The sequence below is a fragment of the Alteribacter natronophilus genome, from assembly GCF_006007885.1.
Classification (GTDB): Bacteria; Bacillota; Bacilli; order Bacillales; family Salisediminibacteriaceae; genus Alteribacter; species Alteribacter natronophilus.
In genome coordinates, this window is the sequence record NZ_VCRO01000008.1 from 1 (window position 1) to 57,671 (window position 57,671).

The 57,671-nt window shown below is 50.2% G+C and carries 56 protein-coding genes; 1 reads left to right on the forward strand and 55 read right to left on the reverse strand.

The genetic code is table 11. The annotated features are described in order from the left end of the window. The 46 genes from FGB90_RS19865 to metG all read right to left on the reverse strand — a co-directional run. On the reverse strand, positions 1-194 hold a 194-nt coding region (locus FGB90_RS19865), incomplete at its 3' end, for a hypothetical protein (protein ID WP_210237265.1). Positions 195-671: 477 nt separating this feature from the next. After that, positions 672-2,183 carry a lysine--tRNA ligase gene (lysS, locus tag FGB90_RS18755; RefSeq protein WP_171051917.1) on the reverse strand — a complete coding sequence of 504 codons (1,512 nt, stop codon included), beginning with the start codon at positions 2,181-2,183 and terminating at the stop codon, positions 672-674. 213 nt (positions 2,184-2,396) lie between these two features. Beyond that, on the reverse strand, positions 2,397-3,407 hold the full coding sequence (gene dusB, locus FGB90_RS18760) for a tRNA dihydrouridine synthase DusB (protein WP_138812394.1): 1,011 nt from the start codon (positions 3,405-3,407) through the stop codon (positions 2,397-2,399). A 17-nt stretch (positions 3,408-3,424) separates the two neighbouring features. Then, positions 3,425-3,631, reverse strand: a complete 207-nt coding sequence (locus tag FGB90_RS18765; RefSeq protein WP_138812395.1) for a helix-turn-helix domain-containing protein — start codon at positions 3,629-3,631, stop codon at positions 3,425-3,427. Then, a complete protein-coding gene (folK, locus tag FGB90_RS18770; RefSeq protein ID WP_138812396.1) occupies positions 3,583-4,113 on the reverse strand; it encodes a 2-amino-4-hydroxy-6-hydroxymethyldihydropteridine diphosphokinase in 531 nt (176 codons plus the stop codon). The genes FGB90_RS18765 and folK overlap by 49 nt, the downstream gene beginning before the upstream one ends. Then, positions 4,113-4,475: a dihydroneopterin aldolase gene (gene folB, locus FGB90_RS18775; protein WP_138812397.1), complete on the reverse strand. Its 363-nt coding sequence runs from the start codon at positions 4,473-4,475 to the stop codon at positions 4,113-4,115. The genes folK and folB overlap by 1 nt, the downstream gene beginning before the upstream one ends. Further along, positions 4,468-5,319: a dihydropteroate synthase gene (folP, locus tag FGB90_RS18780; protein WP_138812398.1), complete on the reverse strand. Its 852-nt coding sequence runs from the start codon at positions 5,317-5,319 to the stop codon at positions 4,468-4,470. The genes folB and folP overlap by 8 nt, the downstream gene beginning before the upstream one ends. A 15-nt stretch (positions 5,320-5,334) precedes the next feature. Further along, positions 5,335-6,198 (reverse strand): aminodeoxychorismate lyase, encoded by an 864-nt coding sequence (gene pabC / locus FGB90_RS18785; protein ID WP_138812399.1) that lies wholly within the window; start codon positions 6,196-6,198, stop codon positions 5,335-5,337. Further along, on the reverse strand, positions 6,195-6,776 hold the full coding sequence (gene pabA, locus FGB90_RS18790) for an aminodeoxychorismate/anthranilate synthase component II (RefSeq protein ID WP_138812400.1): 582 nt from the start codon (positions 6,774-6,776) through the stop codon (positions 6,195-6,197). Before pabA ends, pabC begins: the two co-directional genes overlap by 4 nt. A 31-nt stretch (positions 6,777-6,807) precedes the next feature. Then, positions 6,808-8,241 carry an aminodeoxychorismate synthase, component I gene (pabB, locus tag FGB90_RS18795; RefSeq protein ID WP_438502713.1) on the reverse strand — a complete coding sequence of 478 codons (1,434 nt, stop codon included), beginning with the start codon at positions 8,239-8,241 and terminating at the stop codon, positions 6,808-6,810. Between the two features lie 204 nt (positions 8,242-8,445). Next, complete coding sequence (gene cysK / locus FGB90_RS18800) at positions 8,446-9,378, reverse strand: cysteine synthase A (protein ID WP_138812401.1); 933 nt, start codon at positions 9,376-9,378, stop codon at positions 8,446-8,448. A gap of 105 nt (positions 9,379-9,483) precedes the next feature. After that, entirely contained in the window at positions 9,484-10,380 is an 897-nt protein-coding gene (hslO, locus tag FGB90_RS18805) for an Hsp33 family molecular chaperone HslO (RefSeq protein ID WP_138812402.1), read from the reverse strand. A 111-nt stretch (positions 10,381-10,491) separates the two neighbouring features. Next, positions 10,492-11,259 (reverse strand): type III pantothenate kinase, encoded by a 768-nt coding sequence (locus FGB90_RS18810; RefSeq protein ID WP_138812403.1) that lies wholly within the window; start codon positions 11,257-11,259, stop codon positions 10,492-10,494. Positions 11,260-11,705: 446 nt separating this feature from the next. After that, a complete protein-coding gene (ftsH, locus tag FGB90_RS18815; protein WP_138812404.1) occupies positions 11,706-13,754 on the reverse strand; it encodes an ATP-dependent zinc metalloprotease FtsH in 2,049 nt (682 codons plus the stop codon). 70 nt (positions 13,755-13,824) lie between these two features. After that, positions 13,825-14,364 carry a hypoxanthine phosphoribosyltransferase gene (gene hpt, locus FGB90_RS18820; protein WP_138812405.1) on the reverse strand — a complete coding sequence of 180 codons (540 nt, stop codon included), beginning with the start codon at positions 14,362-14,364 and terminating at the stop codon, positions 13,825-13,827. 119 nt (positions 14,365-14,483) lie between these two features. Then, positions 14,484-15,917 (reverse strand): tRNA lysidine(34) synthetase TilS, encoded by a 1,434-nt coding sequence (gene tilS / locus FGB90_RS18825; RefSeq protein ID WP_138812406.1) that lies wholly within the window; start codon positions 15,915-15,917, stop codon positions 14,484-14,486. Next, positions 15,901-16,347 carry a threonine/serine exporter family protein gene (locus FGB90_RS18830; protein WP_138812407.1) on the reverse strand — a complete coding sequence of 149 codons (447 nt, stop codon included), beginning with the start codon at positions 16,345-16,347 and terminating at the stop codon, positions 15,901-15,903. The genes tilS and FGB90_RS18830 overlap by 17 nt, the downstream gene beginning before the upstream one ends. Positions 16,348-16,365: 18 nt before the next feature. Then, on the reverse strand, positions 16,366-17,121 hold the full coding sequence (locus tag FGB90_RS18835) for a threonine/serine exporter family protein (protein WP_138812408.1): 756 nt from the start codon (positions 17,119-17,121) through the stop codon (positions 16,366-16,368). Between the two features lie 32 nt (positions 17,122-17,153). Next, entirely contained in the window at positions 17,154-18,161 is a 1,008-nt protein-coding gene (prkT, locus tag FGB90_RS18840; RefSeq protein WP_138812409.1) for a serine/threonine protein kinase PrkT, read from the reverse strand. Further along, complete coding sequence (locus tag FGB90_RS18845) at positions 18,127-18,864, reverse strand: vWA domain-containing protein (protein ID WP_138812410.1); 738 nt, start codon at positions 18,862-18,864, stop codon at positions 18,127-18,129. The genes prkT and FGB90_RS18845 overlap by 35 nt, the downstream gene beginning before the upstream one ends. A gap of 1,425 nt (positions 18,865-20,289) precedes the next feature. Next, positions 20,290-22,770: a stage II sporulation protein E gene (spoIIE, locus tag FGB90_RS18850; RefSeq protein ID WP_138812411.1), complete on the reverse strand. Its 2,481-nt coding sequence runs from the start codon at positions 22,768-22,770 to the stop codon at positions 20,290-20,292. A gap of 492 nt (positions 22,771-23,262) precedes the next feature. After that, positions 23,263-23,688 carry a S1 domain-containing RNA-binding protein gene (locus tag FGB90_RS18855; protein WP_138812412.1) on the reverse strand — a complete coding sequence of 142 codons (426 nt, stop codon included), beginning with the start codon at positions 23,686-23,688 and terminating at the stop codon, positions 23,263-23,265. Positions 23,689-23,760: 72 nt separating this feature from the next. Beyond that, positions 23,761-24,141, reverse strand: a complete 381-nt coding sequence (locus FGB90_RS18860) for an FtsB family cell division protein (protein WP_138812413.1) — start codon at positions 24,139-24,141, stop codon at positions 23,761-23,763. Positions 24,142-24,146: 5 nt separating this feature from the next. Then, positions 24,147-24,743, reverse strand: a complete 597-nt coding sequence (yabQ, locus tag FGB90_RS18865; RefSeq protein WP_138812414.1) for a spore cortex biosynthesis protein YabQ — start codon at positions 24,741-24,743, stop codon at positions 24,147-24,149. Then, the gene (gene yabP, locus FGB90_RS18870) at positions 24,740-25,024 is read right to left on the reverse strand and encodes a sporulation protein YabP (RefSeq protein ID WP_138812446.1); all 285 of its coding nucleotides are present in this window, start codon (positions 25,022-25,024) and stop codon (positions 24,740-24,742) included. The genes yabQ and yabP overlap by 4 nt, the downstream gene beginning before the upstream one ends. A gap of 143 nt (positions 25,025-25,167) precedes the next feature. After that, positions 25,168-25,449: an RNA-binding S4 domain-containing protein gene (locus FGB90_RS18875; RefSeq protein WP_138812415.1), complete on the reverse strand. Its 282-nt coding sequence runs from the start codon at positions 25,447-25,449 to the stop codon at positions 25,168-25,170. A 131-nt stretch (positions 25,450-25,580) separates the two neighbouring features. Next, the gene (gene yabN, locus FGB90_RS18880) at positions 25,581-27,047 is read right to left on the reverse strand and encodes a bifunctional methyltransferase/pyrophosphohydrolase YabN (RefSeq protein WP_138812416.1); all 1,467 of its coding nucleotides are present in this window, start codon (positions 27,045-27,047) and stop codon (positions 25,581-25,583) included. Continuing rightward, a complete protein-coding gene (locus FGB90_RS18885) occupies positions 27,044-28,729 on the reverse strand; it encodes a putative polysaccharide biosynthesis protein (RefSeq protein WP_138812417.1) in 1,686 nt (561 codons plus the stop codon). Before FGB90_RS18885 ends, yabN begins: the two co-directional genes overlap by 4 nt. Positions 28,730-28,865: 136 nt before the next feature. Continuing rightward, positions 28,866-29,405 (reverse strand): stage V sporulation protein T, encoded by a 540-nt coding sequence (gene spoVT, locus FGB90_RS18890; RefSeq protein ID WP_138812418.1) that lies wholly within the window; start codon positions 29,403-29,405, stop codon positions 28,866-28,868. Positions 29,406-29,792: 387 nt separating this feature from the next. Continuing rightward, positions 29,793-33,353, reverse strand: a complete 3,561-nt coding sequence (gene mfd, locus FGB90_RS18895; protein ID WP_138812419.1) for a transcription-repair coupling factor — start codon at positions 33,351-33,353, stop codon at positions 29,793-29,795. A 243-nt stretch (positions 33,354-33,596) separates the two neighbouring features. Then, positions 33,597-33,827 (reverse strand): anti-sigma-F factor Fin, encoded by a 231-nt coding sequence (gene fin / locus FGB90_RS18900; RefSeq protein ID WP_138812420.1) that lies wholly within the window; start codon positions 33,825-33,827, stop codon positions 33,597-33,599. Positions 33,828-33,921: 94 nt separating this feature from the next. After that, positions 33,922-34,479: an aminoacyl-tRNA hydrolase gene (pth, locus tag FGB90_RS18905; RefSeq protein WP_138812447.1), complete on the reverse strand. Its 558-nt coding sequence runs from the start codon at positions 34,477-34,479 to the stop codon at positions 33,922-33,924. A gap of 150 nt (positions 34,480-34,629) precedes the next feature. Continuing rightward, positions 34,630-35,274, reverse strand: coding sequence for a 50S ribosomal protein L25/general stress protein Ctc (locus FGB90_RS18910; protein ID WP_138812421.1), 645 nt, complete (start codon positions 35,272-35,274; stop codon positions 34,630-34,632). 178 nt (positions 35,275-35,452) lie between these two features. Continuing rightward, entirely contained in the window at positions 35,453-36,403 is a 951-nt protein-coding gene (locus FGB90_RS18915; protein ID WP_138812422.1) for a ribose-phosphate diphosphokinase, read from the reverse strand. Positions 36,404-36,484: 81 nt separating this feature from the next. Further along, complete coding sequence (gene glmU / locus FGB90_RS18920; RefSeq protein WP_138812423.1) at positions 36,485-37,858, reverse strand: bifunctional UDP-N-acetylglucosamine diphosphorylase/glucosamine-1-phosphate N-acetyltransferase GlmU; 1,374 nt, start codon at positions 37,856-37,858, stop codon at positions 36,485-36,487. 519 nt (positions 37,859-38,377) lie between these two features. Further along, positions 38,378-38,671 (reverse strand): septation regulator SpoVG, encoded by a 294-nt coding sequence (gene spoVG, locus FGB90_RS18925; RefSeq protein WP_138812424.1) that lies wholly within the window; start codon positions 38,669-38,671, stop codon positions 38,378-38,380. 344 nt (positions 38,672-39,015) lie between these two features. Further along, entirely contained in the window at positions 39,016-39,834 is an 819-nt protein-coding gene (purR, locus tag FGB90_RS18930; protein ID WP_138812448.1) for a pur operon repressor, read from the reverse strand. A gap of 187 nt (positions 39,835-40,021) precedes the next feature. Beyond that, the gene (ispE, locus tag FGB90_RS18935) at positions 40,022-40,894 is read right to left on the reverse strand and encodes a 4-(cytidine 5'-diphospho)-2-C-methyl-D-erythritol kinase (RefSeq protein ID WP_138812425.1); all 873 of its coding nucleotides are present in this window, start codon (positions 40,892-40,894) and stop codon (positions 40,022-40,024) included. A 192-nt stretch (positions 40,895-41,086) separates the two neighbouring features. Next, positions 41,087-41,275, reverse strand: a complete 189-nt coding sequence (locus FGB90_RS18940) for a small, acid-soluble spore protein, alpha/beta type (RefSeq protein ID WP_138812426.1) — start codon at positions 41,273-41,275, stop codon at positions 41,087-41,089. 390 nt (positions 41,276-41,665) lie between these two features. Further along, positions 41,666-41,926 carry a biofilm formation stimulator Veg gene (gene veg / locus FGB90_RS18945; protein WP_138812427.1) on the reverse strand — a complete coding sequence of 87 codons (261 nt, stop codon included), beginning with the start codon at positions 41,924-41,926 and terminating at the stop codon, positions 41,666-41,668. A gap of 320 nt (positions 41,927-42,246) precedes the next feature. Further along, on the reverse strand, positions 42,247-43,119 hold the full coding sequence (yabG, locus tag FGB90_RS18950) for a sporulation peptidase YabG (RefSeq protein WP_138812428.1): 873 nt from the start codon (positions 43,117-43,119) through the stop codon (positions 42,247-42,249). Positions 43,120-43,194: 75 nt separating this feature from the next. Next, positions 43,195-44,073: a 16S rRNA (adenine(1518)-N(6)/adenine(1519)-N(6))-dimethyltransferase RsmA gene (gene rsmA / locus FGB90_RS18955; RefSeq protein ID WP_138812429.1), complete on the reverse strand. Its 879-nt coding sequence runs from the start codon at positions 44,071-44,073 to the stop codon at positions 43,195-43,197. Next, positions 44,070-44,651 (reverse strand): ribonuclease M5, encoded by a 582-nt coding sequence (rnmV, locus tag FGB90_RS18960; protein ID WP_138812430.1) that lies wholly within the window; start codon positions 44,649-44,651, stop codon positions 44,070-44,072. Before rnmV ends, rsmA begins: the two co-directional genes overlap by 4 nt. A gap of 411 nt (positions 44,652-45,062) precedes the next feature. Continuing rightward, the gene (locus FGB90_RS18965) at positions 45,063-46,415 is read right to left on the reverse strand and encodes a ubiquitin-like domain-containing protein (RefSeq protein ID WP_138812431.1); all 1,353 of its coding nucleotides are present in this window, start codon (positions 46,413-46,415) and stop codon (positions 45,063-45,065) included. 219 nt (positions 46,416-46,634) lie between these two features. Beyond that, positions 46,635-47,402, reverse strand: coding sequence for a TatD family hydrolase (locus FGB90_RS18970; RefSeq protein ID WP_138812432.1), 768 nt, complete (start codon positions 47,400-47,402; stop codon positions 46,635-46,637). Between the two features lie 32 nt (positions 47,403-47,434). Further along, positions 47,435-49,402 (reverse strand): methionine--tRNA ligase, encoded by a 1,968-nt coding sequence (metG, locus tag FGB90_RS18975; protein ID WP_138812433.1) that lies wholly within the window; start codon positions 49,400-49,402, stop codon positions 47,435-47,437. Between the two features lie 1,151 nt (positions 49,403-50,553). On the opposite strand from metG, the gene abrB reads away from it, so the two are divergent. Next, positions 50,554-50,844, forward strand: a complete 291-nt coding sequence (gene abrB, locus FGB90_RS18980; protein ID WP_138812434.1) for a transition state genes transcriptional regulator AbrB — start codon at positions 50,554-50,556, stop codon at positions 50,842-50,844. Positions 50,845-50,901: 57 nt separating this feature from the next. On the opposite strand, the gene rsmI is transcribed toward abrB, so the two are convergent. The 9 genes from rsmI to FGB90_RS19025 form a co-directional block, all read right to left on the reverse strand. Then, a complete protein-coding gene (rsmI, locus tag FGB90_RS18985) occupies positions 50,902-51,783 on the reverse strand; it encodes a 16S rRNA (cytidine(1402)-2'-O)-methyltransferase (RefSeq protein WP_138812435.1) in 882 nt (293 codons plus the stop codon). Further along, on the reverse strand, positions 51,761-52,048 hold the full coding sequence (locus FGB90_RS18990) for a GIY-YIG nuclease family protein (protein WP_138812436.1): 288 nt from the start codon (positions 52,046-52,048) through the stop codon (positions 51,761-51,763). The genes rsmI and FGB90_RS18990 overlap by 23 nt, the downstream gene beginning before the upstream one ends. After that, on the reverse strand, positions 52,035-52,778 hold the full coding sequence (locus FGB90_RS18995) for a tRNA1(Val) (adenine(37)-N6)-methyltransferase (RefSeq protein ID WP_138812437.1): 744 nt from the start codon (positions 52,776-52,778) through the stop codon (positions 52,035-52,037). The genes FGB90_RS18990 and FGB90_RS18995 overlap by 14 nt, the downstream gene beginning before the upstream one ends. Positions 52,779-52,874: 96 nt before the next feature. After that, positions 52,875-53,231, reverse strand: a complete 357-nt coding sequence (yabA, locus tag FGB90_RS19000; protein WP_138812438.1) for a DNA replication initiation control protein YabA — start codon at positions 53,229-53,231, stop codon at positions 52,875-52,877. A 15-nt stretch (positions 53,232-53,246) separates the two neighbouring features. Beyond that, positions 53,247-54,074, reverse strand: a complete 828-nt coding sequence (locus FGB90_RS19005; RefSeq protein WP_138812439.1) for a PSP1 domain-containing protein — start codon at positions 54,072-54,074, stop codon at positions 53,247-53,249. Position 54,075: 1 nt separating this feature from the next. Further along, positions 54,076-55,062 carry a DNA polymerase III subunit delta' gene (holB, locus tag FGB90_RS19010; protein ID WP_138812440.1) on the reverse strand — a complete coding sequence of 329 codons (987 nt, stop codon included), beginning with the start codon at positions 55,060-55,062 and terminating at the stop codon, positions 54,076-54,078. Positions 55,063-55,074: 12 nt separating this feature from the next. After that, complete coding sequence (darA, locus tag FGB90_RS19015; RefSeq protein ID WP_138812441.1) at positions 55,075-55,404, reverse strand: cyclic di-AMP receptor DarA; 330 nt, start codon at positions 55,402-55,404, stop codon at positions 55,075-55,077. An 87-nt stretch (positions 55,405-55,491) separates the two neighbouring features. After that, complete coding sequence (gene tmk / locus FGB90_RS19020) at positions 55,492-56,127, reverse strand: dTMP kinase (RefSeq protein WP_138812442.1); 636 nt, start codon at positions 56,125-56,127, stop codon at positions 55,492-55,494. Positions 56,128-56,178: 51 nt separating this feature from the next. Beyond that, positions 56,179-57,636, reverse strand: a complete 1,458-nt coding sequence (locus FGB90_RS19025) for an aminotransferase class I/II-fold pyridoxal phosphate-dependent enzyme (RefSeq protein WP_138812443.1) — start codon at positions 57,634-57,636, stop codon at positions 56,179-56,181. Positions 57,637-57,671 lie beyond the last annotated feature (35 nt).

A 57,671-nucleotide genomic window follows, 5' to 3' on the forward strand; every position in this document is an offset into this window, starting at 1 on the left:
TAGGCACGCCGCCAGCGTTCGTCCTGAGCCAGGATCAAACTCTCCGTAGAAAGTTCGATGTCTCTGACATCAAAATGAAAATTTATTGACGGGATATTTAAAATATCCCATGTTTCGCTTGGCTTCTGTTTAGTTTTCAAAGGCCACTCGACATTTAACAGAAAAGAAGTAAAAAACCCGCTGTTGAATGTCATTTTATTTTGTCGCTTTGTTTTGCGGCGACTTAACTAATATACCATGTTGGTTAAGTTCGCGTCAACACTTTTTTAAAAACATTTTTTTGAGCTGTTTTTTTCGTGTTTCGCTCTCGGCGACGTTTAATAATATACCACGGTTCATTTGAGAAGCGCAACCCTCTTTATTAAAAAACAACAAAATTATTTTCCCCGGCTATTAGGTCTTTATACGCCGGGAGTAATGCTTTAATCCATGAACGGAAAAAGCAGTTCAGCCTGGGCTGTTTTTGGTTTCATTTTAAAAAGACGGGCTGACTAATAAGACCTTGATTATCTTACCTCCATATAAGAGAAGGGTCAACACCTTTTTATCCACCAGTGTCATCACTTGTTACTGATTACTGCCTCTGCATTCCCCACATCAAACACCCGATCTGCCCGTTAATGCAGAAAAGCCGCCCTCCTGATTACAGGAGAGCGGCTGATTCGGAAGACTTACTGCTCGTCTGCCCCGTGGTGGCGCATTTGAGGGAACAGCAGAACGTCACGGATCGACTGGGCGTTCGTAAGCAGCATCACAAGACGGTCGATGCCGATCCCAAGCCCGCCCGTCGGCGGAAGTCCGTATTCAAGTGACTCAACGAAATCCTCATCCATCATGTGAGCTTCGTCATCACCCTGTTCGCGTTCTACAAGCTGTGCTTCAAAGCGCTCGCGCTGATCAATCGGATCGTTAAGCTCCGTAAAGGCATTGGCATGCTCGCGGCCCACAATAAAGAGCTCGAACCGGTCGGTAAAACGCGGGTCTTCTGCATTCTTCTTTGCAAGCGGAGAAATATCGAGCGGGTGTCCGTATACAAAGGTAGGCTGAATAAGCTTCTCTTCCACAAACGTTTCAAAGAACTCATTTACGACATGGCCATACTTCATTGTATCTTTTACAGGAACGTTGTGTTCTTTGGCAAGGGCACGCGCTTCCTCATCGCTCATCTCTTTCCAGAAGTCGACGCCGGTATGCTCCTTGATGGCATCCACCATGTGCACTCTCTTCCACTCCGGCTTCAGGCTGATTTCCTGATCTCCGTAAGTGACAGTGGAAGATCCGAGAACATCTTCGGCAATGTGGGCTACGAGGTTTTCAGTAAGACTCATAATATCTTTATAGTCTGCGTACGCCTCATACAGTTCTATCATTGTAAACTCAGGGTTGTGTCTTGTGGAAACACCTTCGTTTCTGAAAACACGGCCGATTTCATAGACTTTTTCCAGCCCGCCCACAATAAGGCGCTTCAGGTGAAGCTCAATAGCAATCCGCATATAAAGGGTCATATCCAGTGCATTGTGATGAGTAACGAACGGACGTGCAGAGGCACCGCCTGCAATGGAATGCAGCATCGGCGTTTCCACCTCAAGATAGCCGTGGCTGTCAAGATAGCGTCTCATGGATTGAATGATCCGGCTGCGTAATACAAAGGTGTCGCGCACTTCCGGGTTTACAATCAGGTCAAGATAACGCTGACGGTAGCGCTGCTCCACATCCTTGAGTCCGTGATACTTATCCGGAAGAGGACGAAGGGACTTGGAAAGCAGCTGGAACTGATCTGCTTTTACAGAGAGCTCGCCGACTTTTGTTTTGAACGCCTGGCCGGAAATACCGACAATATCCCCAATATCCGCTTTTTTGAAAAGCTCGTACTGCTCTTCGCCGACACCGTCTTTGCGGACATACAGCTGAACCTGGCCGGATAGATCCTGAATATGGGCGAAACCGGCTTTTCCTTTGCCGCGCTTTGTCATAATCCGGCCTGCAAGAGTAACAGGATACTGTTTGTCCTCAAGCTCTTCTTTAGAATACTGGTCGTACGCCTCTGTTACTTCTGCAGCAGAATGGGTACGCTCAAACCTCTGACCAAACGGATCAATTCCGAGGTCAATCATTTCTTTCATTTTTTCCCTGCGCACCTGCAGCTGATCATTCAGTTCGAGTTCTTGACTCAACCTCACCATCTCCTGTTTCCATAATAATTTCTTTAACAGCCGGCCCTGCTGAAGGGGTTCACAACCCCCCGCCTGCCGGCACCTGCGTATTTCCTGAGGCTGTGTTTTTCCCCGAAACGGCGAGGTGAAGCATTTCACATCCCGGCGTTTTTATAGAGAAGGGGGTGCCCCGGACGCCCTTAAGGGTGCGGAACACCCCCGTTCAAGGGGTATACAGCTGTTTTATCCTGCAGCCTGACCGGATTTACGTTCGGCTTCCTTCTGTGCCACTGCTTCAACTACACCGTCCAGTGCCTCGGCAAGCCCGTCGCGTGTTACAGCCTGGTTAATCATGTCGCGCATGCCCGCTGCTCCACGCAGCCCTTTAATATACCAGGCTGCATGTTTACGCATTTCACGGACGGCCACATTTTCACCTTTAAGGTCAATGAGGCGGTCCATATGAAGAATCGCCACATCCATCTTTTCTCTCGCGGAAGGTTCAGGGATGTTTTCGCCGGATTCAAGATAATGAATCGTACGGTAAAGCATCCACGGGTTCCCCAGTGCTGCACGTCCGATCATTACACCGTCGACACCGGTAGTGTCCAGCATGCGCCGGGCATCCTCCGGTGTTTTCACATCGCCGTTGCCTATTACAGGAATATTGACTGCGTCTTTAACATCTTTAATGATATCCCAGTTGGCAACCCCTTCATACATCTGTACACGGGTACGGCCGTGAAGGGCAACAGCTGCACCGCCGCCCCGCTCAACCGCCCGGGCGTTTTCAACAGCATAGACATGATCCTCATCCCAGCCCATGCGCATTTTTACCGTCAGAGGTTTATCAACCGCCTCCGTAACGTAGGAAACCATATCATAAATACGGTCGGGATCGAGAAGCCAGCGGGCTCCGGCTTCACATTTGGTGATTTTCGGAACAGGGCAGCCCATATTAATATCAATGATATCCGCGTTCGTCTGTTTATCCACGATCTTGGCAGCTTCAACGAGTGTTTCCTTATCGCCTCCAAAGATCTGAAGACTCAGCGGCTTTTCACGCTCGTCCACGTACAGCATCTGCATGGACCGCTCGTTTTTGTGGAGGATGGCTTTGTCGCTCACCATCTCGGCACACACGAGCCCGGCACCGAAATCCTTTGCGATGAGACGGAAGGCAGGGTTGCACACGCCGGCCATTGGTGCCAGCACAACCTGGTTTTTCATCGTAATCCCGCCGATTTTAAGCATGGCGTTCACCTCTATTGTCAGTTGATCGATGTCAGTTCCTCAATGGTGACATCCAGTGTGCGGGCTACAGAAGTAATCAGCTCTTCGGACGGTTTACGGTTCCCCCGCTCAATTTCACCTAAAACAGACACAGAAATCTGCAGTTCCTTTGCAAAACCTTCCTGAGTGTATCCCTTCAGCTTCCGAAAGGCGCGGATTCGTCGGCCCCAGATGATTTCCTCCATTTTCGCACACCCTCTTTATCTGATAAATCTTGTATACAGTCGTCGATTCGGCAGCCGCCGGGCAGAACGAGATCAGGTTCGATCTCCTTTAAGGGGATCAGAACAAAACTACGTTCATGCATCCGAGGATGCGGGACGATTAAACGTTCCAACTCTATATTTTCATCATTATACAATAAAATGTCAAGGTCAATTGTCCGGGGGCCCCATCGGATTTCCCGTCTTCGGCCGAGCTCATGCTCTACTCCCTGCAGTACATCGAGTAACGCAACAGCTTCAAGACCTGTCGTTATCCTGAAGACCGCATTCAGAAACGCTTCCTGTTCGGTGTATCCCACCGGATCGGTTTCATAGATGGATGATTTCTTTTCTATAGTAATTTCCGGGTGCTGTTCCAGTTCCTTCATTGCTGAGGTAATATGGCGGTACCTGTCTCCAATATTGGAACCTATGCCGATAACCGCGCTGTTCAGGTTACCCATCAGGAGCGGGCCCTTCTGATCTCCACAGCCACACTGTCATAATGACCTGGAATTGGCGGATCGGGCTTAATGACCTTTACCGTACAGGCTTCCACTGTCTTAAAGGAGGAAAGGAGGTTTTCCGCGGTCCGTTCACAGAGGGTTTCAACGAGCTTGACCGGATCTCCTTCAATAACTTCCTTAACCTTTTCGTAGACTTCGGCATAATTGACGGTTGCATCAAGGTCATCGTTTTCCCCTGCAGGCCGGGCATCCAGTTCCAGTGTTACATCAGCATACCATCGCTGTCCCAGTTTGTTCTCCTCTTCGAACACACCATGGTAGCCCCAGAACGCCATTCCGGTTACAAAAATTTTATCCATTGGTTCCTCCTTTTCCGATCATCGCATCCATCATCTTTGCCATCCGTGACATTTCGAGAACGTCGTGCACTCTTACAATCTGACAGCCCTTGTCGATTCCGTAGCAGACCGTAGCCCCGGTTCCTTCCTTTCGTTCATCCACCGGAAGGTCAAGGGTTTTGGCAATAAGGGATTTTTTCGACGTCCCGAGCAGTACAGGGTAGCCCAGGCCGGTTATACGATCAAGATGACGCATGACAATCAGGTTTTCTTCATACGATTTTGCAAATCCGATACCGGGATCGAGAATGATCTTCTCTTCCTTAACACCGGCTTTCAGGCAGATGTCGATACTTTCCTTCAAGTCGGAGATGACGTCTTCCATCAGGTCCGTGTATTCCGGCTTTTCCCGATTGTGCATTAAAATAACCGGTACACCGTAGGATGCGGCGACACGGGCCATATCGGGATCGTGCTTCGCTCCCCAGACATCGTTGATGATATCGGCACCAGCCTCAAGGGCGGCTTCGGCCACGCGTGCCTTGTACGTATCGATGGAAATCGGCACATCCACATGTTTTCTGACTTCTTTTAACGGTTCTATTACGCGACGGAGCTCCTCTTCGGCCTCAATTTTCACGGCGCCGGGGCGGGTCGATTCACCGCCGGCATCAATAATATCGGCACCCTGCTCCACCATCTGCACGGCATGAGCCACTGCATAATCTGTTCCCGTATATTTTCCTCCATCGGAAAAAGAGTCGGGGGTCAGGTTGAGAATGCCCATTATATACGTTTTTTCGGAGAAATCGAGCTTCCTGCCGTTCCACTGCATCGGTTTATTATTAAGTACTTCTCTCGTCATAACGGTGTCACCTTCCTATTCGGTATTCCCTGTCCATCGCTGCCCGCTTAGTGCTTCCTCCCGGTAACGCTCCGAGATCTTCCTGTAAACCTCTCCTCTTCTTCCGGGAAAAGTGCAGTCCTCCACTGCACAGACGGCGGCTGCTTCCTGAATAGAGTTGGTTACGAAAACTTCGTCTGCAGAAAGGAGATCGTCCAGCCGGTATTCGCCCTCTTTTACTGAAAAACCGAGGTCGCGTGCCAGAGTCATCACATAACGGCGGGTAATCCCATTCAGGATGCCACAGCTCACTGCAGGGGTGTAAAGCGTCCGGCCGCTGGACCAGAATACATTTGAGACAACCCCTTCTGCCACACGGCCTTCCGCTGTGAGGAAGAGCCCTTCCGTATCAGGGTGCCCGCCGGCCTCCCTTTTACCGAGAATGCTGTTGAGATAATGGTGGGATTTCAGCCGTTCCGGTCCTTCCGGAGTGTTCCGGCGCTGACTGAGCACACGGAGGTGTTTTTCCCCCGGGAGCGTATCCGGCAGTTCTTTTACAAACACAAAGGTGTTTGGATCGTTGTATGCTTCTGTCCGGAGACCCACAGGTCCTTCGCCTGCAGAGACATTCCACCTGAAGTAGGCATCCCGGAGACCGTTTGCAGACAGCAGGTCGGTGATTACTTCAGTTGTTTCCGCCCTGCTGTATGGTGCTGCATGTATGTTCATCTCCCGGAGTCCATCACCGAGCCTATGAAAATGGTCATCCAGGAGAAATGGATGACCGTTATAGGTGCGAAATGTTTCGAATACGCCGAGTCCATACAGAAAGCCGTGGTCAAAAGGTGAAACAGATGCCTCTTTTTCATCGATGATCCGGCCGTTGGCGTAAATCATCATGGCCGGAATCCCCTGTACTCGTCGATAAAGTTTTTAAGAAGCCTTTTGCCTTCAGCTGTCATAATCGATTCCGGGTGAAACTGCACACCTTCAACCGGAAGTGTGTTATGACGGATGGCCATAATTTCCCCCTGTTCGGTTTCTGCTGTTATATCGAAGCAGTCCGGAAGGGAATGGCGTTCCACGATAAGGGAGTGGTATCTTGTTGCCGTCATCGGTGAAGGCAGTCCTTTAAATACCGTTTTTTCATCATGGAATATTTCGGAGGTTTTCCCGTGCATAAGGCGGTCTGCTCTGATCACGTTACCTCCGAAAACCTGGGCGATGCTCTGGTGTCCGAGACAGACGCCAAAGACCGGGATTTTACCGGCAAACGCCCTGATGACTTCCATGCTGACTCCTGCCTCATCCGGGGAGCAGGGCCCCGGTGAAATCATAATGTACGACGGGGCGAGTGCTTCAATTTCGGCCACTGTTATTTTGTCGTTCCGTTTTACAACCAGTTCCTCACCCATTTCTCCAAGATACTGGACCAGGTTGTAGGTAAACGAATCGTAGTTATCAATCATCAGAATCATAACTGTTCCTCCTCAGCTCATTCTCTCGTGGTTATAGTCTCTGCTCGTCTTCGCTCATCTCTTTTGCTTTCCATAAAGCACGTGCTTTCTTTAGACACTCCTTATATTCTGCAGCCGGATCGGAATCAATCACGATTCCTGCACCGGCCTGAACGTGTGCCTCTCCGTTCTGTACAAGCATAGTCCGGATGGAAATATTGAGCTCCATATCCCCGTTAAAGCCGATCCAGCCGAGAGAACCGGTGTAAATCCCCCGCCTTACCGGCTCCAGCTCTTCAATAATTTCCATCGTCCGGATTTTCGGCGCACCGGTAATAGTACCGCCGGGAAATGCAGCTGCGATTACATCAAATTCGGAGTTGTCCGGAGCAAGTTCCCCCCGGACGTTGGAGACGATGTGCATGACGTGGGAGTACTTTTCAATGACCATCAGCTCGTCCACCTCAACCGTACCGTAGCGGCAGACTCTCCCGAGGTCGTTCCGTTCAAGATCCACAAGCATCACGTGCTCGGCTCTCTCTTTTTCGTTGCTGATCAGGGTGTCGGCAAGCTTCTGGTCCTCCGCCTCGTCCCTGCCACGCGAACGTGTACCGGCGATCGGGCGTGTGCTGACTTCCTCACCCTTCACTTTGACCAGCAGTTCAGGGGAAGCACTTACAAGCTGGACGTCTTCTGTGTGAAAGTACCCCATATAGGGAGACGGGTTAATGTCTCTTAGACGCTCGTACATATGAAGCGGGTGCGTAACTGCAGGGCGTGATTCACGGACGCTCAGGTTCACCTGGAACACATCACCATCGGCAATGTAGTCCTTCACCTGTTCAACCGCTTCCATAAACGACGCCTGGGAAAAACTTCTGACCGGCTCCTCCGCATCCGCCTTCTTGTCGTGTCTGCGGCGGTACCAGCCGGTTTCTTTTTTTTCTGCAGCCTGCCACGTTTTTTCAAGAGCGTCCAGTTTCGCTTCTGCATCACGGTCGGTTTCATTACCGTTTACATGTGTCATCATCCAGAATGTCTCTTCACGATGGTCAATGACATAAAGGTCATCAAAAGCCAGGAAATGAAGATCGGGTGTATTCAGGTCATCGGCTGCCTGTTCAGGAAGCACTTCAATCTGACGAATCAGATCGTAGCTGACAGAGCCGAAAAGGCCGCCCTGACAGTCCGGCAGGTGAGCCGATTTTTCTGTACGATATGGTGCGAGCCACTCCTCCAGGCTTTCGAGGAGCGGACCCGTATACTGTTTTTCGTTTTTGTTCTGCTTTATTGTCAGCTTCCGGTCTTTTCCTTTAATTTCGGCCCATGGGTTCATCCCGATGATGCTGTACTGTCCGCCTCTTCCGCTTTCAAGAAGACAATAATCACTCTTTTTTTCGGCGAGTGCAGTAAAGGTTAAAAACCAGTGCTGTTCCAGACCGTTAAGTGGTCCCGATCTCCCTGCCGCTCTTCGCTTCATCCCCATTGATGACGTCACCTTCTTCTCTGTCTTTCGTATCTGAAACTAATTATACGTAGCCGGTGAGGCAACTGCAACCAGGCGAACCTGTTTTTAAAAGCTCTGCTCAAGGTAATGCCGGTACACCTCTATTGTCAGCAGTACCCTGCACCCCATCCAAACAGAAAAAGAAAAACCGGAGACCGCTCTTATGCAGTCTCCGGCTGATCTTTATTCATGTTCTTCAAACTGATACAGCGGTGTACTCAGGTACCGCTCTCCGTTACTCGGAATAACGGCAATAACTTTCTTGCCCTTACCGAGACGCTTTGCCACTTCGAGTGCTGCATAAATGGCTGCACCCGATGAGATGCCGCCCAGAATACCTTCTTCCCGCGCGGCACGGCGGGCGTATTCGAATGAATCTTCCGCAGATACCTTTATTACTTCATCGTAGATATCCGTATCGAGAATCTCCGGCACAAATCCGGCACCGATCCCCTGAATCTTGTGAGGTCCTTTCTGTCCGCCCGAAAGAACAGGTGAGTCTTCAGGTTCAAGAGCCACGATATGAAGAGCCGGAAACTTCTCTTTCAGGACTTCGCCGGCACCTGTTACTGTGCCTCCTGTACCGATTCCGGAAATAAAGGCATCGAGCTGATCTCCTGCCTGCTGCAGAAGTTCTTTTCCTGTTGTTTCCCTGTGGATTTTCGGATTTGCTTCGTTGCTGAACTGCTGGGGCATGAACCAGCCGTTCTCCTTCTGAAGTTCCGTCGCTTTTGCGATGGCACCGCCCATGCCGTCAGGCCCCGGTGTAAGCACAAGCTCGGCTCCATAGGCACGAAGGAGGTTGCGCCGCTCCATGCTCATCGTCTCGGGCATGACGAGCACTGTGCGGTAGCCTTTTGCCGCTGCCACCATGGCAAGGCCGATTCCGGTGTTCCCGCTGGTCGGCTCAACAATGGTGTCTCCTTCTTTAAGCGCCCCTTTCTTCTCGGCATCCTCGATCATGGAAATGGCGATCCGGTCTTTTACACTGCTTCCCGGGTTCATAAATTCAAGCTTGAGATACACGTCTGCATAATCATCCGGCACCAGCCGGTTCAGCTTAACAAGTGGCGTTTCTCCGATGAGATCGGTAATGGACTGGACAACTCTGGTCATAATGCATTCCTCCTCACGAAAATAAACCCGGGTATTTCTCTATGTTTTATTGGGTTTTAATTACTATAGCAGGATCTGCCAGAAACGGTCAACAGACAGGCTCTATTACTGCGGTTCCTGACCCGCACGTTTTTCATCCAGGATATCCTGCAGCTCTCCTTTTGAGAACAGATATTTTTCATTACAGAAATGGCACTGGGTTTCCGCCCCTTCATCTTCTGTAATCATGGCAATAAGGTCCTCTTCGCCAAGCCCGAGAATGGCATTGGAGATACGCTCCTTGGAGCACTGGCAGCTGAAGGATACGCCGAGCTGATCGAGAACGCGGACATTATCCTCACCTAAAATGGTGTGAAGAAGCTGTTCTGGAGTAAGACCGTCCTGAATCAGTTTTGATATGGACGGCATTTCATTCAGGCGATTTTCGATCTGATCGATAATATCATCGGTAATACCCGGCATCAGCTGAATGATAAAACCACCCGCAGATGCAACCTGGTCCTCTTTATCAATAATAACACCGAGCCCCACAGAAGACGGCGTCTGCTCGGATGTGGCAAAGTAATACGTAAAGTCATCTCCCAGTTCACCGGAGACAAAAGGTACGCTTCCGGTAAAGTTATCTTTCAGGCCGAGATATTTCACAACACTTAGCATCCCTTCACGGCCTACCGCTTCAGCCACGTTCAGCTTTCCCTCACTGTTTCTGTCAGGATCCACGTGGGGGTTTGATACGTAGCCGCGGGCCTCTCCCCGTGCATTGGCATCCACGATAATCGGGGAAGCAGGGCCGCTCCCTTCCACTTTAACGGTGATCTTTTCCTCACCCTTCAGCATAGCCCCCATCATGGTTGCTGCAGAGAGCGTTCGCCCGAGTGCAGCGGTTACCGTTCTCCACGTATCGTGGCGCCGGGCCGCCTCCTGGACCATTTCTGTCGAGCGGATGGCGTAGGCTCTGACCATCCCGTCGTAGGCTAAAGCTTTCACTAAGTAATCAGACATTTGTACTGCTCCTTTCCATTCTTAAACCTTTTTAACGTTCATTCCTTTTGACTGCATATCTGTTATTACGGTCTTCTGTAAATGCTGTTTCCCCGAATTAGGCACATCAATTCAGTTTCTGTTTTTTTCATATATAAGTCTCAGCCCTTCAAGCGTCAGATAGGGATCAACCTCATCCACCGAGGGGGCCTCCGGACCGATCAGCTCACAGAGCCCGCCTGTTGCCACCACACGGGGGCGTGTTCCGGTTTCTTTTTTTATGGCACGGACGATTCCCTCAACCTGACCGATACTGCCGTGAAAAATACCGGCCTGCATCGATTCGACTGTTGTTTTTCCAACAACGCCTTCCGGCCTTGCCAGTTCCACTCTCGGCAGTTTTGAAGCGTAGGTGTAAAGAGCTTCGGTTGCGATCTTTACTCCGGGGGTAATCGTCCCCCCTTCATACTGGCCTTTTCCGTTAATAAAACAGAACGTTGTGGCTGTTCCAAAGTCGACGATGATGAGGGGGCTGCCGTATCTCGCTGTACCGGCAACCGCGTTGGCAATACGGTCTGCACCGACTTCCTTCGGGTTGTCGTACTTTATGTTCAAGCCGGTTTTAACACCGGGCCCCACAAGTTTCGGTTCTGTTCCGATATAGGACCTGCACATTTCCACAAGAGAATACATGACAGGCGGAGCCACAGACGATATCATCACACCTTCAATCTGATTGAATGACAGCCCTGCATGGGAAAAAAGACCGCCGATCAGCATTGCGTATTCGTCTTCGCTCTTTTTCGGGTCCGTCCCGATTCGCCAGTCGTAAAGGAGACGGTCCCCATCGTACACACCGATCATGATATTTGTATTTCCTGCATCCATAACCGCGATCATACCGGGCATTCCCCCTTTGTATTCTAAATAAGTATCCCCTTCCGTCAGTTTCGTGTAGCTCCACTGAACGCCATCCGCTCCCTTTCCGCGGCGGTGCCGGCGAGCCTCCGCGAGCTTCGCCCTGTGGGGTCTCGCCTGGCGAAAAGACTCCCTGCTTCTTCCTCTGCAGGCGTAGCTCTGAAGCAGAATACGTCGAAGCACCTCGAAGTAAGAGCATGATGCGGATGCTCGCCACTGCCGCAGGAGTCTCGCTGCTGGCGTCAGCTACGCAAAAAGAGCGATTTGCTGACTAAGAGGTATACTCATTTTATTCTATGTGCATCCGATTTCCATGGCATGGAGTGTCTCTGCTCGTGTGCACCTGCGTGTAAAAAAACTTATCTCCTGATAAAAAGGGTGCCCCAAAAGGTTCAGTTTCACCTTTTGGGACACCCCCTCCCTCACAATTATCGTTTATCCCGGTCGTCATCTTCCTTATCGTCGTCAAACGGTTTTTCAACCTGACTGTCGAGGTAGCTGCCTTTGTTCTCTTCTTTAGGAGCATCCTCTTCCGAATCGGAATCTTCGCCTTTTTTACTCTGGATATTCACTTTCAAATCGTCGTCGGATTCACCGTTGATCTTTTTCGACATATGGTGACCCTCCGGCATCTTCCCGTCTTCCACAAGGGATTTAATCTGCTCGGCATCAAGTGTTTCGTGCTCAAGAAGCATCTGGGCCACAAGCTCGAGTTTGTCCTTGTGCTCGGTCAGAATCTGACGGCAGTGCTCATAGGATTCCTTGATGATACGCTGAATTTCCGTATCGATATCATGGGCAATGGCGTCACTGTAGTTCGGCTCATTGTTGATGTCTTTTCCAAGGAAAACCTCACCCTGCGGCTGACCGAACTGGAGCGGTCCGAGCTTTTCGCTCATTCCGTACTCGGTTACCATCTTACGGGCAATTCCCGTGGCGCGCTGGAAGTCATTGTGTGCACCGGTACTCACTTCACCGAACATCACTTCTTCCGCGACCCGTCCTCCGAGGAGTCCGACAATCTTATCAAGAAGTTCCGGCTTCGTCATGAAGTAACGGTCTTCTTTCGGAAGCATCATGGCGTAACCGCCGGCCTGTCCACGTGGTACGATCGTTACTTTGTGTACCATGTCAGCGCTGGCAAGCTTCACACCCACGACCGTATGTCCGGCTTCGTGGTGCGCAACAATGTCACGCTCTTTTTCGGAGATCACACGGCTTTTCTTCGACGGACCTGCGATTACGCGGTCAATCGCTTCCTCCACCGACTCCATATCGATCTTATCCTTATCCGAACGGGCAGCTACAAGTGCCGCTTCGTTCAGGAGGTTCTCAAGATCCGCTCCGGAGAATCCGGGAGTACGGGCTGCGATGACTTTCAGATTCACGTCATCAGCAAGCGGTTTGTTTTTAGCATGAACGCCAAGGACTTCCTCACGTCCCTTAACATCCGGACGGCCCACCATAATCTGACGGTCAAAACGTCCCGGACGGAGAAGGGCCGGGTCAAGAATATCGGCACGGTTCGTTGCAGCAATCAGGATAATTCCTTCGTTGGCTCCGAATCCGTCCATCTCAACAAGGAGCTGGTTGAGCGTCTGCTCACGCTCATCGTGTCCTCCGCCAAGTCCGGCGCCACGACGGCGTCCTACAGCATCGATCTCATCAATAAAGATGATACACGGTGAGTTTTTCTTGGCATTTTCGAACAGGTCACGTACACGGGAGGCACCGACACCGACGAACATTTCCACGAAGTCGGAACCACTGATTGAGAAGAACGGTACGCCCGCTTCTCCTGCAACAGCACGTGCGAGTAATGTTTTACCTGTACCAGGTGGTCCTACGAGGAGCACCCCTTTAGGTATTCTGGCACCGATCTGGGAGAATTTGCGCGGATCTTTAAGGAAGTCAACGACCTCCACAAGTTCCTGCTTCTCTTCCTCGGCTCCCGCCACGTCTTTAAAGCGGGCTTTTTTCTTATCTTCACTGTAGAGCTTCGCCTTACTCTTACCGAAGTTCATCACTCTGCTTCCGCCGCCCTGAGCCTGGCTCAGAAGGAAGAAGAACAGGATGAAGATAATGATAAACGGAATTATCGCGGTAAAGACCGTCACCCATCCGCTCGGTTCCTCAGCTTCTTCAAACTGCACATCGGCAGTGTTTACAAGCGTTACGATCTGCCCGACCATTTCAGGTGTATCAGGAACATTGACAACGAAAGCCTGGCCTTCCTCGGCCTCTTCCTCCGTTTCCTGATCCCCGGCACCAGGCACAAGGTTTCCGCGAAGAATATATACGTCTCCACCCGGCTGGGCAGTGACATTGTTTATTTCACCATTTTCCAGGGCTGTCTGGAATTCATTAAAAGTCATCTCTTCCGTATCGGCAGGTTCACCGTTAAAGAGACTTACGATCCCGACAATAACCAGGAAAATTAATAAGTAGAATATCGTATTACGAAAAATGCGATTCATTCTTTACCTCCTCCCGCGTACGAGTACACTTAGCATATAGTACCATAAAAAGGTTCTTCATCACAATAAATTACCCCTGGTAGATCTCAGGCTTAAGAATGCCGATAAACGGGAGGTTGCGGTAGCGTTCGGCGTAATCCAGCCCGTAGCCCACAACAAACTCGTCCGGAACCGTAAACCCTGCCCTGTCAGGGACCAGGTCCACCTTCCGTCCCTCCGGCTTATCAAGGAGCGTGACGATTTTTACGGATTTTGCCTTACGGTAGCGGAAGAGCTCCACAATATAGCTCAGTGTAAGTCCGCTGTCGATAATATCTTCCAGAATAAGCACGTCACGGCCTTCCACAGATGTGTTCAGGTCCTTGACGATCTTTACCTCACCCGAAGAAACGGTTTCATTCCCGTAGCTGGAAACATCCATGAGATCAAGCTCCACATGGGTGTCAATATTCTGGATCAGGTCACCCATAAAAGGAAGGGATCCTTTGAGAATACCGATTACAAGGGGAAAACGTCCCTCGTACTCTTCGGTCAGCTCCCTGCCGAGCTCGGCGATTTTCTCCTGAATTTCTTCTTCGGAAATTAATACAGACTGAATGTCATCTCTCATAAGTCCTGTTAAGCCTCCTAATAGTAATAAAATCCGCACGTCTCCTTAATGACAAAAAAGAGGACGGCCTCTGACAAGGCCGTTTTAATGCCTTTTCCCACCGGGCCGGAGCATGGTACTCAATGCCCTTTTACGCTCTTTTTAAAACCGGGATCATCCGGTATGAATGTCATGGACAGAGCGGTTTCCGTGCTTTCCGTCAAACAGGCACAGGCCGCCCGGGCAAGGCCGGGCAGCCAGAGGATCCGGTCATCCGCATCGGTAATGACCGGCCACCTGTCCCGTAAATCCCTTGGTACTTTTTTATCAATCAGCAGATCCTTAAGCTTCCTGCTTCCCGTCATGCCAAAAGGCACCAGCCGGTCTCCCGCTTTTCTGAAACGTACCGTAAGCGGAAGGCGCAGAAGGTTCCGGTCCCCGTAATAAGTCCAGAGACTCTCCGGGACCGGACTGCTGTATTCTTCACTGAGAGCATTCGATACCTCTATCTTCCCCTCTTTAAACACAACCATTCCCGATTCAGGCAATTGCCATGAATCCGTATTCCTGCCGGGAGATTCCGCTCCTGAGGAAATCACGCACACACCATAGGATCTGCGAACAGAAACAGCTCCCGGAAGGTCAAGGTTTCCGGAAGGGTGCGTCTGCCGGAGCAGATCGGAAAATGCATTCATATGTATACTCCGGGCCATGGATTTTTCCGTGTCTTTGGAAAGATAGTTTAATATTAGATGAAAGGCCCTCCTTTGTAAAGGGTTCGGCATGGACAGAAACTCCGGGATCGAAAGCGTCACCTGCTCCGGATTTTTACCTGTAACGGCCTTCTCCAGCCCTTCTTCTGCGAGCTCACCCAGGAAGTCATCATCCTCTGCCAGCCACTCACTCTGCTGCTGGAAGCGCTCATGCACTTTCGGGTTTTCCTCTTTCAGGAACGGGAGCACTTCTTTTCTGAACCGGTTGCGGGTGTAGCTGTCCTTCTCGTTGGTCGGGTCAATCCGGTATTCAATCCCGTTCTCCCTGCAGTAGGCAATCAGACTGTCCTTTTCAACCGCAAGAAACGGTCTTACAAGTATACCGGCTGCAAATGGCCGTTTAACAGGGATTCCCTTCATTCCCCCCGCCGCCCCGCGCACCTGGCGCATGAGCATGGTTTCGACCTGATCGTCTCCGTGGTGGGCAGTTACAAGATAATCCCCTTCATATTCGTTCATCACCTGCTCAAAAAAACGGTAACGGCAGTACCGGGCCGCTTCCTGAAGTGAGGTTCCCGATTTCTCTGCTTCCTTTTTTACGTCCGGTTCTGCAGTGATACACTGCACACCGTGACTCCGGCTCAGCGTCTCCACAAACATCCGGTCCTGCCTCGACGCAGCTCCCCGCAGGCCGTGGTCCACATGAAGCACCAGGAGACGCAGCCCAAGCTCCTCTTTTCTGCTCACAAGGTAATGAAGCAGCGCTGCAGAATCAGGACCTCCTGATACTGCAGCAAGCACTTTGGCACCCGCGGACAGGAGGCCGTGTTTTTCGATAAACCGGTCAACGGTTTGTTTCATAACGATGACCGACCCCCTTTCCAAACGAGAACACCGCAAGGGCAAATACAAGCCCCGCTGCGATCGCTCCGGCCCTCAGCATCGTTTCCACCCCGTACTCAAGACCGGTAAGATACTCCCCGTCCACAAAAGAAAGCATTGTAAAGTACGCACGGCTGCCCGGTACGAGTGGGAGAATCCCCGGTATGGCAAGAGTTGTAACAGGAATTCGTACAAAGCGTGCCAGCATATGGGAAATCAGCGCCGCTGTCAGTGACGCCGCTGCCGTGGAAAAAACCGGAGAAGCATCAAAATAAAGGCCGGCATTCAAAATCGAATAGGCGATTACGCCGATTCCTCCACCGAGAAGGAGCGCCCGCTTCGGTACACTGAAAATCACACCAAAACCGACCGTTGCAATAAAACAGATAATAAGTTCAATGAAAAACATCGGTGCAGGCTCCTTTCATCAGAGAAATAGCGATATCGCAAAGGCAACTCCGCTGGCAATGGAGAGGGCTGTGAGAAGAGCTTCCGCTCCCCTGCTCACACCGGCAACCAGGTCACCTGACATCAGATCCCTTACGGCGTTGGTAAGCGGCACCCCGGGAACAAGCGGCATGAGGGAGCCGATGATAATCTGGTTGACGTTATCCCCGATTCCGAAAAAAACGAGGACAATCGCCATCGATCCGCCAAGAAACGCAGCTGCAAACTCCGCTGCGAACCGGACCTTCAGATACCTTTCAAATTCCACCACCGTTACACTCGTTAGAATCGCTGCCAGAAAAGCCGGGAAAAGGTCCGGCCAGTCTCCTCCGAATAAAAGAGCAAATCCGCTTCCCGCCACCCCGGCACTTAGGTGGATAAGCCAGAGGGGGTAGGGCACCGGCGAATCTGCGATTGCCTTCAATTTTTCGTGGGCCTGCTCCGCGTCAAGCTCCCGGTTCACAAACTCTCTTGACACCTGGTTCACTTCCGTCACCTTGTTTAGATCCTGAAGCCGGTCATCAACACGGACCATCTGCATCTGGTCATCTTTACCCTCTTCCTCAAAAGAGAGGAAGATGCCCGTGGACGTGGCAAAGCAGTGTACGTTCTTCATGGAGGCCGCCTTGGCCATCCTTTCGAGAGTCTCTTCCACACGGTATGTCTCAGCCCCATAGGTCAGCATAATCTCCCCCGCCAGCAGGCAGATATCCATGACCTGATCCGATTTCCCCATCTGTCTCTGCCACCTCCGGTACGCCATTTCCGCTACATGATTTGTACAAATAAGTATAGTCCATATCCAAGCAGAAGAAAAGCGGCTACAAGAAGGGTTTCAACAATTCCGGATGGGGTTTTGCGGAGGGTTTTCCGGACTTTTCGGTGCGCTTTCCGCGTTGCCGGTATTACCGGTGCGGCAGGCACACCGGTCTGAGGCTGAGCGGCTTTTCTTTCACGGCGGGGGCTCCCTGTACCAATCCTGTCCATCAGGTCCTTTCTCATTTCCATCGCTTCTTTGTATTTCCCTGTAAGTGCCCGCCTGATCACAGGTGCAAACTGTTTTAATGCCGGCCTTTCCGCTGTTTTTTTCAGCAGCAGGGAAAGGTTGTCTTTTTCCCTTCTCTCAAAGCGGGCCGGAAACGCGCTGTTTATGAGTATCATGGCCACTGCAAAGAGATCATAGGATGGATCCGCCTTCCTGCCTCCCAGTCCCCAGTACCCCCGGTCGAAAAACTCGGTAAATTCCTTTATTGCCCGGCCGCTGCGCGTCGTTCCGCCTACATCAAACCAGCGGACCCTGTAAGGCGGCCCGGTTACGAGAAGGTTTTCCGGTTTCAGATCTCCGAAAATCCATCCTGCCTGATGCAGCCTGTCCAGATCCCCGAGCAGCTGAACAGCCAGTATGCCCGACCATTCAACCCCGCGTTTCTGAACAAAGGGAATGACCTCTTCCCCTTCAATGTACTCCATTACATAGAAGGGATACGTCCCGTCTGCAGCAGTGAAATCATCCACATCGAAAAGAGAAGGCCCAAGGTGCTCACCCTGGACCTTAGAAAAGTGCTGAAGCACGTTCACTTCTGATGTTATGGACATGGCATCGCTTCCGGCTTTAAGCGCAGCCTGCCCTTTTTCCGAACTGACCAGATACACCGTCCCTGTTGCTCCCCTGCCCAGTTCCCTGATCACACGGTAGCGGTTTCCGTGCCAGCGTCCGATGACCGTCTCCCCGGGGGTGAGATTACATCCCTGTTTCTTCGAGACCTGATCTCTCATCCCAACGGTCCTCACTTGTATTCATTCTGTTTCTGAATATGCGGAGCGCTTCCTGAAGGGCCGGACCAGTCGGCGTCAGACCGCCCGGAGTCAGTTTTTTGAAGACACCCGCCAGTGAGTCAAGCTCCGGTGTCCAGCCGAGCTGTTTCTCCACATCCCTGCGTCTGCCCGGAAATGAATAAAGAGCAAACCGGTTCCCACCGGTACGTGAACGCAGACTTACGGACAAATCCACAAGGGCTTCCTGCACCATCGGCAGCTTATCGGTCATACTGGCGCTGGTGTCTACGAGGATGACCACCTCGAGGTCCATCGTCTCCCCGAGGTCATCAACCACTTCGACAACCTGTCCCCGTTTCGCTGGTGCCAGGTCCTCCAGTTCATGATCCTCTCCGAGAATCTGCTGCAGTTCTTTATTGACCACCCCCTGTATTGTCTGTGTCATAGCTTTTCTTGTTACCATCTGAACAGTCTGGGAAAGCTGCCTGGCGTAGACGATCTGACTGACACCGCCTCCTGACAGGGCGATTTCCTCAACCTCCTTCAGTCCCTGACTGCCATTGCGGCTTTCTTCCATAATTCCGATTACGTTAACCGTGATTCCGTGTTCTTTCGCCAGTGCTGCGATTGCCGTCGGGTCTTCTCCGGCGTTTGAACATCCGTCTGTTAAAAGCAGTACCTGCCTCAGCGTCCCTTTACTCATCTCTTTCACCCTCCATAATGATAAACTGGTATCATCATTTACAAGATTGAAAGGGAATATACAATTAAGGGGACGGCTGTGTACACTTCCGGCAATCTATATAAAAGGGCCTCTCACCCTGGATGGATTGTTTATGGCTGCTGAAAGAGCAGCTTACAGAGCAGCTTCGCTGCAGGCGGACGCTTTCCGCGGGCATCACTTCAGCCCTGGAAGAATTCCTGCTTCTTCCTCTGCCAGTTATGCTCCGAAGCCTGCTACGTCGAAGCAACTCGAAGTTCAATCACGGAGTAAACGCTCGTCGCTGGAGTCGCCGCCTTCCGCTTCGCCCCATTTAAGCAGTATTCCTTTATAAATTTGTGATTCTATGATGCGGGCTGCCGGGCCCGGTACGATCGGCTGCTTTTTAGTCGTGAGGTACGGCTGCGTGATCGGTTATGGCAGATTGAAATCGTTCTGTTTCACGAAGGCGGACGCGGGCGCGGCTTATACTTTTTCGCCCTGCTCCCTGCCACAAACTCCATGACCTTCCCGTGCTTCCGGTTCATCACCATTAAGGTTCCTCCTTTTAATCTGAATGTATTCCAGTACGGGAGTTCCGGGTAATTGAACCTTCTTCAATCTGTGGGCGGACGTGGACGCGGGCGGTACTTTTTCGTCCTGCTCCGGACGTTTCTCTCAATTACGGTTCCCTGCCTTCTTTTCTCTTCCATTTTTCAGGCCTCCCTTTTGGATGTGGCGCGTGAGATTTTGGATGCGGTCTTTTCACACATGCGCTGCAGTGCCGTGCCGGAGTTATTATTCGCACACTGCTTCCGTGCCGGGCTTCCCTGTCTTCGCCCCGTTGTCAGCTGAACTGTCTGCTGCATTCCGGCTGCTCCTGCTCATCACCTGCCTGCCGGCTGGAAAAGTTACGCTTTGATCGAAGGCGGCCGTGGGCGTGGTTCATACTCATTTTCCCTGCTCTTTCCTCTGTGCACACGGACAAGTAGGCTTCTTCCTGCATTCGTCATTGTATATCCTCCCTTTTATTGTTTTTCAGTTCCCTTTTCAAAGATTCCGGGCTTTCCGGGACCTCTGCGGGGGCCCTCCGCAGCATCCTTCAAATCCCGTTTACCTTGAAATCGGGTAATAAAGCTATTCAGTTGTAAAAAAACTCTCCCCGGTTATTTAATCGTGTTTTGCCGGCAGGGGATCTGGGCCGTCGCCCGCTCCCCTCCGGCCGCATAATGCCGGGATGGAATTAAATTAAATATGAGTGCCCTGCCATGGTAATGATGGCGGCCGCGGGCGCGGATCATACTTTCCATTTCTGTGCCAGCGTTTCCTCACAAATTGGGCAGGTCCTCCGTCTTTCCGCATCATACATGCGTCCCCCTTTTTCCCTCTATGTTTATCCGCTTCACCGGCGGTGCAGCAGCCCAAAGGCTACCGGCTTTTTGCGAATGCCTTCTCTTCAAATGAGACCGGTATTGTTGCCCATTTCGGCAGATGATGGTCAATCCGTGCCACGACAACAGTCATGTCGTCGTGTATGCCTCCTCCTTCCCGGATCACGCGCTCCATCAGCAGATCAGCCACTTCCTGCGGGTCATTTGTTTTCATCTCGTTAATGACCCGCTTCATCCACACCTCCCTGTTTTCAATATCAGCCGGTCCGTCAAAGATGCCGTCACTCATCATGATGAGAAGATCCCCGCTTTTCAGCTGTTCACTGACCACATCGACTTCCACGTCGGTGATCATTCCAATTGGCAGATTTCCGGACTCAATCATCTTCACCTGCCTTCCTCTTTTTAAAAAGCTCGGAATCGAGCCGACTTTCAGAAACTTGGCGGTGGCATCCTGCATGTCGATCATTACAAGATCGAGCGTGGAGAACATCTCTTCTTCGGACCTAAGGGCAAGCACCGAGTTGATTGATTTTATCGCCACTGTCTCCTCAATGCCTGAACGCAGAATGTTACGCAGCAGCTCAATCGTATCGTTGCTTTCCAGATGTGCCCGTTTTCCGTTGCCCATCCCGTCACTGATGGCCAGGGCATACTTCCCTGCACCGAGCTCCATCGTGGAATAGCTGTCCCCTGAAATCCATTTTCCTCCCTTTGCCGTCTGGGATGCGCCGGTTGTCACAACATACTGCCTGGCTGAGCCGAATACGAGTCTCTCTGCTCCACCTGCCAGGGAAGCTTTTTCAGTGTGCTTGACTACAATTGTTTCCTTGAGAATATGAGAGAGAAGGGGCGCGATCACTTTTTCCCCCTCGTTGTACTCGTTATGGGAAATGATCATCTCGATATCCACATTTCCGTTATCAAGCGAATACACCTCTACCTGCTCAAGGGCAATACCGGCATGCTTAAGGGACTCGCTGATCTTTTCCTCCTGGAGTTCGTGGGTTTTCTGCTCCCGCTGGATATCTCTTGCAAAGTCCTCCATTACCCGGGAAACCCCCCTCAGCTGGTCGGCCACGAGTCGTCTGCTCTCAACGATCTGCTTCCTGAGCTGTTTGCTCGCATGAAGCTGGCCGATTTCATCCTTAACCGCCCTGATTACCTTGTCGTGCTTGATGCAATGGGAATGAAGATCGGACAGGAGCCTCCTGTCGTGCACATCCTGGTGCTCCTCCACTTCCTCCATGGTCCGTTCCATAAGGTTGTATGTTTCAGAGAATTTACGTGTCCAGCACGTATGTTTTTTCATACACGTCTGGCACGTTTTCTCGGTTACCTTGCTTAAAAACAGATCCGTGTCACGCCCGGGTTCCTTTGCTCCGTCAGAGGATTCCACCTCCGAGAAACTGTTGGAAAGGGTGCTGAACAGTCTCGAGAACTGCTCCACTTTTCCCGCGGTAAGATCCCTGATTTTACGCAGGTACTGCTGCTGCTCCACCGCATGCTCGGCTGTGCCTGGAATATAACGGGCCACCTGCTCGATCCACCGTTTCGGTGTGACCAGAAATACAGCAATGGCGACTCCTGTCTCCATCAGGGAGATGCTCAGGGCACTCTGATTATCCCCGTACATTCCCATCAGCCCGGTTCCGATCAGAAGTCCGGCACATACACCGATACGCTTCCCCTCTTTAAGAAGCCCTCCAAGAAGTCCCGAAAATGCAAGCAGACTCATGTGGAACAGGTTAGCCACATTTGCGAGACTGAGGATCAGACCAACGACGACGCCCACCGTGGATCCGATTGCAGCTCCTCCTACAAAGGCGAAGACAAGTACCAGATACCTTGCGATAATAAATTCAACCGACAGACCGTACAAAAGCCAGCCGACGGTTCCGGTCATGACCGATGCCATGAAAATCACGATGCATACGATTTCTTCATGGCGGAGAGACATTTTGTTTTTCCGTTCAAAAAGGATCGGGATGCTCTGCAGAAAAATCATTGTCACCACAAAGGCTAGTGCTGCTTCCACTCCGGCAACCATAGCCCCGTAACTGCTGAACCCTTCCTGGAAGGAAATCACCGAATACCGCACTGCGGCTACAGTGATAAACACAGTCAGCGGAATCAGATTTTTCTGCGGTTTTACGGCGGTGATAACCCGGTGTAAAACCAGATAGGCGATCGTGGCCCCCACCGCATAAGCGGCAAACGGAATGGATATTGTTGCTGCCCCTGCCCACAACGCGAGTAGTGCCCATTTGGCCTTTGATTTCTGCCAGTAAAGCATAACGGCCAGAAAGGGCACTGCGAAGGGTAACAGGTGCATTAAAATCACCGCCCTTCCAAGCAGAAAGCCAATCAGAATAATCCAGGCCGTACGGTTGGCATCTTTTACACTTGGCTTGTTCATCCAGGCAGCCACTTTTTTGGAGAACCGGGAAAAAGGCTTTGACGGCATCGGGATCGCCGAGGGCTGTCCAGTCGATCGGTAACTCAATCGTCCTAACATCTGCAACACCACCTGTTCCATTTAGTGGTAACATTATAAACACGGATGAAATGGAGAATTTGTCAAAAGAACCGCCGGTGGTTTAAAAAGTGTTCGACGGCTTTCTTTCACAAATGTACCCCCTTTTCTCTTTTTCCCCCGCACATGCGTTCGCCTCCCTTTTGGCCCTCCCTCCTTTTTTCAGCCGTTCACCCGTTCAGAGAGTAAGGATTGATACAGGTTTTCATATGTACCGAAAATTCTGACAACATTTGGTGGACATTAGCACAAGTTAATCATCGTTCTTTCTTTTGCGACTAAAAAAAGTGGAATGTTTTTCTGGCGATCTGGGAATAATCCCATTTTCATGTCCCGGGAGGACCGTTACTGCAATCGTATGGTCTGCTATGGCAAAGCCGGGACATTTCTTTTTCCCGGCTAAAAACAGGCATATAAAAAAACACACCCCTTAAATGAGTGTGTTTTAAACGTATATAAAATTCAGCAGCAAAGTTACTTCTTGGCGCCGCGGCCTCCACGCTTGGACTCTGTCTGGCGCTTGAGGGTGGAAAGACGCTCTTCGCTGTCCTTCAGGAAGCGGTTCATCTTATCTTCAAAAGACATCGTTCTCGGACGTGGCTGACGCGGAGCACCGCTTCCGCCCCGTCGCTGGGGACGCCCGGATCCCTGCTGACCTGCAGGCTTATCCTTGGCTTTACGGATCGAGAGTCCGATTTTCCCGTCGCTTTCAACATTCAGTACTTTGACCTCGACCTCGTCACCTACCGTCAGGTGTTCATTGATGTCTTTGACGTAATTGTCCGCCACCTCACTGATGTGGACCAGACCGGTCTTGCCTCCCGGAAGTTCAACGAAAGCCCCGAAGTTTGTTATGCCAGTAACTTTACCTTTCAGCTTGCTGCCTACTTCAATCGACATGTAAAAAATGCTCCTCCTTGTATGTTGAAAAAATTCATATGTTTACATTATACCGAGGTAAACCAAAACGTGTCAATCCGATGACGCCTGGGGAAGCTGGAACAGTGTTTCCCCCGGTTTGGAAAGGAAATAATCACGTCTTGCAATCTCGGCAATGTAATCATAATCCTGGAGGAGTTCTTTTTCTTCCCGGAGCGCAAGTTCCTCCTGCTCAAGCTCCGCCAGCTGCTGAGTAAGTTCCGCCTGTTCATTTTCCTGCTGCTGCATCGTACTGTGCTGGGAAAAAAGCGTGTAGACCGTGAAGATCAGACCAGCAGTCATCAGAACGGCAAATATGGACATACGGCGAACGAGACCTTTTCTTCTCCTTCTTTTCTGCTCCTGCAGCAGCTCCTGCTCCCTGGCGTATTTAGAAGCCAGCCGCTCAAATGTCTCTCTGCGCTGATCGTGCACGTTCCTCACCTCTTTCGTTTTTTAAACCAGTCTGTCAGCCGCTTCAGCCGGGACATTAATTTTTCCGTCCAGGAGAGTATGCTTACTTTCCACCTGCCCAGGAACGTGAACCGTACACCCGCTTTTTTAAGAAGCCAGCGAACGGGCAGTGTCAGGACTTTAAGCAGAAAGCACACTATTCTCCATATTGTGGATATTATTATCATACATAAGGCTAGTACAACTTGCAACAGCCATTTTACCGGTGTAACCACAAAGATGCGGATCATTTTTACCGTAAGCCTGTACATGCCGATGACAGTTCCTATGATCCATTCCAGCAGTTGCCGCCATGCTTTCTGAAAAAGCGCCCGGTAGGCGGAGTAACCGAGAAGCAGAGCGAGAAGAACGTAAAAACGCATCTCTCCTTCATTTACTTTCAGAAGAGTATAGAACAGGATCAGCCCCTGGGCGCACCAGAAAAACAGGTCATTTACAAGATGGGTCCAGCGAAACTGACGCGGGCTGCCGAGAAAACGGTGATACGTATCCATGGCCGCTCCGAGCCAGATGCCCATCACCGTCATGACCAGCATCGTCTCAAACTGAACATCCAGTGTCACTTGAACAACTTCCCGAAGAAGCCTTTGGATTTATCACCCTGTCCCTGCTCGAGATAAACAAGGTCGTCCACCCGGCCCTGAATCGAAACATTCCCCTCATCCACATCCAGGTTCTTCATCTGCAGGTGCTGGCCGCGAATTGAGAGATATCCCATCTCCGTTTCAAGAAGGAATTCTTCGTTATCAAAGCTTTCAACCTGCTTGACCCCGGTAATTTCAAGCGTCTTACGGCCTTTCATCGTAATGTTGTGGTCTTTTTGCTGTTTATGACTCTGCCCCATCGGAACATACTCGTTATAATGATTCATGGATTTCCCCTCCCAGGACTGTTTGCTAACATGTCTATGTCCCGGAGGGGGGGATTAGAACAAGCCTGACAGGCCTGCCGTATGTAAATGAATCGCCGGTACTTCCGGCGGAGGTGCTATTTGAGCCAGTCGTCTTCCGGCCGCTTGACCGCTTCTTCCTTTACGAGGGTATAAAGTGTTCCGGCTTCATCTTTTCTTGCCCGCTCTTCCAGCCTGTCCACCTGAACGGTGACGGTTTTCTGGCCGAAGCGGATCGTTAATTCATCCCCTGCTCTAACATTCGTTCCGGCTTTTGCAGTCTGACCGTTTACATCAATACGGCCTTTTTCGGCCAGTTCCTTTGCCATTGTACGGCGTTTAATCAGCCGGGATACTTTCAGGTATTTATCAATTCTCATCTTCTATTTCCCCTTTCTCCTCGAATGAAATCGTCTCTTTTGTGAAGTTTATAAGCTTCTTATGATTTGTTTTCCGTGTAAATAAAAGCAGCTGTTCCTGACTGCAGACCGGTGCAGGCCTGCAGTACTTCCTACAGCCCCTGCTCCTTCGCTTCCTCCCAGAGGGCGTCGAGCTGATCGAGTGTCTGGTCTTCCATGCTGAGGCCGGATGCTGCTACTGTTTCCTCGATGAACCGGAATCTGCGGATAAACTTGTTGTTCGTTCTGCGCAGTGCCTCTTCCGGGTCGATTTTATGATAGCGGGCAAGGTTCACGATGGTAAAGAGCACGTCCCCGAATTCCTCTGCCGCTGCACCGGTATTCCCTGATGCCAGCTCCTGTTCCCACTCGGTCAGCTCTTCTCTCAGTTTCTCGTGCATCGGTGCTTCATCAGGCCAGTCGAACCCGGCTTTAGCCGCTTTCTTCTGGACTTTGTAGGCACGAAGCAGTCCGGGCAGTGACGCAGGGATGCTGTCGAGAAGACCTTCACCCTTTCCGGTCTCTCCCTTTTCCGTTTTTTTTATTTCCTCCCACTGGGTGACAACAGAGTCGGCCGTGTCTGCCTCCGCCTCAGCAAATACGTGGGGGTGGCGGCGGACCATCTTTTCCGTGATATGTCCGATTACATCGGATATCGTGAAGAACCCGCTGTCCTCCCCGATCTGTGCATGCAGCATCACCTGCAGGAGCACATCTCCCAGCTCTTCTGCCAGGTGATCGTCGTCTCCTGCATCAATCGCTTCAATGACTTCATAAGCCTCTTCAATGAGAAACGGTTTGAGGGACTCGTGCGTCTGCTTCTGGTCCCACGGGCAGCCGCCGGGTCCGCGCAGTGTGGCAATTACCTCACGGAGGCGGGCAAAATCCCTCGTGAGGAGTGCTTCATCTTTCACGGGCGGTACATATACAGCCGTAAGATTATTAATCCCCGTAACCCGGTCCAGCTCAAAAAGGGGTACTTCAGCCAGCTTTTCCCCGCTGCTTCCTGCCGCAGTCACAACGGTTACCGGGTAGTCATCCGGAAGGTGCTCCATCAGGGTCAGTTTGACCTCTGAAGCCACAAAGGTATCATAAACCTGGCAGATAACCATATGGTGACGAAGTTCAAGTTCCTCTCCGTTTAAGGCAGTACCGTCAACGAGCTGAAAACCTTCAATCGGATCTATTTTCAGCGAAGCGAAAACCGGATCCAGGAAACTCTGCCCGCCCTGGATGTTTACTTTCACATTGTTTTTCTCCTGTTCCGACAGCAGGCGCTGAACGGTTTCTTCAGCCACGAGAGGATGTCCCGGTACAGCATAGACGAGGTCACCCTTCAAGACATGGTCAAAAAGAGAGGCGGTTATTGTTCCGTAAACGTCTGAAAACCGGTCATTTTCTTCGTACACTGCATCAAAGCTCTCCCACTGCAGGCCTTCCTCCTTAAGATCATCAAGAACCGGATGGTCCTCCGTCCGGACAAAAAGACGGTCCGCTTCCTTTAACTGTCTATAGCTTCCCAGGGGAAGCTGAGCCAGATCCCCTGCACCGAGACCTACTACTGTAATTGTACGTGTCATCGCCTGTCAGCTCCTTTTTTCCGTTCCAATTTATCCATTATACTGCCGACTTTAGGCAGCATACGCCACTCTTCTTTCGTAATTACCCTGATGACGACTGCACTTATGAAAAATACCACAGCCCCGCCTGCCGATGCAGTAAGAGCAGCTGTGGTCATGACGGCCCGATCCATCGCACCGGTATCACCTGTCATGACAAAGGATGTTCCTGTCTGAATGGCAGCTGCCGCCACAGCTGTTAATCCAAGTGCTGCAGTCCAGCGCGCCAGCTGCGTAACCTGTTTCCTTTTTCCCGGAAGTAAGAGCAGTTCCATCCTGTACAGGACGAAGCAGAGTCCTGCAGCCATCACCGTAAATGCGGCGGTGGTCGAGGCTGCCGCTCCGTTAATTGAAAAGGCAGGTACAAGCACAGCATTGCCGGCAGACTTTACGGCAAGTCCGGTCAGGGTAAGCCACAGCAGGCTTTTCCCCCGTCCTGCTCCGTGGAGAATGGCTGCCCCGGTTAAAAAAATTGAGGCAGGAAGCACAGACAAGCTGATCAACTGCAGTGCTGCCTCACCGGAAGTGTCCGTAAACAGCATAGGGTTCAGGGCCGGCATCACCGCCAAAAGTCCGACTGCAGCTGCACCACCGAATAATACACCTGTTTTCAGTGCACGCACCGTGTACGTCTGCTGCAGGATGTGGTCTTCGTTTAAAGCCGCTGTTGCCACAAGGGGTACCAGGCTTAATGAAAAAGATGTAGTAAGAACCGTTCCGAGCTGGACTATAGGCCAGCCCCGGTCGTAAATCCCTTTTACCGTGCCCGCAGCTTCAACAGAAAGCCCCGACTGACGCAGCAGCTGAATAAGCATAAGTGAATCAATCAACTGCATCGCCACGAGCGACATGGCACTCAGGCAGACAAAAAAGCCGCCTTTGAGAATGGCACTTCCGTGTTTCTTCCATTTAATATATGTCACATTTATGAACGGCTGTTTCTGGTTTCCTTCTGCTGATTGTCTGCGTGTGCCCCGCCCTGCCGCAATAAGAATAAACAGAGCGGCGGCGGCACCGAAAAAGGATCCTGCTGCAGCTGCAGTACCTGCCTCATACGGACCGTATTCCGCCATTGCCCACGCTGACAAAATGAGGATGGCCGTCACTCTGAAAATCTGTTCGCCCACCTGCGAAACAGCCGATGGTGTCATCCACTGCATTCCCTGATAGTAGCCTCTCAGCACAGACACAAACGGCATAAGGAAAAATGGTGCTGCCATAGCCCGGAGCGGCACGGCCAGACCCGGATCCCCCATCCATACGGCCAGCTGCGGCGCAGAGAGAAGGAGCAGACTTCCCAGAATGAAGTTGACGAGAGCCACCGCAGTAAACGCCACTGTTAAAAGCTCTTTTACAGCCCCGTGCCCTCCCGTTTTGTACTCGTTTGCCACAAGTCTCGATATGACTACGGGAAATCCATATGTAGCAAGGACGAGCGCCGCTCCGTAAAAAGGATACACCTGCTGATAAACATAGAACCCTGTATCACCGGTAATATTCTGATAAGGCACTTTGTACACAGCACTGAGAACTTTTACGACCACGGCCGCAAGAGACAGGTAAACAGCGCCTCTGAGAAAGGACTGTCTGTATGTCCGGCTGTGACCCTCCCCGTCTCCCTTCTGATGTTCCGTTTCTTTCATAAACTCTGATCCCCCGGGTTGTGCGGAGAACCTGTCTTCCGTCACGTATTATTTTGTTATTATATCACATGGAATCTGCACACAGAAAAGAAGGGCTGCCTGTCGGGAGCCCTTCTTTTCATGAGTTATGAATAAATTACTGTTCCATTTGGCGGGCCAGGAATCCGGCTGCTGTTTCAGCGAGCTTTCGTTCCACGTCCCCCATCTCCCCGCTGTCTTTTGCCACGAGGACCACTGCACCAATCGGGTCGCCTCCTGCTACGATCGGAGCAATAACGTAGCCGTTCAGGTTTTCCTTCGCATCACCTGCGATGTTGTATTCGCCCGTATTTGCCTCCAGCAGCGTTTTCCGGTCATTCATTGCCGTTTCAGCCAGTTCCCCGATACTTTTGTTAGCATAGTCCTTTTTTGAGCCGCCTGCCACTGCAATGTAAGTATCCCGGTCTGCAATGAGCACCGGATGACCCAGACTGTCATACAGTGCCTCTGCGTACTCCTGTGCAAAATCACCAAGCTCAGAGATCGGCGAGTACTTCTTGAGGATGACTTCTCCGTCACGGTCAACGAAGATCTCCAGAGGGTCTCCCTCGCGGATTCTCAGTGTGCGCCGGATCTCTTTCGGAATTACTACGCGGCCAAGGTCATCAATTCGACGAACAATACCAGTTGCCTTCATACATACGTTGCCTCACTTTCCTGGTGTAATCACGACGATGTTCGTTTCGTGTGAGCAATGTTTTTCAGCTGCTAGCTTTAGCTTGCACTTATTATCCAACTAAAAAAAAGAACTATTCACCAATTAAAGAATAAAATTGTGCGATTCCCTTTAAAGGAGCAGTTGAGGGGACGTATACCGGTTCTGTTTAAGCGTCCATGTTTATCTGTGTTTCATTGGATTTACTGCACTTCTTTCGATTTTTTCTTCACTTCCTCCGGCACCGGTGCATGGAGCTGCATGTGCATTGCCTGACTGCATCTGCGTGCAGTTTGGACTTCTCCCCTAAAAATCTTTCCCGGACAACAGAAAAAACCGGGAGGAACATTCCTCCCGGCAGTTTCACCTTTACCCTACGGGCTCTTTTCTGACTTCGTCCAGTCTGGAAAGGGCCGTTTCAAGGTAATTTAAATATTCCCCGTCTTTGAGTGTTTTTCGTTTGCAGTGAATGGTAATGGCATTTCCGGTCATGGAAAGGTTCATTTTCCGCGAAATCTTCGTTACCATCTGCATCAGTTTCGCCCCATCGATGTGTTCAGTCATGTCCGGGGAAATAATCACTTTGCATTCGTTGTTTTTCTCGATGATCGACTCGATTCTTTCCTGCTGGGCGTAAAGCTTTATTTTCGCCACCTGGAACAGGTACCCCACTTCTTCCGGATAATCTCCAAAACGGTCAATCATCTCATTTTCCAGATCGAGAATATCACGCTGGGAGTGAAGGCTCCGGAACCGTTTATACATGTCGATTTTCTGCTTTGAATCAGGAATATACGATTCAGGAATATAGGCATCGACCTTAATATCCAGCTCAATATCACGCTGTTCCTTTTTCTGCTCGGGCTTTTGGCCATCTTTGCCGGCTTTGATCGATTCCTTCCTGTCGTCGATTGCTTCCTTGAGCATCTGGGAGTACAGATCAAAACCGACAGAAGCAATAAAGCCGTGCTGTTCAGCTCCGAGAAGGTTTCCTGCTCCGCGGATGGACAAGTCGCGCATGGCAATTTTAAACCCTGATCCGAGTTCGGTAAACTCCTTGATCGACTGCAGGCGTTTTTCCGCCACTTCTGTAAGCACTTTGTCGCGCTGGTGGGTAAAGTAGGCGTAGGCAACTCTGTTCGAACGGCCCACCCGGCCCCTCAGCTGATAGAGCTGGGAGAGCCCCATCCGGTCTGCATCGTAAATAAGAAGCGTGTTGACGTTTGGAATGTCCACACCGGTTTCAATAATTGTGGTAGTCACAAGGACGTCGGCACTTCCTTCAAGAAAGTCGAGAATCACGTTTTCAAGTTCCGTTTCCGTCATCTGACCGTGGGCAAACCTGACAGAGGCATCAGGAACAAGCGCGGCCACTTTATCGGCCATCGATTCAATGTCCTCCACCCGGTTGTAGAGGAAGAAGACCTGACCGCCCCGGGCAAGCTCCCGTTCAATAGCCTCCCGTGTAAGAGCCTCATTGTACTCCACCACGTAAGTCTGAACCGGGAACCGGTTCTCAGGCGGTGTTTCAATTACCGAAAGGTCCCGCACACCGAGCATGCTCATGTGAAGGGTTCTCGGAATTGGCGTCGCAGTGAGAGTCAGTACGTCTACATTGGCTTTCAGCTGCTTGATTTTCTCTTTATGTGTTACACCAAAACGCTGCTCCTCATCGACTACGAGCAGTCCAAGATCTTTGAACTTCACATCCTTGGAAAGGAGACGGTGGGTACCGACAACGATATCCATCGATCCTTTCTCAAGCCCATTAATGGTTCCTTTCTGATCTTTTTTTGAACGGAACCTGCTCATGAGGCCGATATTAATCGGGAAATCCTGAAACCGTTCGCGGATTGTTTCATAGTGCTGCTGTGCAAGGATGGTTGTCGGCACGAGAAACGCCACCTGCTTACCGTCCATAATCGCCTTGAATGCTGCACGCAGAGCCACTTCCGTTTTCCCGTAGCCTACATCTCCGCAGAGAAGGCGGTCCATTGGGCGGTCACGTTCCATATCCTGCTTGATTTCCTCAATTGCCGTAATCTGGTCTTCTGTTTCCTGATATGGGAAAGACTGCTCGAATCCCCGCTGTTCGTGGCCGTCTTTTGAGAAAGCATGACCTTTGGACGCTTCCCGTTCTGCGTAGAGCTTGATCAGATCATCTGCAATATCCTCAACGGATGACTTTACTTTTTTCTTTACTTTCTTCCAGTCACTGCCCCCAAGGGCGTACATTTTCGGCTCTTTATCCTCGGAACCGACATATTTCTGCACCTGGTCAATCTGTTCCACAGGGACGTAAAGCTTGTCATCCCCCGCGTACGTAATGTGCATGTAGTCCTTATGGATTCCGCCGATATCAAGGGTTTCAATCCCTAAATATTTTCCGATACCGTGATTCACGTGTACGACCCAGTCACCGACTTTAAGTTCCGAGTAGCTCTTGATCCGCTCGGCGTTCGACAGCTTCTGGCGGTTCCGTTTCGGTTTGCGGGATTTATTCGTAAATACTTCTTCCTCGGTAATGACGATCAGCTTCTGCATCGGCAGTTCGAATCCGGAAGTAAGATGCCCGACTGTAATGAGCGCCTGGCCCTGGGCCGGTTCGGAATCAGCGGACGTAATCGCCGATTCAATATCGTAATCCGCCAGAACCTGCTTCATGCGCTGGGCCCGGGCATCCTCCCCTGCACTGAACAGAATACGGTAGCCGCTTTCCTTCCACCGTTCCACTTCGGTTTTGAGAAGATGAAGCTGACCGTGGAAATTCTGGGTCGATTTCGCCTGAAAGTTTACGATATTCTTTGGAGCCGTAGACGGAACATGGCGCAGAAACAGACTCAGATAAACACGCGGCACATTCGTTTTCTCCATCAGATCGGGCCAGGATTTTGAGATAACGAGATTCTTTACACTGGCTCCCTGGCTGAGCATCGTTGTCTGCCACTCCGCCTCTTCCTGATCAAGACTTCCTGCCATCTCCTGGACACGGCCGATTTCATCAACGAATACCGCTCCTCCTTCAGGGAGGTAATCAAGCAGTGTCGCTTTTTCCCCGTAATAGTACGCCATGTATTTATACATGGAATCAAACGGGGTCTTCTCTTTCAGCCAGCCGATTTCCTCACCGATCTTTTCGGCCGTCTTTTCTTTGGCTGCACTGTTTTTCAGATGATTGAGCGTTTCTGACAGTGCTTCTTCCAGCTTTTCTGCGCCGTTTTTATAATGCTCATCAAAAAGAAGCACTTCTTTTGCCGGTCCAATCCAGGCTTCTTTTACCTGCTGAAGGGATCGCTGGGTTTCCACGTCAAAATGCCGGATGGAGTCGACTTCCGTATCAAAAAGTTCGATTCGGATCGGATGTTCCTCCGTTAATGGATACAAATCGATGATCCCGCCGCGCACACTGAATTCACCCGGCGATGACACCATTGCCGAGCGTGTAAAGCCCATGGCCACAAAGCGGCTGAGCAGGTCGTCGAGATCCACGTCTTCCCCGACGGTTACCTTTGCCTGACACCTCTCCCAAACCCGTTTTGGGGGAAGAAGACGGCGGAGGCCCGCCATAGGGGTAATAACGATTCCGGGCTTACCGGCTGTCCAGTGATTCAGTACTTCGAGACGCTGTCCTCTCATTTCCGGAGATGCCACGGCAATCTCGGATGCAATAAGTTCATTTACCGGATAAAGAAACACACGTTCCTCGCTTACAAGAGACGTGAGATCGTCAAATAGCTTCTGTGCCTGATAAAGATTGTGTGTAACGATCAGCTGGGACTGACCGGTCTTCCCAAAAATGGATGATAAAAATAAAGACCTTGACGATCCCGTCAGTCCGGCAACCATCTGCTCGGACAGGGACGCCTCAATGCCGTCGGCCACGCTTGCCAGATCGTCACCCTGGCTGAATAAATCCAGTAAACCTTTCATGGCCTCTTCCCCCCTTAACATAGCCTGTCTGTTTGTTCTGGATGATATTGTTCCTCTCAGGAATACAGCTGCGCTGTTTCCTGTCGTTTAAATTGATTATATTTTTGATGGGCTCTGCCCCCGGAAAACGTCCGCCTATGTTCCTTGTGTATTTATATTCTAGTGAATCGGAAACAGGACAGCAACAGCAGAAAAATGCTTTGGCATTACAGCCAAAGCTTCTTTCCTTTTTCTGCCCGTTTTTTAATGAAGAAATGACTCGTACTCGTGATAGTCCGGATGATCGGCAAGCGTCTGTTCGCAGTTTTCACAGATCGTCGTGACGTGAAGATCGCCGCGGGAATCGTATTCGATCATCTCGGCTTGCTCCTCGTCCGTTAGACTGTCAAAGCCCAGCTTGTCCGTATCGGCATCCTGTCCGTGAATGGAACCTATCCTCTGCTGACAATGCCTGCACTGATAATGAATAGCCATCGTCATCCTCCCTCAGCCGCCAGTCATGGCATAGTCTTACTAGTATGAGCATCGGGAGGTCCCGCTATTCCTGTTCTGTTACACGGCTTGAGAATCAGTTGTACTTGTTCATAACCTGGTTAAAGGATTCGTCAATCCAGGCTTCACATGCGTCTGCTGCTTTTTCCACCGCTTTATTGACTTCGTCCCTTTCAGCTGGGGCGAAACGCCCGAGTACGTGATCGGTTACTGCCTGACCGGGATCCGGCCTTCCCACCCCGACACGAATCCGTTTAAACTGATCCGTACCAAGGTGCTGAATCAGTGATTTCATTCCGTTATGTCCGCCGGCACCGCCTTTTTCCCGAAGCCTGATTTTCCCGGGTGCGAGGTCGAGATCATCGTAGACTACAAGGATGTCATCGGCCGACATTTTGTAGAAATTCATCAGCGGGGCAACGGATTCCCCGGAAAGGTTCATATACGTAAGGGGCTTTAAAAGGAAGATTTTACGCTCTCCCATTCCTGCAGATCCGTATATACCTTTAAATTTATTCTGGGACAGGGCTATATTCAGTTTATCCTGACAGTGGTCAATGACCTCAAAACCGACGTTGTGTCTTGTGCCGTCGTATTTTGTTCCGGGATTTCCCAGTCCTACGATCAGTTTCATCTCCATGTCCTCGCTTTCTTCTTCGACAGGGCGTTTGAACCATTTCCTGAAAAACATAGCGGCCTCCTTATTCCGGCGCCTTTTCTACTTCTGCTTCAAGGCGAAAAGAGGCATAACCGGATTGGTTATACCTCATCTCTGTCAGTCGGATTATTTGGATTCTTCCTCTTCTCCTTCTTCATCAGCGCCGACGAGTTCAGGCTCAGAGCCTTCGTCTCCAGCTGGTGCTTCCTGCTCTTCAGGCTCCTCTGTAGGAGGAAGAACGGATACAACCACCTCTTCAGGGTCGTTGTTGAATTCGAAGTCTCCTACGCCTTTGATGTCCTTAACCTGAATGGAATCGTTGATTTCAAGGTTTGTGACATCCAGATCGATGGAGTCCGGAAGGTTCGCCGGAAGGGCACGTACGGAAAGCTCGTAAGTGGCAAGCTGTACAACGCCGCCGTCCTTGGCACCCTGTGCTTCACCTGTGAGGTTTACCGGAATATCCGCATCCAGTTCACTCTTCATATCCACTGCGTAGAAGTCGATATGAGTAACCTGGTTTTTAATATGGTCCACCTGCATGTCATAGATCATGACATCATATTTTTTGCCGTCTTTATCGAGTTTGAATACGCCCGTTTTTCCTACTTTACGGTACGTTTTGATAAATTCGATTTCATCTACAGTTACCGGAGTTGATTCCGTTGCTTTTCCGTAAAGAATTCCCGGAATTCCTCCTGACTGACGAATGTTATTGAGTCTTGAACCTCGTAAATCCTTACGATCTACTGCCTGCAATGCTGTTGCCATGTCTAGTCACCTCATCCTTTTCGTTTCAGTATAATGTTTTACCCAACTTTGAATGATTTGAAACCAAACCCTGGTTGATGCCTGCTGTTCTCTCTCAGATGTCTGCGTCTGTTCAGGGGCTTTCCGGCCCTGTTCAGGCCTGATTTGTTTTCGAAAAAACGATTAATAATGGAATCAGTTAATCAAAAAGCTTGCTTACAGAGCGCTGTTCGTGAACATGAATAATTGCTTTTGCAAGCAGTTCACCAACAGAAAGTGTCGTTACTTTATCGGTTTTCTTCTCTTCCGGAAGACTGATGGTGTTTGTAACGACAAGCTCCTTGATTTTGGAGTTCTGAATACGTTCCATTGCCGGACCTGAAAGTACCGGGTGGGTACAACAAGCGTACACTTCTTTCGCTCCGGTTTCAACTAATGCGTTGGCTGCAAGCGTCATTGTCCCGGCTGTATCAATAATGTCATCAATGATAATGGCTGTTTTGCCTTCTACATTACCAACGATGTTCATAACTTCCGCCACATTCGGTTTAGGGCGGCGTTTATCGATGATGGCAATCGGCGCCTTCAGACGGTCAGCCATTTTACGGGCGCGGATTACCCCGCCGTGGTCAGGGGAAACGATAACCACATCGTCAAACTGCTTTGATTCAAAGTAGTCTGCCAGAATCGGTACTCCGACAAGCTGATCAACCGGAATGTCAAAGAAGCCCTGAATCTGTGTAGCGTGGAGATCAAGGGCGATGACGCGTGTTGCCCCGGCAGTCTCAAGAAGATTCGCCACAAGCTTGGCCGTAATCGGTTCTCTTGAACGTGCTTTACGGTCCTGACGTGCGTATCCGTAGTACGGCATAACCACGTTAATCGTTTTGGCTGACGCTCTCTTCAGGGCATCGATCATAATGAGCAGCTCCATGATATGCTCGTTTGCCGGAGAAGATGTGGACTGAATCACGTAAGTGTCGCAGCCGCGGATACTTTCTTCGATATTAATCTGAATCTCGCCGTCACTGAAGCGGGAAACGGAGCTCTTGCCCATTTCAACGCCGATATGTTCCGTAATTTCATGTGCAAGTTCCGGGTTTGAATTCAATGTAAATACTTTTACTTTTCCGTTGCCGTACTCTGCCATAAGTGCACTTACCCCCATAATGGTTAGAATGGACGTCTCCGGGACGCCAATAGAGCATTGAATGATTCACAGTCTGCACTGTTATTTTCTGTTCATTCTGTCCTTAACGTAATTTTCCTTGACTGTCTGACGTTCCCGTGCAATAGCGAGAGCTTCACCAGGCACGTCATCAGTGATCGTCGATCCGGCTGCCACGTAGGCCCCTTCTCCGACTGTCACAGGTGCAATCAGATTGGAGTTGCAGCCGATAAAGGCGCCATCTTCAATCTTCGTCAGATGCTTGTTCTTACCGTCGTAATTCACGGTAATGGAACCGCATCCTACATTTACCCCGCTGCCGATTTCCGCATCGCCGAGATAGCTGAGGTGGGAGGCTTTGCTTCCTGTTCCCATTGAAGTCTTCTTGATTTCAACAAAGTTGCCGATTCGCGCGTCATCTCCAATGTCGGACTGGGGGCGGATGTGGGAAAACGGACCGATCGCCACACCTTTTCCAACCTCACTGTCGTGAACAACCGACTGTTTAACCGTGGTGCCGTCACCAATTCGGGCATTTTTAATTTCTGTATGGGGACCGATGACACACTGGTCGCCGATTTCTGTCGGACCTTCTATGACCGTGCCGGGATAAATGAGTGTGTCTTTCCCGATCTTCACTTCGGCGTGAATATAGGTGCTGGAAGGGTCAATCATGCCGGCACCGTTACGCATATGAGCTTCGTTAATGCGCTTCTGCATTACCTGTTCCGCCCGGCTGAGTGCCACACGGTCATTCACACCCATTGTTTCATCGAAGTCACCTGTCTGGTATGCCCCGATCAGTTCCCCTCTTTTCTGAAGAATCTCGATCACGTCCGGCAGGTAGTACTCTCCCTGCACGTTGTCGTTTGTAACGTGGCTGAGAGCCTCAAAGAGAGCTTCGTTGTCAAAACAGTAGGTTCCTGTATTGATCTCTTTTACAAGACGTTCTTCAGTATTCGCATCTTTATGCTCTACGATTCGTTTAACAGCGTCATTTTCATCCCGGATTACCCGGCCGTACCCTGACGGATCGTCTGCTTTTGCTGTCAGAACTGTCGCTTTCGCACCTTCCTGCTCATGATAGGCAAGAAGGGCATCGATGGTTGCCTGTGTCAGGAGAGGGGTATCTCCGCACAGCACCACTGTGGTTCCTTTTTCACCCGCAAGTAAAGACTCTGTCTGCATGACAGCATGTCCTGTTCCGAGCTGTTCTTCCTGCAGTACGTACTCTGCGTCACTGCCCAGACGTTCTTTTACCATTTCAGCCCCGTGACCGGTTACAGCGATGGTCTTTTCAACGTTACATCCTTTAAGCTCGTCCACTACGTGCTGAACCATGGCTTTACCGCATACAGGATGCAGCACTTTATACAAGTCGGACTTCATTCTCGTTCCTTTACCTGCGGCTAAAATAACCGCGAACCGTTTAGACATACAATACCTCCAGGGTGCGTTTTTCCACTAACGAATATATCCTAAAACCCGTGATATTTCAAGGTAAGGTGGTAGATTACGAGGTTTTCCACGGCTTTTGGGAGAGAGTGGGTAAAATGGCAGGGGAAAAGGGGGGACGGTCACCCCGTTCGTCATCCGGGGTGACCGTGCAGCTGGTTATGTAAAATAAGCTGTTTCCGCTGATTTCAGAAGGGATTACAGGATTGTCAGCCGGCTGCTCCAGATCTGCCCGCGGAAAGCGTCCTCCTGCAAAGAGCTTTATCGTTGTTGTTTTCCGCTCACTGCGCTCCCTTTCCGCGGGCACCACTGCAGCCTCCTCGGGAAAACCACCCTGCGGGGTCTTCCGTCGGTGCTTTTCCCGCAGGAGTGTCGCGCGTTCGCTCCAATCAACTTTTAAATATCAACATTAAGGTTTAACAGAGCCTGCGAAAAAAGAGCGATACATAAAAATAACCCGGCCGTCAGATCCGGTGGCCGGGTTATGATGCACATCTGTTTTTAGGAAGCTCCTGCTTCTTCATATTCCACTTCTTCTTCGGCACCGGCACGTTCGTATTCAGCCAGGACTGCTGTCTGAATCTTTTCCCGTGTACCAGATGAAATCGGATGGGCGATATCGCGGAATTCCCCGTCCGGCGTACGCTTGCTCGGCATGGCTACAAACATGCCATTGTTTCCGTCTATTACACGAATGTCATGCACAACAAACTCTTCATCGATGGTAATAGATGCGATGGCGAGCATACGACCTTCCGTATTCACACGGCGAAGTCTCACATCTGTTACTTCCATATCTGTCACCACCTTTTACGTTAAGATAAATTCTTAAGTTACAATTTCAACACCAGTTGGAAATATCCTTCTATTTTTTTAGAAAAATATAAAAAATGAAAACGGTATCTCTTCCTTTCATTTGCCTGCAGGAAAGGGTGCCCCGGACCTGGCTGCCTCTCGCGAGCCTGGCGGGACATCTTCCTTAACCGGGAATTTTACAGCACAACGCCGCCGGCGACACTGAGAATTTCACTGACTGTTCCGCCCAACCGGCTGCCGTTAAGGTATAGCAAAGAGGAGGCCGTCCTGTAAGCCTCCTAAAAAAGAGCCCGGAACGTCTGTAGACGTTTCGGACCCGTTATTTACCGGTCAAATATATTTCCTGTCACCACTTTAATTCTGCTTCCCCGCTCATCGACGCCTGACAGCCGTGTCAGGGAGACATAATCATCCACGAGGGGTTCTTCCTCATGGGTGGCTTCCGTAAGAACACCGATTCCAGCCACAGTCGATTGAAATTCCCGCACAAGATCAGTCATTCCCCTGATCGTGCCTCCGGCTTTCATGAAGTCATCAATAATAAGCACGTTGGACTCCGGCTTGAGACTTCTTCTTGCAAGGGACATCGTCTGAATCCGCTTTTTCGAGCCGGATACATAATTGATGCTCACAATTGATCCTTCCGTAATCCTGTGCTCATGCCGGACAATGCTGACAGGCACGTTGAGGTAGCCCGCTACAGCGTATGCAAGAGGAATGCCCTTCGTAGCCATCGTCATTACTGCATCCACCTTTGCATCACGGTAATGAGAGGCAAAAATACGGCCGATTTCCTTCACAAGTGCAGGATCTCCGATGATGTCCATCATATAAAGATAACCGCCGGGAAGAAGACGATCCGGGTCCTCAAGCCTGGAACAGAGACCGCCCAGAACTTCTTTCGTGTATTCCTCATCCGCTGACGGAATAAACACGACGCCTCCCGAGGCTCCGGCTGCCGTTTCCAGTCTTCCGACTCCCCTGGATTCAAATACATCCTTAATAATGGACAGGTCTTCACTTATAGATGACTTTGCGGACTGATACCGCTCTGAAAAGTAAGTAAGGGGAACCTGCCGGTGAGGATGCTCCATCAGATAATGAGTCATATCCACCAGCCGCCCGCTTCTGCGAAATTTCATCAACACCACGTACCTCCGTCTCCAAAAAACCGAATGTTTAAAGTGAATATATCATTTTTATTCGGATTTTACAAATCGATCCCGAAGTAAGAAACCATTCCCCGGAGGGAAACTTCAAAATTGTGTCCGCAACGCCTGCACTTCGTATTATTGAAAAACAGAGATTTCCCTGTGAACTTTCGCAGTTTCACCGATCATGCCGGTGCCCTGAACCGAGGAGCCTGACCATAAACACCTGCTCTACAAAGCCTTTCAGCCCATTGTAAATTCTTTCTGCTCTCGACTCATTCTGAAGAAGGGCATACACAGTGGGACCGCTCCCGCTCATGAGAACACCGTCAGCCCCGAAGCTTTTCACTCTCTCCTTCAGACTTTTAACTTCAGGATAAAGTCCGAACGTGGCATCCTCCATCGCATTGCCGAGACCGGCACAAATGGCAGGAAAATTCCTTTCTCTGATCGCATCAACGACCGCACCGGTATCAGGGTGCTTAAGATTTTTCAGGTCCAGTTTCCCGTAGATGTCCTTTGTGGAAGCACCCATCGGCGGCTTTACGAGAACGACCCAGCACGGCGGCGGGGAAGGGATATGCTCAAGCTTTTCCCCTCTTCCCCGGGCAATCGCTGTTCCTCCATACACACAGAAAGGGACATCCGAGCCGATTTCAGCACCGTACTCAGCCAGTTCGTCTATTGAAGCGTCAAGATTCCACAGTCTGTTCAGCCCTCTGAACGTTGCTGCTGCATCCGTACTTCCCCCGGCAAGGCCTGCCGAGACGGGTATGTTTTTTTCAATGTAAATATGTACTCCGCTGTTAACAGCGTATCGATCCTGCAGAAGCTTCGCTGCCTGATAGGCAAGGTTCTGTTCGTTACCAGGGACAAAGCCTTTGTCCACCTCAACTGTAATGGCTCTGTCATTCCGAAGGGTCAGGTGAATCCGGTCGGCGAGATCAACCGTAGTCATTACCATTTCCACTTCATGGTACCCGTCCGGGCGTTTACCAATCACATCGAGGGTCAGATTAATTTTGGCCGGCGCTTTTTCAACAAGCTGCATTCTTACCACCTACTTCTGAATCCGTTCTTTCCTGCTTCCGCTATTTTACCATTCCTTTCATGAACCGACCAGTTCCGACATGAAGGAATTCACATCCGCCCTTTTCTCCGTGTTTCCATTATAGCCCTGCTGCAGTTCTTTTACACAGCAGAAAAAGACCGGGAATACTCCCGGCCTGCCGCTGAATACTTGTCAGTGCCGTTCCCGGTGCTGCTCTGCCATCCGCTGTTCGGCCATCTCGACAGCCCGTTTTACCATGTTTCCGGCATCTCTGGACCTGATGGCACCCCAGCCATGCTTTTGAACGGTATCATAGAAACCAAGCTCTTTTGCCAGCTCGTTCTTAAAGCCTTCAGACATTGTACTGCGTCTTCTTCCCATCGCGACCACTCCCTTTAACCAGCGGCATTGTTAGTATCCCCAGGGCAGCAGGTGCCATGAAGGAAAAACAATACAGTCATGAGCCGTCCACCGCCCGTCCCAATGGAAAAGCGGTGATATGCGCTCCAGGAAGTGTTTAACTTCTTTCAGGGAAAATAAAAAGCTGTTTTCGGATAGATTGTTGTTTTATTGCGCTGCAGGCGGATGCTTTCCGCTGGAGTCACCGCCTTTCGCTCCATTAATAATGTGACCAATAACAACAATCTATACGAACACAGCCTTACGAAAAGAGCTAAATAAAAAGCGATTACCCAAAAAAGAATCTAAGACGTTGCCCTTAGACGTTTTTTTGAATAATCGCTGGCCGTTCACCCGAAGCAGGTGACTGTTCTATACTGATTCCGTCGCGGTTTCTTCTTCAGACAGTGAAAGCTGGACAGTGTCCGTAAGTACATCGGTGTAGCTGTAGGACACTCGTTCAAAGGCGTGGGCATCCTGATCGAGCTTAATAATAAACACGGAAGGATAGGTTCCTTCAAGAAGGCCTGACCGTTCAATCGTCTTCCTTCTTCCTCCATTTGCCTTGATCGTGACTCGTTTGCCGACATTTGCATCAAGCGTACGCTTAATTTCAATCAACGTTTTTCCCATTCACTCCACCTCACTGTATATACAATAACACCATTCGACACATTTGTCAAATTTAATAAAACCTAAAATTATAACAACACGGATGGTGTATGTCAATTAGGCTTTTTGCGACCTGACCCGGTCCCAAAATACGCCTGGAGGTAGTTTGTGCAGTTCTCACATTTTTATGTAAACATGTACCCGGATCCCGGAATCGTATGAGTTCCAACCCGGACCACTGCCTGTGAATGGCAGCATCTTAATAGTGGTGAGTCCACCGGCGGGACAAAGATAAATTGAACACGGAAAGAGCTCCGGCACACACCCGCAGCTCTGTTCCTTCACTCTTCCATTTCTTCCTGCTCCACCGGGATTCCCCGCCTGAGCTTCCCTGTCGTTTCGATTCCTCCCATGCCGCGCTCACCAGTGAGCGTATGTTTCAGCAGGTCCCACAGACCGACGCGGTCCATAAACGGAGTAAGGCTTACTTTGGCCACCACATATACAGGGTCAAGAGCATGAATATTAATACGTTCAGGCGAGCTTGCAAAGTTTGCCCCTGCCCTTAAAATCGCCTGAAAGTAAGACTGACAGGCTCCTGCAAATATCACAAGATTATCCATGTAGGGAACCACTTTACGGGCTTCCTTTACAGCATCAATAAAATACTTTGAGTTACGGTAAGCCTTCAGCTCATCTTTTCCGCCTTTGTTTTTCATATACGCATCGTGACCGGTAACCACTAAAATATCAGGCCTCACCATTTCGATCAGTGACCCGACCTGGAGCGGCATTTCTTTTTCCGGAATGGAGACACCATATACAGGGACACCAAGACGGTCATAAACAGCAGTGCATTTCTTTAAATAAAGCGGGTCTCCGTCTATGTGAAGAATCCGGCCGGGCAGTTCAAAGAATGCATGCTTTTCTGTGTAACCGGATGTAATTTCGTATTCGGTCTGTTCGCGGATCAGCCTGCGGTCCTGTCTGAACAGCTGATAGCAGCTTTCCTCTTTTTCCTGAAAGAGCTTGGAATGCTGCTTACGCTCCGTTTCCTCCATGATAACAAGATCATTTACTGGAGCATCTGCCACAAGGCGCATTTCCTCGCCGAAAAGTTCGACGTTGGATCCGTTGACTGCGATTACCCTGAAAAGAATGTCGCAGTTATATGAAGCTCTGCCTACGACCTGGCCGACTTTAATCCCCTGCATGACAAACGCCTCCTCACACGATAACGTATGCGCAGGGAGGCGTTTCAGTGTCAGGCGGACAGCACATTACCGGAATTATCCGCCATATTCTGCATGGAAAATATCGCTCAGCACGGCGAACTCCTCCATGGAAAGGGTTTCGCCTCTTCTCTTCGGATCAATCTCCGCTTTTTGGCAGAGTTCCTCTATTACGGCCTTGTCTTTTTTGGCGTCAAAATGAACAGTCAGGTTGTTCAGGAGGGTCTTCCTCCGCTGACGGAATGCTCCCCGGATGAGACTGAAGAAAAACGCTTCATCCTTTACTTTAACAGGTGGTTCATCACGGATCGTCAGCCTGAGTACGGCCGAGTCCACGTTAGGCTGAGGGACAAATACTGTTTTCGGTACAGTCAGTACCGTCTCCGCTTCCGCATAATACTGGCATGCAATTGAAAGTGAACCATAATCCTTCGTACCTGGACTGGCTGCAATTCGTTCGGCAACCTCTTTCTGAATCATCACCACGATGGCTCTGAGCGGAAGTTTTTCTTCCAGCAGCTTCAGAAGAATCGGGGTTGTTACATAATATGGAAGGTTCGCGCACACAACCTTATCCTCCTGCTCTCCGATTTCCTCCCGGATGAGCTGATGAAGATCCGCTTCAAGAACATCCTGATGAATGACGTTTACGTGAGGATAGGGCGCCAGCGTTTCCTTCAGAATCGGGAGAAGCCGCTGATCAATTTCCAGGGCTGTGACCGACTTGGCCTGCTTTGCAATCTGTTCTGTAAGGGCACCGATTCCCGGACCGATTTCGATAGCGGCCGTTTCCTCTGTTATGTTGCCGGCATCGGCAATCTTTCTCAGTACGTTTGTATCAATCAGGAAGTTCTGTCCCAGACTTTTTTTGAATGAAAATCCGTGCTTCGCAAGAATTTCCTTCGTGCGTTTCGGTGTAGCAATATCCTTGTTCATAGATCCCTCTTCTTTCCTGTCCGCTCTGCAGCAGCTTCGTTTTCGGCTGTTTTCAGGGCAGCGGCAAACTCACCTCGTGAAATTCTGAACTCAATGAGTCTCCGGTGCAGCTGTTTTCCATTGGCATATCCGATCCGGAGCAGTTTCCCGACGCGCTCACGTTTCTCACGGGAGCCGGGACCGGCAATCAGTCCTGCACTCATCAGGTCATTCTTTGTAATATACTCTTCGGTCCGGCTTCCGGCTGTCCTTACGTCGGCCAGTGCTTTAAGAAGAGCTTCAGGTGAAGCGTGCTCAACACCAATAGCGCCCCGGCGGCTCCTGGCCTCATCTTTTGAAAGAAAGGCGTGCCGGCATCCGGGAACGTGCTGTTCCACTGTTCTTCTGATTTTTTCACCCGGGGCGTCAGGATCGGTAAAAATAATGACACCCCGGCGCTCGGCTGCAAGCTTTATTTTTTCGATTACTTCTGCATCCACAGCAGAACCATTTGTTTCGATCGTATCACATTCGGCGACACGGCGAAGCGCCTTGGTGTCATCCCTGCCTTCAACCACAATCATTTCTTTTATAATCACATAATCGCTCCAGACAATCGGGTTTCTCGTACGTATATAGTACCCTAATCGGGTTTTCGGCACAAAGTTTCTTTTCTGTGTGAACCCCGGGGCTGCGACTGCAGGGTCTCTCCGGGCCTCCACGGCCGCAGGAGCCACGCTTCAGGCTCAAGTTTGCCTGATGTCTCTTCATAAGGACTGTGCTCAGTACCCTGGATTTAGCAGAAGCTCAGTTTCGCGCCTTACGCTTGCTTTCCGCGGCGGTGGCGCTGAGCCTCCTTGGGCTTTGCCCTGCAGGGTCTCATCCTGTCCCCCTGCCGCAGGAGTCACGCTTCAGGCGCTTCACTTCGCCCGTACCACAGGACTGATTCCTCCACGATAAAAAGCCGGCATAGTGACAAAATCGCCACAGATACCGGCTTTCTTTACGGATCAGTCAAGTATACGGACTTCTACGTTTTTCCTTCCAAACGAACCTGCTCCGCTTGGCATGAAGATATCAATTTTTCTTCCCTGGATCGCACCGCCGGTATCCCCTGCTACATATGTGCCGTAGCCCCGGATTTCCACTCGGGAGCCAAGAGGGATGACGCTCGGGTCCACTGCCACCACTTTGGCATCAGGGTTTTCACGCAGGTTGATTCCTGTAGCAGTGATACCTGAGCAGCCGCTGCAGTCTGCCGTGTATGCTGTTGCCTCAAACGTCTGCCAGCTTCCTCCGCCTGAGGAGCCCGAATCGGAGGATGAACTTCCTCCTGACGATCCCTGCGAGGAGGAAGAGCCCGATGAGGCAGAAGATCCGGAAGATGACCCCGAAGAGCCTGAATCCGACGAAGAACCGGAAGACGATGATGCGGACGATGATGAAGAGGATGAAGAGGACGGGGACGATGATCCCCGGGATGCCACGGTCACCGGCTGTTTCGTACCAACAGCTACGATGCGGTCCTCACCCTCTTCAATCATTTCTTCTTTAACCAGTTCACGGGAAACTTCTTCCCCGTCTTCAATAGTGACTTCATAATGTTTTGCCAGTGTGCCGTCACTGCCGCTCTGCACAACCTCTCTCTTCCCTTCTTCAAGAGAGGAATCGTTACGGGTAACAGTGGCAAAATCAATCGTTTCCTCTACAACATCGGTGACCTTTTCCACACGAATGACGGTAATTTCCTGTGATTCGCTTATGTATTCGTGAATCTCCGGTTCCACCCTGTCAAGTTCGTCAAGGGTGATATCCTCACGGTTTAAAAAGTCAGCGACAGTCGTCGAAGTAGTCCAGATGTTCTCTTCTTCTCCATCCCTGTAAACAGTCAGTTCAAATGCCTCGTTATGAACGACAATCATCTCACTTGAGAGCGTCCTTTCAAGGGAGGGGTGAACAAAATCGTGTTCTCCTATTTCTATTTCAAGTTCAGCGAACAGATCTTCTACTGTAGGAGCTGTTGTCCATACGTCTTTCAGGTCATTATCCTTCAGAACCTGTACTTCAATTGCTTCGGTAATTGTAATGTCGAGTTCGTTTTTAATTTCTGTATCCAATGCGGGTTCAATTTGATCATGTTTTCCCAGTTCAATTCCGTGTTCTTCCAGGACCTCTTCTACTGTGTCTGCATGTGTTGAGGCTTGAACCTCTTCTTCTGCTGCAACAATCGTTACGGTCGTTTTCGTAATTTCATAGAATGCAAAAACGGCTGCTGCTGCCACAATAGCAAGGCCGACACTGGATATGGCCAGCTTCTTCCCCGTTATAAAACCGGTAAGAAACCGCTTCATCCTGTCTGCCATCGTATGAACGCCTCCTTTAACCACCACATTTTACTCTGAAGCGACATTTCTGTCAATTCAGTCATGAGCCTCATTTCCTAGTATTATTGTCCGGACTCTGCTGATTTGTAAAGGACTTTCACTCGACAGCTTCCACCACGGAGTTCAAAATAAATGTAAAAAAACAGGACTTTGCCCTCGTTTTGGACAAAGTCCTGTTCATTTCGACAGAGAAACGTGTCAATCTATAGCAAACAGACGATGTGCATTTTTTCTTGTTTGTTCGGCCAGTTTCACTGCTGATACCTCTTTCAGTTCGGCAATTTTCTCGGCAACCAGCTTCACATATGCCGGTTCATTCCGCTTCCCGCGGTAGGGATGAGGAGCCAGAAACGGACAATCGGTTTCAATCAGGAGTCTGTCCATCGGGATTTTTGCTGCCACTTCTTTTGGAAGGCGGGCGTTTTTAAACGTCACCGGGCCCCCGAAGGAAATATAAAAGTTCATATCAAGGCAGTCCCTGGCCATCTCAAGATTACCTGCAAAACAGTGCATAATGCCGCCGACTTCCCCGGCATTTTCCTCTTTCAGCACTTCCACGATGTCTTCATCGGCATCACGGTTATGAATAATAATCGGCATCTTCAGCTTCCTGGCCAGGCGGATCTGCCTGCGGAAAACGTCTTTCTGAACATCAGCCGGTGATTTATCCCAGTGATAGTCCAGTCCCATTTCACCGAGAGCGACTACTTTCGGGTGGGAAGCCAGTTCTTCTATCCAGGCAAGGTGATCCTCCGTCATATCCACCGCATCTACCGGGTGCCAGCCCACTGCAGCGTATATATAATCGTATTCTTCTGCGAGGTTCATCGCTTTTTTTATCGTCTTTTCGTCAAATCCGACGACAACCATCTCGGTGACGCCCGCTTCCTTTGCACGGGCGATCACCTCCTCCTGGTCGTCTTCAAACTGATCGGCATTGAGATGAACATGTGTATCGAAAAGCATGTAACTCCTCCTTGATCAGGTGCATGTATCCGTTATTTTACCTGTGCACCGTTCGGCAGGGACGGATCGATTGTAGCCAGCTTCAGATCTTTTCCTTCCGATCCGGCCAGGATCATTCCTTCCGACAGTTCACCGCGAAGTTTTACAGGTTTCAGGTTCGTTACACAGATTACCTTCTGACCCTTCAGGTCTTCAGGCTTATAGTGCTTTGCAATTCCCGAGACGACCTGCCGTTTTTCGTAACCGAGATCGAGCTGAATTTTCAGCAGTTTATCGGCCTTTTTCACAGGTTCTGCTTCAATGATCTCCGCCACACGGAGATCAACTTTCGAAAAGTCACCGATGGTGATCTCTTCAGTTTCAGGAGCTTCTTTCTTCTGTTCCTCCTGCTTTTTCTCTTCTTCCGTCACCACGGTACCGCCCATGGATTCAACAATATAAGCCACTTCGTCCGATACCTCAAGACGCGGGAACAGCGGAGTCCCTTTTTTGATTACGTCGCTGCCGCTTTTCAGGCTGCCAAACTGCCTGAGGCTCTCCCACTCAGTCGCTTCACTGTGAACGCCGAGCTGCTCCCAGATTTTTTTCGGTGTTTCCGTCATAAACGGCTGAATCATGATGGAAATCGATCTGAGGGATTCCGCAAGATGGTACATGACGGAACCGAGCTGCTCTTTCGCTTCATCGTCTTTTGCCAGCAGCCATGGCTGTGTTTCATCGATATATTTATTCGTCCGGCTTACAAGCTGCCAGATTGCTGTGAGTGCAACTGAAAATTCCATGTCATCCATTGCCTGCTCCACTTTTTCCACGGTTGCATCCACGAGTTCCACCAGGTGTGCATCATAGGACGTGGCGTCTTTTACGTATTCCGGCACCCTGCCGTCAAAGTATTTATTGATCATCGCCACTGTCCGGTTAAGCAGGTTTCCGAGGTCGTTGGCAAGATCGTAGTTCACCCGCTCCACAAATCCTTCCGGTGTAAATACCCCATCGGAGCCGAACGGCACTTCACGAAGGAGATAGTAGCGGAGGGCATCGAGTCCGTAGCGGTCAATCAGGGGAACCGGATCGACGACATTTCCTTTTGATTTGGACATCTTTCCGTCCTTCATGAGAAGCCAGCCGTGACCGAACACTTTTTTCGGCAGCGGCAGGTCAAGAGCCATCAGCATAATCGGCCAGTAAATCGTGTGGAAGCGGACAATCTCCTTACCTACCAGATGCACATCAGCTGGCCAGTGTTTGCGGTAGAGGTCATCATCATCCGTGCTGTAGCCGAGGGATGTAATGTAGTTGGACAGGGCATCAATCCATACGTACACTACGTGCTTTGGATTGCTGTTCACTTTTACACCCCAGTCAAACGACGTACGGGAGACCGCAAGATCCTCAAGACCCGGCTTAATAAAGTTATTGATCATTTCCTTTTTCCGCGATTCAGGCTGAATGAACTCCGGGTTGTCCTCGTAGTACTGGAGCAGACGGTCGGCATACTTGCTCATTCTGAAGAAATACGATTCCTCCCGCACTTTCTCAACAGGACGGCCGCAGTCCGGACAGTTCCCGTTTTCAGCCTGCCGCTCGGTAAAAAATGATTCACACGGGGTACAGTAGAGCCCCTCGTACTCATCAAGGTAAATATCACCCTGCTCAAGAAACTGATCGAAAATCTTCTGGACAACGTCCTTATGACGCGGTTCGGTAGTACGGATAAAATCATCGTACGAAATGTCGAGTTTGCTCCAGAGGCTTTTAATGTCGGCCGCTGCCTGATCCACGAGCTCTTCCGGTGTGACTCCCTGTTCCTCTGCTTTGAGCTGGATTTTCTGCCCGTGTTCATCCGTGCCCGTAAGATAACGGACTTCATATCCCCGCAGACGTTTATAGCGGGCCATCGCATCGCCGGCCACCGTTGTGTAAGCGTGACCGATGTGAAGTTTGCCGCTCGGGTAATAGATCGGTGTTGTAATGTAAAACGTATTGTCTTTTTTCGTCATCAGAGTTCCTCCTTTATTTCTCACAGTCCAGACGAACTGTTCGTTTTTCCAGTGATGCAGCCGGCGTATACTTTCTTCCCTGCAGTTTTACGGGAACACAGAAAAGCCCCCGCCCCTGACAGGGACGAGAGCCTGGAAACTCACGCGGTACCACCCACATTCCCCCGCCTTTCACAAGACAGGGCTCGGTAAGTTGACTCCGGATATAATGCTTCCCCAAAAATCAACTTCTGCCAGGTAACGCCGGCCAGCGTCGTCCCCTTATTCCCTGTGGGAACTCGGAAACGGAAATCCTCCCCGGACCATATTCGAAAAAGCGTTCCATGCCGGCTCCCACCTTCCCCGGCTCTCTGGTATGGACGTCCTCTTTCTACTCATCCGTTCATCAGAAAAAGACTATTTCATTTCTTCGTCAAAATCTAATTCAAAATATACCGAACAGCCCCCGTTGTGTCAAGGATCCGAACTGACGGTGAGCCTTTTTCCCTGCAGCCTGCTGCTGTTACTAAGTATAAACACAAATATAGTGTATTAAACAGCATTCTCCTCGCAGTGAAGCCTGTTTTTCAGCTGCCTTGAAAGCATCGGTTGAAATTTTTTGAAAAAATAGCTTCGATTTACTGAAATGGTGGTGTCATTTTTCCCCAATAAGGGTAAAGAAACATCAGAGGTCCGGCAGGTAAAATCATTTACGGCAGTCCGGTGACCTGTGAACCTTTACTACAGAATGAGAGGTGGTCTGCTTTCCTGTATTTTAAACAACCTGCTGCCCGGAAAAACAAGCGCCGTTTTTTCTCATACTCACCTGTCATTTATCCGGAAAAGTTCCAGATGCCGTAAATTACCGACAATAACAGGAAGGCAATGTCGAATTGTTATAGAAGGACAATAGGAATACCAGTTTCATTTTCTCAAATTTCCAAGACATTTAATCAGCCATTAAATGATACAAGAATGTAATAATAGCAGGAAATGTTGATATGGCGGTATCTAACGGTGTTCACACATCTATTAAACTTTCAAATTAAACGTTTTCTTATTGACTTCTTTTGGAAGAGTTGGTATTCTGAGTTTGAAAGATTTTGTCGAACGCTGACAATTTCATTGTCTGCAGTAACACGAATTTTTCTTTTATGGGAGGAGAATGATTCATGAAATCAACAGGTATTGTAAGAAAGGTCGACGAACTTGGACGCGTAGTTATTCCAATCGAGCTTCGCAGAACGCTCGATATTGCAGAGAAGGATGCTCTTGAGATCTATGTGGACGACGACCGCATCGTACTCAAGAAATACAAGCCGAACATGACCTGCCAGCTTACAGGAGAGGTTTCCGATGACAACCTTTCACTTGCAGGCGGCAAGATTATCCTCAGCCCTCAGGGTGCTCAGGAGATCATCAACGATCTTCAGTCCTACCTTGAGAAGCAGGAATCCAAGTAAGTCGAATGAAAAATATTAAAAAGCCTGAACCCTCTAATGGTGTTCAGGCTTCTTTTTTTATGTGTGAAACGCTTTGTAAACTTCGCGCTTATTTTCGTTGCGATCCTTTGCCGCCTTTTTGATCGCGTCTTTGGAAGTCATTCCTTTATCAATATATACTTTCACGTGGTCAGCAGCATCGAGACCTGCCCACCACTGCTCTTCCTCTTCTCCATCGACCTGTTCCCCGGACTGGCCATCGACCAGGATCACCATCTCGCCTTTAAGGGAATGCGACACGCAGTAGCCGTGCAGTTCTTCGAGAGTGCCTCTGAGAAACTCCTCGTGCTTTTTTGTCAGCTCCCTGCAGAGTACCGCCTGCCGGCTGCCCCCAAAAATGTTGGCCATTTCCTCAAGAGTATCACTGATCCGGTGAGGAGATTCATAAAACATCAGGGTTTCCCGGCTTTTTTTCCACGACTCAAGTGTTTCCCTTTTCACTTTCTTTTTCCTGTTCAAAAATCCGACAAAAGTAAACATATCTGTCGACAAACCCGAGGCGACCAGTCCCGACAGAGCGGCATTAGCCCCCGGAAGCGGGACAACTGTCAGCTGTTCACTGATACACCGCTTCACGAGATCCTGCCCCGGATCGGAAACTGCGGGCATTCCGGCATCGGAAACGAGCGCCACCGACTCACCTTTGTGCAGCCTTCCGGTGATCTCTTCCTCTTTTTCCTGCCTGCTGTGTTCGTGATAGCTTATCAGAGGGGTGTCGATTTCAAATACATGGCAGAGCTTGCGGGTGTTCCTCGTGTCTTCCGCCGCAATAACATCTGCTTCTTTCAGGACTCTTACAGCACGATAGGTCATATCCTCCAGGTTGCCGATCGGTGTCGGCACCAGGTACAGTGTTCCCTTCTCCTGATTCTCACCTTTAAAGCTTTTCTGAATGTTCATCTTCCCTGCCTCCTTTCCCCTTGATCAGGTTGTGTTTCTGTATTTTTGTCAACTGCTTAATTCTGTACTCTTCCCGCAGTGCCTCCTGCTTCAGGCTGAAGCAGGAACAGTAGACGAGAGTAAAAGGGCCGCGGCCTTTCGTGTACTTGGCGCCTGTTCCCTTCTCATGTGCAGCAAGGCGTTTTTCAATATCATTCGTATACCCTGTGTAATACGTTTTATCCCGGCATTCCAGGATGTATACAAAGTGCTCACCACGTTTCATACAGCTTTTTAAACTCCTTGGTGTAGGTTCCGTCTTCACCGTAAACGATAATCGGAGGCAGCACTGTCAGCCCGGGGCTGCCCCTTCTCATACTTTCCACGAGAACCATATTTGCATTTTTTCCTTCCTTCGGGTGAACAAACTGCATCCGTTTAGGTTCGAGATTGTATTTTCTCAGAGTAATAAGAATATCCCCCAGTCGCTCCGGCCTGTGCACAAGGGCAAAACGTCCACGGTCCTTCACAAGGCGGGATGCCGTCCGTGCAACATCATCGAACGTACAGGCAAGTTCGTGCTTGGCCATGTTAATCCGTTTGTTTTCATTAAGGTCCCGTTCGTTCTGGGAAAGGGGAAAATAGGGAGGGTTGCACGTAACGGTGTCGTAACGCCCCCAGCTTACTTCCTTGTCGAGTTCATTAATGTCTTTATGAATAATGCTGATCTGCCCGCCAAGATTGTTGTTTTTCACGTTCCTCTCAGCAAGTTCTGCCAGCGGCTGCTGAATTTCCACCGCATCTATGGGCGCTTTTGTCCGCAGACTGAGCATCAGAGGAACCGCTCCGTTTCCTGCACACAGGTCGATCATTTTTCCCTTTTTCTTCGGAATTCCCGAAAAGGTGGCAAGCAGGACCGCATCGGTGGAAAAGACGAAAACATCTTTGCGCTGAACGATGGGCATCGTTGTACCCGGCAGATGATCGACTCTTTCCTCGGCACTGTTCTCATTCATTTTTTTACTCCTTCTCTTAAACCGCAGTGGTGGGCATTAGAGCCCCATATGGAAAAAAAGTCTTCCCGGAAGCTAGTCCGGAAAGACGGAAAACGGCTATTTTTTATTCAGAAACGACAGACAGAACAGGCAGTCCCCTTCTTTACGGATACTCCCGTAATGAAGGTTGCAGATATGAAAGCCTTCCTGGTAAAGCCGGGCAAGGTTGTCATACCCTTCCCCGAAGTCAGAACGCTTTTTCTGCTTCGGGCTTGCTTTTTCCTGCTGCTGCTCCTTCTTTGGCATGTCTTTATGATCCATCCGCTTACGCAAATTCTCATTTTCAATCGCAAGGTGGTGGTTCTCCTCCAGCAGAAGAGCAAGCTGTTCCTTCAGTTCACCAAGCTCATGATGGAGACCGCCGATCCGCTCTTCCATCTGACTCACGCGTGCGAATATTTCTTTTTTGTTCACGATCCCCACACCTCATCAATTCGTGGTTTGGCTGGTGATTGCTCCTTCTTGCATGAGTTCATCCAAAGTATACTCCACAACACGCTTGGCTTCGAACAGTTCAATCTGGACGAGACGCTCCAGCATGTTGAGGCCGACAACCTTCCCTTTACCATAGCTTGTTTTAATATGCTCATTTATATCCGGAAGTTCCTTTTTGGCACTTTCGTACATATCATTCTCATATTTCAGGCAGCACATCAGTCTGCCGCACAGACCTGAAATTTTTGTAGGATTAAGGGAGAGATTCTGATCTTTGGCCATTTTTATGGACACAGGTTCAAAATCCCCGAGAAAGGTTGAACAGCACAGCATCCTGCCGCAGGGGCCTACCCCTCCGAGCATCTTCGCTTCGTCTCTGACCCCGATCTGTCTAAGCTCAATCCGGGTCCGGAATACGGAAGCCAGATCCTTAACAAGCTCCCGGAAATCAATACGTCCGTCTGCAGTAAAGTAGAAGAGAATTTTGTTCCGGTCAAATGTGTATTCCACATCCACCAGTTTCATTTCCAGCTTGTGCTCTTCGATTTTTTTCAGGCAGACTTCAAAAGCTTTTGCTGCCTCATCGCGGTTCTCCTGAACAACGAGCTTGTCCTTTTCCGTCGCCGTGCGCAGCACGTTTTTGAGGGGAAGAACGACATCGTTCTCACTGACTTCCTTCGAAGCGATGACGACCTTGCCGAACTCCACTCCCCGGGCCGTTTCCACAATAACATAATCGTCCTGCTTTATATCTATTTTACCGGGTGAAAAATAATAGATTTTCCCCGCTTTCTTAAATCGAACACCTACAACCTGATGCACGTTATCCCTCCTGTAACCGAAGGAGCAGCTGCTCCATAACCAGCTGGGGACTGGTATTCGCTTCAAGCCGTTTTTTCGCATCAAGAATGGCGGTGAGGCTGTTTCCCAGTCTGGTCTGGGAGGTTTTCAAAGCCTCATCACGCAGGCGTTCCTCCTGGTCAAAAAAGACCAGTTCATCCTGCTGCTCCAGCTGTATGCGAATAACGTCACGATACCATATCATCAAAAGATCGAGACCGGTCTGCATCTCATTCTTCTCTTTGAAAAAATCCAGCCAGCCATCCTGAAGCATAAGAAAAGCGTACTTCGGACGCTTATATACTTCATCTGTCAATTGTATCACTTTGGTTCTCGCCTGTGCAATCCAATTGTCAGAACAAAGGGATTTTGCTTCCTCAATGTCGGAAGTCAGCCTTGAGGCGACCGCTGCCTGCACTTCGGGGATTTCTTCGTTCACCATCTGTTTAATCAGCCTGTCCGGGGAGAGAGGAGCGAAGGAAAGGACCTGGGACCTGGAGACAATGGTCTTCAGAATCCGGTGGTACTGCGTTGTCATCAGGACCGCAAGCGCTTCTCCTTCCGGCTCCTCCAGAAATTTAAGAATACTGTTTGCTGCACTCGGTGTCATTTTTTCCGCCTCTGCAACAAGGTAGACTTTCTTTTTTGATTCCATCCCCCTGAAGCTGAATTCCTTTTTCAGGTGTCGGATCTGATCAACTTTTATGGTCTGACCTTCCGCACGGATCAGGTGCACGTCCGGATGATTGCCCGAATCAACCCGTCTGCAGTCCCTGCACTCCCCGCACGGTTCACCTGCTTCTGCATGGATGCAGAAAAATGCCCTGGCAAGCTGCATCGCCATCTGCAGTTTTCCCGTACCACGACCGCCCTCAAACAGGTAGGCATGGGCAAGGCGGTCTTTTTTCAGACTGTTCGTCAGCATCCTGACGACCGTCGGCTGTGTTGCTTCGAGCTGTTCCCAGTTCATATTCGGCCTCCGCTAAAACTTCTCAAATTCCTCGACAGGCAGGACAAACACCGTAGCTCCTCCAACCTGTACTTCAACAGGGTACGGGACATAGGAATCGGCATTCCCTCCCATCGGGGAAATCGGTGCCACCAGCTGTTCCCTGGATTTGCAGTTATCTTTTATAATCGTCAGGACATCCTGAACATGTTCGTCTTCTGTTCCAATCATAAACGTCGTATTACCGGCTTTCAGAAAACCACCGGTACTGGCGAGTTTCGTCGCCTGAAATTTGTTATCCACAAGAGCATCCGACAGACGGTTGCTGTCTTTATCCTGCACCACGGCTACAATCAGTTTCATCAGTTTTACCTCCCTGCACGCCCGCTTTACCGGCGATGTGGTTCATTCTTACAGTTTATTATAACAGCTGTGAAAACGTTCTGTCTCTCAGGCTCTCCCTTTAAGATAGGAAATGATCATACCATGCGCTTCCTTTTCGACTTCCTCCTCTGTTTTTCCTGCATCAACGGTGAGGATTCTTTCTGGTTCGGCTGAAGCAAGACTGCGGTACGCTTCCTGCACCCTGTAATGGAACGCCAGGTCTTCCTGATCGAGGCGGTTTATTTCCCGCCCCTCGTTTTTCCCGATCCGTGAGAGGCCTGTTTCGGGATCCACGTCGAAAAAAAGGGTCAGATCAGGCATGAGTCCTGCCGTGGCAAAAAGGTTCATCTCCCGCACCTCATCCGTACCGATGCCTCTGGCTACACCCTGATATACAATACTGCTGTCAATAAAACGGTCACAAAGAACAACGGCACCTTCCTCAAGTGCCGGAAGCACCTTTTCAACGAGGTGCTGACGTCTTGCAGCTGCATAAAGGAGAGCTTCGGTCCGGTTATCCATTTCAGTATGCCGTGTGTCCAGAATCACATCCCTGATCTTCTCTGCGATCACACTTCCCCCGGGTTCCCTTGTTGTAAGTACCTGGTATCCGGCGTTTTCCAGTTTCTTTTGAATGGCGCGGAGTACGGTGGTTTTCCCAGCTCCCTCGCCTCCTTCAAATGTTATAAAACGTCCCTTCATATGTATAACTCCTCACTGGTTTTTTCGTTTTATATATACCGTCCCTGGGCTTTATGGCAGGTGCTGAAAAACGGAAATTCCTTCTGTTTTAAAAGCCCCGCCGCTCTGAAACGAAGCCCCTGTGCTGACCAGCTCCGAGAGCTTCCCAACCCGTTCGGCCGTGATCCGCTCTCCTTTTACCAGGAGGGGAATCCCCGGGGGGTAAGGTACCACGTCTTCGGCCGCAATCTTTCCTGCTGCCTTAGTATATGGGACTTTTTCTGCTGAGTAACTGGCCATTTCCCGGTAGGTCATGGCAAGGGGAATGATTCTTTCCCCTCCCCCTGAAAAGGACGGTTCGTATCGCTCAGGGCCGTTTTTATATGCAGCTGCATTGTACTGACTGCATGCCCGCTGTACTGCTTCGGCGACACCTTTAAAATCGGGCTTTTCTTTTGCAAGCGGCAGTGTAAACAGGACGTGTGAGGGCCCTGCAAGCTCAGGAATGATACCTTCCTCTGCGAAAGCCTTCTGCAGTTCGCTGCCGGAAGCCCTGCACATGCTTTCAACCACGATCTTAAGGGGGTCCTGTATATAATTATTTATTACGGACGGGGCACAGGAAATCTGCGGTATCCTGTTCAGTAAAGACCTGAACTCCCGGCTCCACTCCAACATTGCACGCCCCTCCTCCGGCGTATAGGAGGCCAGGTAGGCTCTTGCGGAGTCAAGCGAAGCCATAAGGGGATAAGAGGGGCTGCTGGACTGGATCATCCGAAGATACTTCCTTATTTTTTCATGGTCCAGCCGTTCCCCCTGCATGTGCAGCAGCGAGCTCATCGTCATGGCAGGCAGCATTTTATGGGCCGACTGTACGACTGCATCTGCCCCTGCACGAAGAGCTGTGAGCGGCCAGCCCTGTTCTTCTATGATCAGATGAGCTCCATGGGCTTCATCAACGATGACAGGTATACCTGCTTCATGCGCCGCTGCTATATGATCCGTTAAATCCTGTACGTACCCTTCATATGTAGGGGAGGTGAGAAGCAGCGCCCTGGCTTGAGGCCAGGCTGCAACCGCTTCACGGACCGTGTTCACGGAAACGCCGTACGTCCTGTTTTCGCTCTGTTCAGGCTCAAGGAGAACCGGTGCCGCCCCTGCCATTTCCAGTCCGTGAATAACGGATTGATGACTGTTGCGCTGAACAAGCACGCAGTCCCCTTCTTTAACCGTCCCGAGAATGGCTGCCAGATTGCCGGCAGTAGAGCCTCCCACAAGAAACGAAGTCATTTTCGTACCGTACAGTCCTGCGGCAAGCATTTCTGCATCGCGGATGATCCCCTCTGGGCAGTGGAGGTCGTCCATCCCGGAAATTTCAGTGAGATCTATTGAAAGTACACCGGAAAAAATCTCCCGGCTGCCGCTGTGAAATACACTGCCGTTTTTATGACCCGGTACATGCATGGAAACGCTGCCTGACATCGCATGTTTCTTAAGTGCTTCCACTACCGGCATCCTGTTCTGATTCATAAACCTTCTCCTTTGTTTACTCCTTCGTCTATTAT

Coding starts and splice junctions, on each gene's coding strand:
- ispE (WP_138812425.1), bottom strand. CDS start 40,894: ATGCAGCTTGTTGAAAAAGCGCCGGCCAAAATTAATCTGACCCTCGAT.
- FGB90_RS18810 (WP_138812403.1), bottom strand. CDS start 11,259: ATGATCGCGGTTATGGATGCAGGAAATACAAATATCATGATCGGTGTG.
- yabN (WP_138812416.1), bottom strand. CDS start 27,047: ATGACACGTACAATTACAGTAGTAGGTCTCGGTGCAGGGGATCTGGCT.
- FGB90_RS18990 (WP_138812436.1), bottom strand. CDS start 52,048: ATGAAACGTGGTGAGCACTTTGTATACATCCTGGAATGCCGGGATAAA.
- lysS (WP_171051917.1), bottom strand. CDS start 2,183: ATGGTGAGGTTGAGTCAAGAACTCGAACTGAATGATCAGCTGCAGGTG.
- pabC (WP_138812399.1), bottom strand. CDS start 6,198: ATGATGATTTACGCCAACGGCCGGATCATCGATGAAAAAGAGGCATCT.
- abrB (WP_138812434.1), top strand. CDS start 50,554: ATGAAATCAACAGGTATTGTAAGAAAGGTCGACGAACTTGGACGCGTA.
- yabP (WP_138812446.1), bottom strand. CDS start 25,024: ATGGGGCAGAGTCATAAACAGCAAAAAGACCACAACATTACGATGAAA.
- folB (WP_138812397.1), bottom strand. CDS start 4,475: ATGGATAAAATTTTTGTAACCGGAATGGCGTTCTGGGGCTACCATGGT.
- mfd (WP_138812419.1), bottom strand. CDS start 33,353: ATGAAAGGTTTACTGGATTTATTCAGCCAGGGTGACGATCTGGCAAGC.
- rsmI (WP_138812435.1), bottom strand. CDS start 51,783: ATGAACATTCAGAAAAGCTTTAAAGGTGAGAATCAGGAGAAGGGAACA.
- FGB90_RS18940 (WP_138812426.1), bottom strand. CDS start 41,275: ATGGGAAGAAGACGCAGTACAATGTCTGAAGGCTTTAAGAACGAGCTG.
- prkT (WP_138812409.1), bottom strand. CDS start 18,161: ATGAGAGATCAGGTCTCGAAGAAACAGGGATGTAATCTCACCCCCGGG.
- cysK (WP_138812401.1), bottom strand. CDS start 9,378: ATGACCAGAGTTGTCCAGTCCATTACCGATCTCATCGGAGAAACGCCA.
- rsmA (WP_138812429.1), bottom strand. CDS start 44,073: ATGAACAAGGATATTGCTACACCGAAACGCACGAAGGAAATTCTTGCG.
- glmU (WP_138812423.1), bottom strand. CDS start 37,858: ATGTCTAAACGGTTCGCGGTTATTTTAGCCGCAGGTAAAGGAACGAGA.
- FGB90_RS18885 (WP_138812417.1), bottom strand. CDS start 28,729: ATGAAAGAAACGGAACATCAGAAGGGAGACGGGGAGGGTCACAGCCGG.
- FGB90_RS18855 (WP_138812412.1), bottom strand. CDS start 23,688: ATGTCGATTGAAGTAGGCAGCAAGCTGAAAGGTAAAGTTACTGGCATA.
- spoIIE (WP_138812411.1), bottom strand. CDS start 22,770: ATGTTAGGACGATTGAGTTACCGATCGACTGGACAGCCCTCGGCGATC.
- FGB90_RS18830 (WP_138812407.1), bottom strand. CDS start 16,347: ATGTTTTTCATTGAACTTATTATCTGTTTTATTGCAACGGTCGGTTTT.
- hpt (WP_138812405.1), bottom strand. CDS start 14,364: ATGAGAGATGACATTCAGTCTGTATTAATTTCCGAAGAAGAAATTCAG.
- pth (WP_138812447.1), bottom strand. CDS start 34,479: ATGAAACTGATCGTAGGACTGGGAAATCCCGGAACAAAATACGACGGC.
- darA (WP_138812441.1), bottom strand. CDS start 55,404: ATGAAACTGATTGTAGCCGTGGTGCAGGATAAAGACAGCAACCGTCTG.
- FGB90_RS18845 (WP_138812410.1), bottom strand. CDS start 18,864: ATGAGTAAAGGGACGCTGAGGCAGGTACTGCTTTTAACAGACGGATGT.
- dusB (WP_138812394.1), bottom strand. CDS start 3,407: ATGCTTAAAATCGGCGGGATTACGATGAAAAACCAGGTTGTGCTGGCA.
- FGB90_RS19025 (WP_138812443.1), bottom strand. CDS start 57,636: ATGAATCAGAACAGGATGCCGGTAGTGGAAGCACTTAAGAAACATGCG.
- hslO (WP_138812402.1), bottom strand. CDS start 10,380: ATGTCTGATTACTTAGTGAAAGCTTTAGCCTACGACGGGATGGTCAGA.
- FGB90_RS18765 (WP_138812395.1), bottom strand. CDS start 3,631: ATGGAGGAAATCATCTGGGGCCGACGAATCCGCGCCTTTCGGAAGCTG.
- FGB90_RS18835 (WP_138812408.1), bottom strand. CDS start 17,121: ATGGGGAAATCGGATCAGGTCATGGATATCTGCCTGCTGGCGGGGGAG.
- FGB90_RS18910 (WP_138812421.1), bottom strand. CDS start 35,274: ATGGCAACAGCATTGCAGGCAGTAGATCGTAAGGATTTACGAGGTTCA.
- pabA (WP_138812400.1), bottom strand. CDS start 6,776: ATGATTCTGATGATTGATAACTACGATTCGTTTACCTACAACCTGGTC.
- yabG (WP_138812428.1), bottom strand. CDS start 43,119: ATGCAGGGGATTAAAGTCGGCCAGGTCGTAGGCAGAGCTTCATATAAC.
- folP (WP_138812398.1), bottom strand. CDS start 5,319: ATGACGAGAGAAGTACTTAATAATAAACCGATGCAGTGGAACGGCAGG.
- holB (WP_138812440.1), bottom strand. CDS start 55,062: ATGAACTGGGAACAGCTCGAAGCAACACAGCCGACGGTCGTCAGGATG.
- tilS (WP_138812406.1), bottom strand. CDS start 15,917: ATGAAACAAACCGTTGACCGGTTTATCGAAAAACACGGCCTCCTGTCC.
- FGB90_RS18970 (WP_138812432.1), bottom strand. CDS start 47,402: ATGCTTTTCGATACACATGTTCATCTCAATGCCGATCAGTTTGAAGAC.
- ftsH (WP_138812404.1), bottom strand. CDS start 13,754: ATGAATCGCATTTTTCGTAATACGATATTCTACTTATTAATTTTCCTG.
- spoVT (WP_138812418.1), bottom strand. CDS start 29,405: ATGAAGGCAACTGGTATTGTTCGTCGAATTGATGACCTTGGCCGCGTA.
- FGB90_RS18965 (WP_138812431.1), bottom strand. CDS start 46,415: ATGGCAGACAGGATGAAGCGGTTTCTTACCGGTTTTATAACGGGGAAG.
- FGB90_RS18875 (WP_138812415.1), bottom strand. CDS start 25,449: ATGAGAATTGATAAATACCTGAAAGTATCCCGGCTGATTAAACGCCGT.
- FGB90_RS18995 (WP_138812437.1), bottom strand. CDS start 52,778: ATGAATGAGAACAGTGCCGAGGAAAGAGTCGATCATCTGCCGGGTACA.
- veg (WP_138812427.1), bottom strand. CDS start 41,926: ATGGGAAAAACGTTGATTGAAATTAAGCGTACGCTTGATGCAAATGTC.
- metG (WP_138812433.1), bottom strand. CDS start 49,402: ATGACGAAAAAAGACAATACGTTTTACATTACAACACCGATCTATTAC.
- FGB90_RS18915 (WP_138812422.1), bottom strand. CDS start 36,403: ATGGCAGAGTACGGCAACGGAAAAGTAAAAGTATTTACATTGAATTCA.
- tmk (WP_138812442.1), bottom strand. CDS start 56,127: ATGAAGGGACGTTTTATAACATTTGAAGGAGGCGAGGGAGCTGGGAAA.
- folK (WP_138812396.1), bottom strand. CDS start 4,113: ATGGGTAACCTGAACAGCGCGGTTATCGGCATAGGTTCCAATATTGGA.
- purR (WP_138812448.1), bottom strand. CDS start 39,834: ATGAAATTTCGCAGAAGCGGGCGGCTGGTGGATATGACTCATTATCTG.
- fin (WP_138812420.1), bottom strand. CDS start 33,827: ATGGCTATTCATTATCAGTGCAGGCATTGTCAGCAGAGGATAGGTTCC.
- spoVG (WP_138812424.1), bottom strand. CDS start 38,671: ATGGAAGTAACAGATGTGAGACTTCGCCGTGTGAATACGGAAGGTCGT.
- pabB (WP_438502713.1), bottom strand. CDS start 8,241: ATGGGGATGAAGCGAAGAGCGGCAGGGAGATCGGGACCACTTAACGGT.